Source organism: Streptomyces solitudinis, from assembly GCF_036323765.1.
GTDB lineage: Bacteria > Actinomycetota > Actinomycetes > Streptomycetales > Streptomycetaceae > Streptomyces.
The window spans coordinates 344,550-401,873 of sequence record NZ_JAZDCW010000001.1 but is presented as its reverse complement, the minus strand read 5'-3'; the positions used below and the strand labels follow the sequence as shown (position 1 = coordinate 401,873).

The following is a 57,324-nucleotide window of genomic DNA, read 5'->3' as shown; positions in this document are numbered from 1 at the left end:
GGACGAGGGGTGGCCGCGCGGTACGGGACACCCGCGTCCGCGCCCCCGGCCCGACCGGTACCGGGCCGCTGCGGAGCTGTTCGCGCGAATCGCCCCCGCCGCGGCGCGGCGTGGGGGACGATGGGCGGATGGCGGAGATGACGGGTAACGGGCCGGTGCGCTGCCCGGTGTGCCGGCGCGAGCACCTGTACACCCCGCCGGTCTACCCCTGCCCGTGCGGCGCCCCCGTCGCCCTGCCGATGCTGCCCGGCGGCGTGCCCCTGCCCATCCGGCACCGTACGTGGGCCGGTTCGTGGGTGGCGGTCCGCTGCACCGGCTGCGGCCGTGACGAGGAGTGGCCGCAGCCCGAACTCGGCTGCTCGTGCGGGGCGTTGCTGGCGCTTCCGGTGGACCGCAGGCGCACCGGCGCGGTACCGCCCGCCGCGCCCGCGCCCCAGGAGTCCGTCCCGTACCGCCCGGCGTTCACGCCGGTGACCATCCGCACCGCCAGGGACGCGGTGCTGGCCGCCGCGCACTACCTGCGCTGGCTGGGCTTCACCGACGTGCGGGCCGCGCAGAGCCCGCCGGCGTCCGGCATCGACCTGCGCGGACCCCTGGTCGTCGCCCGGGTGGACCCCACGACGACGCCGACGGCCGCCGACGCCGTCGAGACGGTGTGGATCACCGGCATGCACGCGTCCGTCACCGCCGTCTGCTTCGCCCTGGCCGGGTACGCCGCCGAAGCCCGCACCCGCGCGGAGCAGCTGGCGCTGCCGCTGTTCGCCCTCGATCTCACCGGCACCCCGCAGCCGGTCAACGGCCCGGCGGAACGCCTGGCGCGCACCGGGGCGTGAGCCGCTCCCACGCCCCGGCGCCCGCGGGCACGGTGACCCGGCGTCAGGAGCTGAGCGCCGCCGTGCTCCAGATGTCACCGATGGCCTCCTCGGTGCGGCGGGCGTGGAACACCGCTTCCTCCGGGTCGTCGCCGCGGTCCAGGCCCTCCTGCCCGACCTCCAGCGCCAGCTCGCGCAGGGCGTCGTCCCCGGGGTCGTCGTAGTAGGAGGTGAACTCCTGCGGCACGTCGGCTCCCGCCTCCCGCAGCCGGCGGACCACCGCCATACCTCCGGGGAAGTAGACGGCCATGTCGGTGTGCACGGCCAGGGCGGCGGCCGCCTGCCCGCCGGTCATAGCCACCCAGGACAGGGCGCCGTTGTACGCGTAGGCGCCGCGTTCGGCGGGCCACCGCGTCCAGTCGGCCTCCGTCATGCCCAGGGCGCGGGCGGCCTCGCGCAGTTTGGGCGTCGCGTCCTGGACGAGCCGGCCGAGGGCGAGCCAGAAGCCGGGGGCGGCGCCGCTGTGGAAGCGGGCGGTCAGGGTGCCGTAGGCGACGAGTTCGGCCGCGTGGCACTGCATCTCGATGGCGACCAGGCGCCGCAGGTGGACGGTGGGGTCTGTGCCCTGTCCGACGGTCTCCGGCAGCGGGTTGCCGACGGGGTGGAGGTCACGGAGGCGCTCGACCTCCGCGACGGCCCGCTCGATACCGGCGAGGTGGTGTGTGGTGGTCATGGGTTTCCCTTCTTCCTGCGCCGTTCTTTCCGGACGGCGCGGTGGCGGGCGTGGGACGTGCGGCGGTGTGCCGCGGTCAGTGCGCGGGCGTCCGCGCTCCGGGCGGGGGCAGGTAGCCGACGTCGCGGAGGTGGCGCAGGCCGAGGTCGATCAGCCGGGCGTCGACCGGCGGGCACTCCAGCCCGCTCCCGGCCGTCGCCCGCTCGGTGTTGCCCCGGTCGAACGCGGGGAAGGTGTCCGCGAGGTACATCTCCATGACCGACATGCCCGCGTCGTGGGCGGGCTCGGTGAGCATGGGGAGGTACGGGGCCATCGGGTGCTCCGGGTCCTCGGCGGACCGCTGGGCGACGGTATCCACCCAGGTGCCGTAGGGCACCTTCCCGACCCGGTACCCCATGGCGCGCAGCCGTTCGGCGAGCAGGTCCAGCCGCGCGGCGCGCGGGTTGGTGAGGTGGTGGACGCGGCCGTCGGGCTTCCCGTGCGTGATGACGCGGGTGATGACGTCCGCGGTGTAGTCCACCGGCACGAAGTCCAGCGGGAGCGGGATGTCGGGGACGAGGCCGCTCTCGGCGATCGTGCGGAACAGCGCGCACATCATCGTGCCGGTGTTCCACACGCCCCCGTCGGCGGCACCGGTGATCTCGTACGGGCGGTGGACCGCCACGGGCAGTCCGCGCCCGGCCGCCTGCCGCACCAGGCGTTCGGCCACCCACTTGGTCTCCGTGTAGCCCAGGGACAGCCGCTCGGGGTGGTCGAGCGGGGTGTCCTCGCTGACGTGCCGCACCCCGGCGGTGCCGAAGCCGGCGATGACGTCGATCGTCGAGATGTGGTGGACCGGCTTGCGGCGGTGGGTGCCGGCCAGCTCCAGGACCGTGCGGGTGCCGCCCACGTTCGCCGGGGCCAGAGCCTGGTACGGGTAGGCGAAGTTGACGCTGCTCCCGGCGTGGACGACGACGTCGCAGGCGCGGGCCAGGGCGTCCCAGTCCGCGTCGGCCAGCCCGAAGTGCGGCTCGGCCAGCTCGCCGGGCACGGGGACGACGCGGTCCTCGCACACCGAGGCGTCCAGGCCGTAGCGGCGCATGCGGGCCGCGATCCGGCGTGCGCCCTCCGCGGCGTCCCGGGCCCGGGTGAGGCAGTAGACGCGGTCGGCCCCGGCGCGGACGAGCCGGTCGATCAGGTGGACGCCGAGGAAGCCCGTGCCGCCCGTCAGCAGGACCCGTCCCGGCACCTCCGCGGCGGTCTCTGGCGCGGAGAACCGCAGGGCGGGACCGAGGCGCGCCTCGGCCGCGAAGTCGGGCCGGCCGGCCGCGCCGGACGGTTCCGCGCCGGGGTCGGCCAGTTCGCGGGCCCGCGCGGTGAAGGCGGCGAGGGTGGCGTTGTCCAGCAGGCTGCGGACCAGCTCCGTGCTGCGCTCCGCGGGGATGCCGAAGTGCCGCCGGGTGGCCGCGGCGACCTGGGTGGCCAGCAGCGAGGTGCCGCCCAGCGCGAAGAAGTCGTCGTCCCGCCCCACCGCGTCGGTGCCGAGCCGCTCGCGCCAGATGTGGGCGGCGGTCTCCTCCGCACCGCCGTGGGGGGCGTCCCCGCCGGGGCCGGCGTCGTCCCGCTCGGTGACGAGGGCCAGCAGGCGGTCCCGGTCGGCCTTGCCGCTCGTGGTCAGCGGCAGCTCCGCCGTGGCCACGATCCGCGCGGGCACCATGTAGGCCGGGAGCCGGTCACGGGCGTGCTCCCGCAGCTGGTGGACGAGCGCCGCGGTGTCCGTCTGCGGTGCGCACGCCACGGCGGCGCCCAGCCGCTGCCCGCCGCCCTCGCCGAGCACGTCGACCGCCGCCTCCCGTACGTCCTGGTGGGTGCTCAGTACGTTCTCGATCTCCTCGAGTTCCACGCGGAAGCCCCGCAGTTGCACCTGCCGGTCCCGGCGGCCGAGGAACTCAAGGACGCCGTCCGCGCGCCAGCGCGCCACGTCGCCGGTGCGGTAGAGCCGGCCGTCCGGGTCGTCACCGAAGCGGTCGGGCGGGAAGCGGTCGGCCGTCTTCTCCGGGGCGTTGAGGTAGCCCAGCGCCACACCGTCGCCGCCGAGCCACAGCTCGCCCTCCTCGCCGACGGCCGCGAGGCGCCCGTCGTGGCGCACCACGTAGGCGGTGGTGTCAGGCAGCGGCCGTCCGATGGGGACGAGTTCGGCGTGCGGGGCGAGTTCCTCGATGACGTGGCTGACGCTGATCACGGCGTTCTCCGACGGCCCGTACCCGTTGACCAGGTAGCGCGGGCTTCCGTGGTCGAGCACCGCCTGGACGGCCGACCGGCTGAGCGTGTCGCCGCCCGCCATGAGGCACCGCAGGCCGGCGAACATTCCGGGCGCCGCCTGCGCGTGCTGGTGGAACAGGCCGGCGCTCAGCCAGGCCACCGTGATCCCCTGCTGCCGCAGCGTCTCCTTCAGCGCCCTGGTGTCGAGCAGCGCGTCGGGCTCGGGCAGCACCAGGCAGGCGCCGTTGAGCAGGGTGCAGAAGAACTCGTAGCAGGAGACGTCGAAGGCCGGGCTGGTGGTGGCCAGCAGCCGCTCGCCGGGCCCCGGGACGGAGGGGTGGTCCGCCGCGGCGAACCGGACCAGGCCCCGGTGGGTGCAGACCACGCCCTTGGGCGTCCCCGTCGAGCCGGAGGTGTAGACGATGTAGGCGGCGTCGGTGGCCCTGCGCCCGCCGGTCCACCGGGCCTCGCGGGGCGGCAGCGGGTGGGCGGCCGCCTCGTCGGGCGTGACGAGCGCGGCGGTGGCGGGCAGGCCGGTGTCCGGCGGGGCGATCACGTGGCCGGCCCCGGAGTCCTCCAGGACCGCGGTCAGGCGCGCGGCCGGGTGGGAGGGGTCCAGCGGCAGGTACACGCCGCCGGCTTCGAGGATGCCCAGCGCCGCCGCGACGGCGTCCGGGGAGCGCTCCAGGAGCATCGCCACGGTGTCGCCGTCGCCCACGCCCCGGGAGCGCAGGTGGGCCGCCGTCCGGCGCACGCGCTGCTGGAGCTGGTGGTAGGTCCACCGCCCGCCGGGCCAGAGCAGGGCGAGGGCGTCGGGGTCGCGTTCGGCCCGCTCGGCGAAGAGGGTGGGCAGGAGCGCGTCGCGCGGGTAGTCGGTGGCCGTGGCGTTCCACCGCCGGACGTGCTCGGGCACGCGGTGGGCGGGCTGGCCGGTGTCGGGCATGGGCGGGCCTTCCGTGGTGGGGTGTGACGGGCCGGGGCGGGCGGTGCCGGTCAGCCGGTGAGCAGGACCTTGCCGGTGCGGCCCGGCCGCGTGGCGTGTTCCAGGGCGAGTGCGTAGGCGTCGAGGTCGTAGCGGGCGGCCACCTCCAGGCCCGGCAGCCCGGCGGCCACCTCGGCGCCGACCTCGTCCGTCAGGCGCCGCACCGCCGCCGTCCCCTGCCGCTCCAGCCGTTCCAGCCGCTCCGGCAGCCAGAACCCGCGCACCCGCACCCGGCGGAAGATCAGCGCCTCGGGCGGCACGGACAGCGGGCGGCCGGAGAGCATGCCGTAGGAGACGAACCGGCCGCCGGGGCGCACGCAGCGCAGCGCGGCTCCGCCCACGGCTCCGCCCACGGAGTCCAGCGCGGCGTCCGCCCCGCGGCCGTCCGTGGCCTGACGGACGCGGTCGGCCAGGTCGTTCTCCGTGCCGGTCAGCAGCGGGACGGCGCCGCCGCGTTCCAGCGCGGGGACGTGCTCCGCCCGCCGGACGGCGGCGAAGCAGCGCACGCCGCGCCGGCGGGCGAGCCAGGCGACCATGCGGCTGACAGCGGACGCGCCGGCGGTCAGCAGCACCGTGCCGCCGTCGCGCAGTCCGAGGTCGTCGAGCAGGAGGCGGGCGGTGAACGGGTTGACGGTGAGCTGGCAGGCGACGTCCAGGGGCATGCGCTCGCTCACCGGCAGTACGGCGGCGGCCGGGGCGCAGACGTAACTGCGCCAGGTGCCGTCGGCGGCGACGGCCACCCGGGTGCCGGGCGGCGGTCCGGACGTGCCCGGGCCCAGGGCGTCGACCACCCCGGCGCCCTCGAAGCCCGGGGCGCCGGCCGGGGCACCGCCGTCCGGTCCGCCCCGCGCGTCCCGCCCGCGCTGCCCGTCCGGCGCCTCCGGGTCAGTGGCGAACCGGGCCCGGCGGCCGTAGCGGCCCTGCACGAACAGCAGGTCGGAGGGGTTGACCGGGCGTGCCGTGACACGCACCCGCACCTCTCCCGGCCCTGGTACCGGGCACGCCGCCTCCACCCTCCGCAGCACGCGCAGGGGGTCGCCGTGGCGTGCGAACACCAGCGCCCTCACGTCCCGTCCCCCTCCCCCGGGCCCGCGGCGTGCAACGCCTGCGCGAGTGCGGCGATCGTCGCCCGCCCCGAGTGCACCAGCTTGTTGACCAGGACGTAGGAGGCCACACCCGCGTCCAGCGCGGCGGCCAGGTGCTCGGCCGCGCCCGCGCCACCGGAGGCGATCACCGGCAGGCCGGACGCCCGGCCCACGGCACCGGTCAGCTCCAGGTCGTACCCGGCGGAGGTGCCCTCCCGGTCCACGCTGTTGGCGAGGATGCCCGCCAGCCCCAGCTCGCCGTACCGGCGTGCCACGTCCGTGGCCTGGAGGCCGGTGGGGGTGTCGCCGCCGTGGACGAGCACGCGCCACCCGCCGTGCCCGTCGGCCGCGCAGTTGAGGACGCCGAGCAGGCGGTGGCCGCCGAACTCGGTCGCGGCCGAGGCGACGAGGCCGGGTTCCTCGGCCATGCTGGTGCTCACCGAGAGCTTGGCCGCGCCCGCCGCGAGCAGCCTCTCGCACGCCGTGAGCGAGGTCAGGACGCCCTGCTGCACGGAGACGAACGGCGCCAGGCCGGTCTTCCCCAGCTCGTGCAGCAGGCCGGGCAGGTAACCGGTGTCCTCCCACGGGTCCAGGACGTCGAGGAAGAGCGTGGCCGCGCCGTCGCGGGCGTAGTCGCGCGCGATGGCGACGACGTCCAGGGGGTCACGGAGACCGGGGTGGCCGGCCGGTTCGGTGGCCCGCCCCGCGCTGACGTCGATGCAGGGGACCACCGCCTCGGCCCACCGGGTCCGGGAGTCGGGGGGAGTACTGCCGTAGGTCATCGTTCAGCCGCCTTCCACGTCGTGCCGGAGCCGCCGCAGCCGGCCGGCGCCGGGCGCCAGCCGTTCGGCCACGGCGACGGCGGAGGCCATTGCCGCCTCCTGGGTGTCGATCGGTGTGGTGCAGTGGCCCGCGAAGAACAGTCGCCGCGCACCGGGTGCGGCGGCCAGCCGGCTCCGGGCGCGGACCGCCCCGGGAGTGGGCAGGACGGTCCGGTAGCTGGAGCGGGCCAGCTCCTGCCGCGGCCGGCCGGCACGGTGGGTGAGCTGGCTGACGAACAGGTCGGCGCCGGACGACGGCCCGTACCACGTCGTCGTCTCGCTCCACCCGTCGTGCACCGCGGTGTTGCTCGTCGACCACGCCGCACGGTCGGCGGGCATGCCGAAGGGGTCGCGGTGCAGCGCGTAGGTCAGACTCCGGTGGGGGACGGCGGCCAGCGCGGTGCGTGACTCCTCCGCCCCGGCCAGGGGGGTGAGCGCCTCACGCGCCCGGTCCGCGGGCAGCGCCAGCACCACGGCGTCCACGGCGTGCACGCCGCCGACCGCGTCGACGAGCGCGAAGCCCTCGCCGTCCGCGGTGACCGCGCGCAGCGGGGTGCCGACCCGCACGGAGGCCGCTCGCAGGTCCCCGGCCAGCGCGTGGACCAGCGTGCCCGTGCCGCCGCGCAGGTACGTGACCTCCGGGGCCCGCTCCTCGCTCGGCTCGGGACCGGCGAACTGGGCGCCCACGGCACGGGCGGACAGGCCGCGGGTCTCCTGGAGCGTGCAGCCGTGGACGGACGCGGGCAGCGCGTACAGCAGGTCCGCGTGGGACCGGATGTGCCCCGGCCACGTCTCCACCAGCTCGCCGAGGGTGACGTCCCAGCCCATCTCCTCGGCCTCCCAGCGTGCGGCCTCCGTCACGAACCGGGCGAGGGCCCGCCGCACCGGGCCCCGCGGCGTCACCGGCCGCCCGTCGGCGCCGGACCCGGCCGGTGACACCCACGCCGGCTCCGGCGCGCGGGCCCGCGAGAGCGTCCGGGTGGCGGGAGAGGTGACCAGGTCGCCGGCGGTGAGCCCGGCCTCGGTGGCGACGTGGCGCCAGACGGGGAAGGAACCGGGTGCGGTCTCGCGCACGCCGAGGTCGACCCCGTGTGTGTGCCCGTTGCTCCGCACGGTCACCGACTCGGCGTTGCCGCCCAGCCGGGGCCGCGCCTCCAGCAGCACGACGTCGTGGCAGCCCTCCAGGAGCCAGGCCAGCGTCAGCCCCGCGAGCCCGCCTCCGGCGATTCCGACGCGCATCGCCGCCCGCCTCATCCGGCCGCCGGGGCGGGCGTGCCCGCTCCGGCGGCCGCGGCCTGTGGCCTGCGGGCGGCGAGCCGCCGGAACCCGTCCGGGCCCGCCCGCAGCAGTCCGGCCGGGACGACCCGGCGTGGCACGCCGGTGCCCGCCGGTCCTTGGCGCCCGGCGACGGTGAGCAGGGCGTCGGGCCGCTGCGCGGGCTTCCCCCGCTGCGCCGGTATGAGGAGACCGGCACGGCGGGCTGGATGGTGCGTCACAGGCGATCATTTCCCGGGTGTGTAAGGGGATTTCGAGCATGCGGCGGCGAGTTCCCGCACCTTTTCCGCGCATACCGAAATACCACCGGTACCTTGGGAGGAGTCCCCGGTACCTATGGTTTGCCGAAAGCCCCGGGCCAGGGAAGACGAACGGAATACGGACGGCTTTCGGTAATCCCGCACGATGGCAGGCGGCAGGCGGCCCGGACGGCGGTGGGTCACCGCCGGGACGGCGGCTGGCCGGAGCGGGGAGGGGTGTGGCGGGCAGGGCGCCCCGGGGTGGGGCCCTGCGTAGGCGCCGCGCGGGGAACCACCGGCGGTGGCGACGGGGTTGGCGGAGGTCTGCGGGCTTCCTGGGGAAGGCGTGGTGGGGCTGACCCGTTCCCGACGCTTTCACCGTGAGCGCTCCGGGTAGGACACGGGCACACCTCCCGCCGGTCGGGCCGCTCAGACGCGCGGCCACCGCACGCGATCACGAGGACGGTTCACCGCCTGCGCCGCCGTGCCCGGTGTGCGCGGAAGTGGAGGCACGCGTGTCCGAAGAGCAACGACACTCCTCCGATTGCCCCGATCCGGAATTGCTGCGGGAAATCCTCACGGCGGTGCGGGAGATCGATCGCATACTCCGCGAACTGCTGTGGCTGCTGGAGGCAGCCGTCGACGCGGCCCCGGCACCGCTCGGGTCCGCCCGGCCCCCGGGAGCCGGGAGCGCCGCCCCTCCCCCGCCAGGCGGAGCCGAGTGGCGCCGGGACCTGACCCCGCGCGAGCACGAGATCCTCGCCCTCCTGCTGACCGGGATGTCCAACCGGGCGATCGCCCGGCGGCTGGGCATCACCGAGCGCACGGTGAAGAACACCCTGCACCCGGTCTACCGCAAACTCGGCGTCGCCGGACGCGCCGAGGCGATCGTGCGCTTCCTCCGGGGCACCTCGCCCCCGGGGGACGCGGCGGGCGGCCCTCCCGGACGCCGGGCCTCCGGCCCCCCGGGCCCGCACGAACCCCCCGGCGGCGCGCACTGATCCACCGGGGGCCCGCGAGGCGGCGCCGCACCGGCCGGACGGCGGCCGGCCTGACGGCGGATCACGCCGTGCCGGGCGCGGCCTCGCCGAAGGCCGTGACCGGCACTTCTGCCCGCAGGTCCCGGAGCAACCGGCCGCCGCCGGTCCGCGTGCCCCCCTGGCTTCTCCCCTTGCCCTCCCCAGGCCCCGGCCGGGGTTGACGGCCACCGGCCACCCTCCTACATTGATTTCACATCTCAGAACATTTATTCCACATCACGGAAGTTGTCCGCCGTGGCGGCGCCACGGCCATCCGGCCTCGCCGCCCTCCCGCGAGAGCCCCAGGTTCACCAGGAGCACCGAATGCCTCGTATGACCGCCGCCCGTGCGGCAGTTGAGATCCTCAAGCGTGAAGGCACGGACACCGCGTTCGGCGTGCCGGGCGCGGCGATCAACCCGTTCTACGCGGCCCTGCGCGCCAGCGGCGGGATCGAGCACAAGCTCGCCCGGCACGTCGAGGGCGCCTCCCACATGGCCGAGGGCTACACCCGCGCCAGGGCGGGCAACATCGGCGTGTGCGTCGGCACCTCGGGCCCGGCGGGCACCGACATGATCACCGGCCTGTACTCCGCCCTCGGGGACTCCGTCCCGATCCTGTGCATCACCGGCCAGGCGCCGACCGCCCGGCTGCACAAGGAGGACTTCCAGGCGGTCGACATCCAGTCCATCGCGGCGCCGGTCACCAAGATGGCCATGACCGTCCTGGAACCCGCGCAGGTGCCCGGCGCCTTCCAGCAGGCGTTCCACCTGATGCGCTCGGGCCGCCCCGGCCCCGTCCTGATCGACCTGCCGCTGGACGTGCAGCTCGCGGAGATCGAGTTCGACCCCGAGACGTACGAACCGCTGCCCGTGCACAAGCCGGCCGCGACGCGCAGGCAGGCCGAGAAGGCCATCGCCATGCTCAACGCCTCCGAGCGCCCGCTGATCGTCGCGGGCGGCGGCATCATCAACGCGGACGCCTCCGCGCTGCTGGTGGAGTTCGCCGAGCTGACCGGCGTCCCGGTCGTCCCGACGCTGATGGGCTGGGGCACCATCGCCGACGACCACGCGCTGAACGCGGGCATGGTAGGGCTCCAGACGTCGCACCGGTACGGCAACGCGACGTTCCTGGAGTCCGACTTCGTCCTCGGCGTCGGCAACCGCTGGGCCAACCGCCACACCGGAGGGCTGGACGTCTACACCGAGGGCCGGACGTTCGTCCACGTCGACATCGAACCGACCCAGATCGGCCGGGTGTTCGCCCCCGACTACGGCATCGTCTCGGACGCCCGGCCGGCCCTGGAGCTGTTCACCGGGGTCGCGCGGGAGCTGAAGGCGGCCGGACGGCTGAAGGACCGCGGCGCCTGGGCCGCCGCCGCCCGGGAGCGGAAGGCCACCCTGCACCGCCGCACCCACTTCGACGACGTCCCGATGAAGCCGCAGCGCGTCTACGAGGAGATGAACAGGGCTTTCGGCCCCGAGACGCGCTACGTCTCCACCATCGGCCTCTCGCAGATCGCCGGTGCCCAGATGCTGCACGTCTACCGGCCGCGCCACTGGATCAACTGCGGCCAGGCGGGCCCGCTGGGCTGGACCGTCCCGGCCGCGCTGGGCGTCGCCACGGCCGACCCCCACGCCCCCGTCGTCGCCCTGTCGGGTGACTACGACTTCCAGTTCATGATCGAGGAACTGGCGGTCGGCGCGCAGCACCGCATCCCCTACGTGCACGTGCTGGTGAACAACTCCTACCTGGGGCTGATCCGGCAGGCGCAGCGGATGTTCGACATCGACTTCCAGGTCAGCCTGGAGTTCGCGAACATCAACTCCCCGGAGCTGGGCGTCTACGGCGTGGACCACGTCAAGGTCGCGGAGGGGCTGGGCTGCAAGGCCCTGCGCGTCACGGACCCGGGCGAGCTGGGCGCGGCCTTCGAGCAGGCCCGCAAGCTCGCCGCCGAGCACCGGGTGCCGGTCGTCGTCGAGGCGATCCTGGAGCGCGTCACCAACATCGCCATGAGCGGCAGTGACATCGACAAGGTGAACGAGTTCGAGGAACTGGCCACCGAGGCGGCGCACGCACCCACCGCGATCACCCCGATCGCCTGACCCCGGCGCCGGGACGGCGGGCCGCCCCCGCGCGGCCCGCCCCCGCGCGGCGCGTCCCGGGCGGCGCGTTGGCGTGAGGTGCGCGGTCCCGGCACGGCCATGGTGCACGATCGGGGGGTGCGGACACAGGAGTACGACGAGCAGACAACCGCCACACCGGTGCCGAGGCAGGCGTCCGATCCGGCCGCCCGGCGGCGGCCCGGGCGGGCCGGACGGCGCCGCGTCCTCACCGCGTGCGGCGCGGTGGCGCTGGTCCCGGCCGCCGCCGTGCTGGCCGCGCGGGCCCTGGACGTGGACGGCCCGGCCCCGCTCCCCCAGCTCCTGGCGTTCCTGCCGTGGCTCCTGGTGCCCGGCTGGCTGGCGCTGGCGTGCGGATTCCTGGCGCGGCGGGCGCTGCTGTCGTGCGGCGCCGTGGCGGTGCTGGCGGCCACCGCGTGGTTCGTCCAGCCGTACGGCCCCGACCGCGCCGCACCGCCCGGTGCGCCGCACGCCCAGGTGCGCGTGCTGACCGCGAACCTGGAGTTCGGCCAGGCCACCGGCGCCCTGCTCGACGTGCTGCGCCGGGAGCGGCCGCACCTGGTGGCCGTCCAGGAGTGCGACCGGCGCTGCGCCGCGGCGCTGGAGACGTCCGCACTGCGCGAGACGTACCCCTACCGGGTGATCGCGGGCAGCGGACCGGCCGAGGGCTCGGCGCTGCTCAGCGTGTACCCCCTCAGCGACTCCGGCGAGATCCCCGGCGTCCTGTCGATGCCGGGAGCGGTGGCGGACGTGCGCGGGGTGCCGGTGCGCGTCCAGGTGGTGCACCCGATGCCGCCGCGGCTGGGCTCCATGACCGCCTGGCGCGAGGAGCTGGCCGCCGTGCGGCGGGCCGCCGAGGACCGCGGGGAGGTGCGCACGGTCATCGCGGGCGACTTCAACGCCACCCAGGACCACGCCGCCTTCCGCGCCGTACTGGACACCGGGCTGCGCGACAGCGCCCGGCTGCTCGGCCACTCCCGCACCCCCACCTGGCCGTCGGCGACGGCGCCGCCGTTCGGCGCGCAGATCGACCACGTCCTGCTCAGCGAGCGCCTCGTCCCGGTCGACGCGCGCTTCCTCGACCTGCCGGGCACCGACCACCGCGCCCTGCTCACCGACGTCCAGGTGCACTGAAGGGCCGGACGGCCGTTCAGCGCACCGCCGCGCCGCCCGCCGGACGCCCCGGCGGACCGGCGGATGCGGGCGTACGGGAACCGCACAGGGGTCCGGTGGCGTTTTACGGGCAGACGGCCGGTACGCAGGGCTTCGGGGGCGCATGGGCGAAAGGGGACGGTCGTGAATCTGCTCGACGTCGTGCTGCTGCTCGCCACCGCGGCGTTCGCGGTGGCCGGGTACCAGCGGGGGCTGGTGGTCGCCGTGCTGGGGCTGGCGGGGTTCGCCGGCGGTGCCGTCGTCGGCGTGTGGCTGCTGCCCTTCACCCTCGATCTGGTCGAGCGCGGCACCACGGCCGCGACGGCGGTGGCCGTCGCCACGGTGCTGCTGCCCGCGGGCGTCGGCCACGCCCTGCTGTCCCGGCTCGGCTGGGCGCTGCGCGGGTCGCTGCGCCGCTCCCCGGTGCGGCGGCTGGACGCCCTCGGGGGCGCGCTCGCGGGTGCGGTGGCCCTGCCGCTGGTGGCCTGGATGGCGGCGAGCGCGCTGGTCACCTCGCCGTCGCCGCAGATGAACCAGGCCATCCGGGAATCGCGGGTGCTCCAGACGGTGCACGACCGGATGCCCGAGCAGGCTCCGACGTGGTTCAGCCGGGCCACGAACGCGCTGACGACGGCCGGGTTCCCCCAGGTGTTCAACCCCTTCGAGAACGAACCGGTGACCGGCGTGGCGGAGCCGGCCGGCGACGCGGTGACGGAGGCGGCCACCGCCGCGGCGCAGCGCAGCTCGGTGAAGGTGACGGGCGTCGCGGTGGTGGACGGCCGGAGGCAGGGCCAGGAGGGCAGCGGCTTCGTCTTCGCCGAGGAGCGGGTGATGACCAACGCGCACGTGGTGGCCGGGGTGGACCGGCCCACGGTGGCGGTCGGCGGGGTGGGGGGCGCGCTGCCCGCCACGGTGGTGTACTTCGACCCGGACACCGACGTTGCGGTGCTGCGGGTGGCCGGGCTGGACGCCCCGGCGCTGGAGTTCGCCGCGGACACCGGCCGGGGCGATCCGGCCGTGGTGGCCGGGTATCCGGGCAACGGCGGGCTCGACCTGCGCGCGGCCACCGTCGCCGGTGAGGTGCCGGCCCGGGGCCAGGACATCTACGGGACGAGCGTGGTCACCCGCGAGATCCACCCGCTGCGCGGCACGGTGCGGCCGGGAAACTCCGGCGGCCCGCTGCTGACGCCGGACGGGGAGGTCGCCGGGGTGATCTTCGCCCGCTCCGCCAGCGACCCGGACACCGGGTACGCGCTGACCACCGGGCAGGTGCGCCGCGCCGCCGAGGTGGGCGGCACGGCGACCAGCGCGGTGGACACCGGCGACCGGGCGGCCCGCAGCGGTTCGTAGGGCCTGCCGTGCGCCCGGTCCTGCCGCCGGGGGCGCCCCTCGGCGGCAGGACCGGGCGGGTGGTCACCCGGTGGGGACGGGGATCAGAAACGGACGTCGGAGCAGGCGTAGAAGGCGTTGCCCGTGTCGGCGACGTTCCAGACCGCCAGGATGAGGTGCTTGCCGGACTTCCCGCCCGGGATGCGTCCGCTGTGCGACTCGGTGGCGCCCGGCTGGCGCCCGCCGAGGTTCACGGTGAGGAACGGGGCGGGTTCCAGGGCGGCCCGGGTGAGGGGGGCGTTCTGGTTCCAGCCGTTGCGGGTGATGTAGTACTGGTAGGTGCTGGTGCTGTGCCGGGCGGTGTTGCGCCAGGTGAACGTGTAGCTCTGCCCGCTGCTCAGCTGGGTGGTGGGCCACGCACCGCCCCTGGGGTTGTCCAGTTCGGCGAACCGGGTGTTGCCGCCGGCGCAGATGCGGCCGTCGGCCGGGCCCCGCGCGGGGAACCCCTTGGGGCCCTCCACGCTCTGCGGCTCCCACTGGATCTGCCCGCAGCCACTGACCGCGCCCTGGGCGCAGTGCATCTGGCGGCTGGCGGTGGCCGTGGTGTAGCCGTGCGCGGAGGCGCTGGAACCGGTGGTGAGGACGGTGGCGGCGGCGAGCCCTAAGGCGACCGTCGTCGTGGTGATCTTCTTGTGCATGCTTCGCTCCTGCCTGAAGAACGTGGGGAGTTCCGAGAGCGTTGGTCCAGACCAAATTCGACGCTAGCGTCGCGTCATGGACATGTCCAGACCACTGCATGCGGAAGATGGCGCTCCGCACGCGACGGCGCCCGGCCCCTCACCCCGCCGCCGCCCCCGCCGGTCCCCGCGGGCCGTCGTGGTGGATGGGGGTGGCACCGCCGGTCAGCGGCGCGCCCGACCCGCCGCGCCGGACGGCGACGATCTCTGCGGCGATCGACAGCGCCGTCTCCTCCGGCGTGCGGGCGCCCAGGTCGAGACCGATCGGTGACCGCAGCCTGGCCAGCTCCGCCGGGCCCAGGCCCGCCTCGACGAGCCGGGCGAGCCGGTCCTCGTGGGTGCGGCGGCTGCCCATCGCCCCGACGTAGGCGACCGGCAGCCGCAAGGCGCGCTCCAGCAGGGGGACGTCGAACCTGGCGTCGTGCGTGAGGACGCACAGCACCGTCCGCCCGTCCACCGCGGTGCTTTCGACGTACCGGTGCGGCCACTCCACGACGACCTCGTCCGCCTCGGGGAAGCGCGCCCGGGTGGCGAAGACGGGCCGGGCGTCGCACACCGTCACCCGGTAGCCGAGGAACGACCCCGCCCGCACCAGGGCGGCGGCGAAGTCGACCGCCCCGAACACGATCAGCCGCGGCGCGGGAACGCTCGACTCGGCGAACAGGGTGACCGGCGCCCCGCACCGCGAGCCGTCCGCGCCCACCTCGACGGTGGCGGTGCGGCCCGCGTCCAGCAGCGCCTTCGCCTCGCCGGCCGCGACGCGGTCCAGCTCCCGGTGTCCGCCCAGCGTCCCGGTGTGGCCGCCGTCGGCACGGACGTACAGGGCGCCGCCGAGCAGCCCGGCCGGGCCGTCCACGACGCGGACGGCGCAGGCCGCCTCGCCGCGCGCGGCGGCGGCCAGCGCGGCGGCGACGGCCGGGCGGACGGCGGCGGAGGGCTCCCCGCCGCCGTCCGGGCCGGCCGGGGCCGAGCGCACCGGGGTGACGAGGACGTCGATCACGCCGCCGCACGTCAGTCCCACGGCGAAGGCGTCCTCGTCGCCGTACCCGAAGCGCTCGACCACGCTCTGTCCGCTCTCCAGCGCCGCACGGCACAGCTCGTACACCGCGCCCTCCACGCAGCCCCCGGAGACCGAGCCCACGGCCGTGCCCCCGGCGTCCACCGCGAGGGCCGCCCCCGGCCGGCGCGGCGCGCTGCCGGAGGTGGCCACCACGGTGGCGACGGCGAAGTCGCGGCCCTGCTCGCACCACCGGTCCAGCTCGGCGGCGATGTCCAGCATGGCGTCCCTCCTTGCCCCGGCCGGGCCCCCGCGGTGGCGGGGGCCGTCCGGGTGTCAGTGCCCCAGGTCGTTGAAGGCGAAGTTGAAGACGAACAGCACGGTCAGCAGCCACATGAACAGGCCGGGCTCCCGCCACTTGCCCTGGGCCAGCCGGATGGCCGTGTAGGCGATGACGCCCGCGCCGACACCGTTGACGATCGAGAAGGTGAACGGCATGAGGATCACGGTCAGGAAGACCGGGATGGCCACGGCGCGGTCGTTCCAGTCCACGTGCCGGGCGTTCTGCATCATCATCGCGCCGATGACGACGAGGGCCGCCGCGGCCACCTGGCCGGGGACGATCCCGGCCAGCGGGGTGAACAGCAGCATCGCCGCGAAGATCAGGCCGGTGACCGTCGCCGACAGACCGGTGCGCGCGCCCTCCCCGACGCCCGAGGCCGACTCGATGAAGACGGTCTGGCCCGAGGCGCTGGCCACACCGCCGATGGCGCCGCCGGCGCCGTCCACCAGCAGTGCCTTGTTCAGGCCCGGCATGCGGCCCTTCTCGTCGGCGAGCCCGGCCTCCTGGCCCACCGCGATGATGGTGGCCATGGCGTCGAAGAAACCCGCCAGCACCAGCGTGAAGACGATCATCGTGACGGAGGCGGCGCCCAGCTCGGCGAAGCCGCCGAACCGGATCTGCCCGAGCAGGCTGAAGTCCGGGGAGGAGACGGGCGAGCCGGGGAAGGCGGGGACGGCCAGGCCCCAGGCCCGCTCGTCGAGGTCGTACAGCGCGGTCACGACGAGCGAGAACGCGGTGCCGACGCCGATGCCGATGAGGATGGCGCCCGGGACGCCCCGGGCCAGCAGCATGAAGACGGCGAGCAGGGTGATGCAGAAGGCGAGGACGGGCCACCCGGTCAGCGCGCCGCCCACCCCCAGGGTGACCGGCGGGCCGCCCTCGGCGCCCCGGCCGACGAATCCGGCCTTCTCCAGGCCGATCATCGCCACGAACAGGCCGATGCCGATGGTGATGGCGTGCTTGAGCCCCATCGGGATGGCGTTCATGATCTTCTCGCGCAGGCCGGTGATCACCAGCAGCATGATCACCACGCCGTAGATGACGCACATGCCCATGGCCTGCGGCCAGGCCATCGAGGGCACGACCAGGGTCGCCAGCACGCCGGAGACGCTGAGCCCGGCGGCGAGCGCCAGGGGGACCTTGCCGATCACACCCATGAGGACGGTGGTGAGGGCCGCCGCGAGCGCCGTCGCGGTCACGACCGCGGTGGGCGCCAGCGTGTCGCCGTTGACGTCCTCGACGCTCAGCAGCAGCGGGTTCAGCAGGAGGATGTACGCCATCGCCATGAAGGTGGTGACGCCGCCGCGGACCTCCCGGCCCGTCGTGGACCCGCGTGCGGTGATGTGGAAATAGCGGTCGAGCCAGCCCTTGCCCGCGAGGGGACGCGAGCCGTTCCCCGCTCTGGTCGCGGCGGTTTCCGGCTCGGTGGACGACTGTGCCATGGTGTGCCAACTCCCAAGGTTCAAAGGGGCACCCGGCGGCCTTTCCACCGCCCGGATTTGGGATGCACGACGCGGGGGACGGCCCGAGACGAACGTGGATGCTGCGCGTGGGGGGACGTGAGCGGGTGCCGTCCGGCCGGGGCGGGTCCGCCGCCCCGGCCGGAGGCGGTCTACGTGCCGGTCAGGTGCTCCGGACGGACGGGGACCCGGGCGAGCGCCAGACCGGTCGCCGCCCGGATGGCCGAGACGACGGCCGGGGTCGAGGACAGCGTCGGCGCCTCGCCCATGCCGCGCAGTCCGTAGGGCGCGTGGGGGTCGGCCAGCTCCAGGACGTCCACGGGGATGGCCGGGGTGTCCGCGATCGTGGGGATGAGGTAGTCGGTGAAGGAGGGGTTGCGGACCCTGCCGTCGGCACCGACGAGGATCTCCTCCATGACCGCGAGGCCGAGGCCCTGCGTCGTGCCGCCCTGGATCTGCCCGACGACCGACTGCGGGTTGAGCGCCTTGCCGACGTCCTGCGCGCAGGCCAGCTCGACGACCTTGACCAGGCCCAGCTCGGTGTCCACCTCCACCACGGCGCGGTGCGCGGCGAAGGAGTACTGGACGTGACCGCGGCCCTGGCCGGTGCGCAGGTCGAACGCCTCGGTGGGGCGGTGGCGCCACTCCAGCTCGATGTCGACGGCCTCCTCCTCCAGGACGTCGGCGATGCCGGCCAGCACCTCGCCGCCGTCGGTGACGACCTTGCCGCCCTCCAGGAGCAGTTCGGCGGTCGCCCAGGCCGGGTGGTGGGTGCCGAACTTCGCCCGGCCCAGCTCCAGGACCCGCTCGCGCACGGCCTCGCAGGTGTGCTTGACGGCCCCACCGGTGACGTAGGTCTGCCGGGAGGCGGAGGTGGAGCCCGCCGAGCCGACCCGGGTGTCCGCCGGAAGGATCGTCACGTCGGCGACGCCCAGCTCCGTACGGGCGATCTGGGCGTGCACGGTCACCCCGCCCTGGCCGACCTCGGCCATGGCCGTGTGCACCTCGGCCACCGGCTGTCCGCCGGCGACGGCCAGCCGCACCCGGGCGGTGGAGTAGTCGTCGAAGCCCTCGGAGAACCCGACGTTCTTGATGCCCACCGCGTAGCCGACCCCGCGCACGACGCCTTCGCCGTGCGTGGTGTTGGACAGCCCGCCGGGCAGCGCCCGCACGTCGACGGCCGTGCCCGACCCGTCGCCCGTCTCCCACTGCTTCCGCGGCGGCAGCGGCATGGCCTTGACGCGGCGCAGCAGCTCGGCGACGGGCGCGGGCGAGTCGACCCGCTGGCCCGTGGGCAGGGCCGTGCCCTGGCTCATGGCGTTGAGCTGGCGGAACTCGACGGGGTCCATGTCCAGCGCGGCGGCGAGCTTGTCCATCTGGGCCTCGTACGCGAAGCACGCCTGCACCGCGCCGAAGCCGCGCATCGCGCCGCACGGCGGGTTGTTGGTGTAGAGGGCGACGGCCTCGATGTCGACGTCGTCGATCACGTACGGGCCGGCCGACAGCGAGGAGGCGTTGCCGACCACGGCGGGCGAGGCGGACGCGTAGGCACCGCCGTCCAGCACGATGCGGCACCGCATGTGCGTGATCCTGCCCTCGCGGGTCGCGCCGTGCTCGTACCAAAGGCGGGCCGGGTGGCGGTGGACGTGGCCGAAGAACGACTCGAACCGGTCGTACACGATCTTGACCGGCTTGCCGGTGCGCAGGGCCAGCAGGCAGGCGTGGATCTGCATCGACAGGTCCTCGCGTCCGCCGAACGCGCCGCCGACGCCGGACAGCGTGATGCGCACCCTGTCCTCGGGCAGCCCGAGGACGGGGGCGATCTGGCGCAGGTCGGAGTGCAGCCACTGGGTCGCCACGTAGAGGTCCACCCCGCCGTCCTCGGCGGGCACGGCGAGCCCGGACTCCGGTCCCAGGAACGCCTGGTCCTGCATGCCGACCTCGTAGCTGCCGCTGACGACGACGTCGGCCCTCCGCCGGGCCGCGGCCACGTCACCGCGCACGACGGGCTGGCGGTGCACGATGTTGGGGTGCGGCACGTGGCCGGCGTGGTGGTCCTCGCGGCCCGGGTGGAGCAGCGGCGCGTCCCGCGCGGTCGCGCTCGCCTCGTCGGTGACGACGGGCAGCGGCGCGTAGTCCACCACGATCTTCGCCGCCGCGCGGCGGGCGGTCTCCGGGTGGTCGGCCGCGACGATGGCCACCGGCTCCCCGTGGTGGCGCACCCGGCCGTGGGCGAGGACGGGCGTGTCCTGGATCTCCAGGCCGTAGTTCCTGACCTCGGTGGGCAGGTCGTCCCACGTGAGGACGGCGTACACGCCCGCCTGCGCGAGGGCGGCCGAGGTGTCGACGGAGCGGATCTCGGCGTGCGCGTGCGGGCTGCGCAGCGTGTGGCCCCACAGCATGTCCTCGTGCCACAGGTCGGAGGAGTAGGCGAACTCCCCGGTCACCTTCAGGGTGCCGTCGGGGCGCAGCGTGGACTCCCCGATGCCGCCTCTCGTGGCGCTGCCCTGGCTGAGGCTTACGGGGACGCGGGTGACCTCGCTCATCGTCCGGCCCCCGTTCCGGCGGTCGCGGTGCCGTCCTCGCCGCGGGCGGCGGCCAGGCGGACGGCGTCGAGGATCTTCTCGTAGCCGGTGCAGCGGCACAGGTTGCCCGAGAGCGCCTCGCGGATGTCGGCGTCGCTGGGCTGCGGGTTGCGCTCGATCAGCTCGTCGGCGGCGACCAGGAGGCCGGGCGTGCAGAAGCCGCACTGCACGGCGCCGGCGTCGATGAACGCCTGCTGGACGGGGGAGAGTGCGGCGTGCTCGCCGGCCGCGGGGCCGGTGCGCTCCCGCCCCGGGTCCGCCCGCCAGCGCAGGGCGTCGTCCAGCGCGACGCCCGGGGCGGCCGGGCCGTCCGCGCGGTGCTCGCCGCAGGCACCGGCCGCGCGCCGGGCGGCGTGGTCGGCCAGGCCCTCGACGGTCACGACGTCGCGGCCCTCCACCTGGCCCGCGGCCACCAGGCACGCGCACACCGGGACGCCGTCCAGGCGGACCGTGCAGGAGCCGCACTCGCCCTGCTCGCAGGCGTTCTTGGAGCCGGGCAGGCCCATCCGTTCACGCAGGACGTACAGGAGGCTCTCGCCCTCCCAGACGTCGTCGGCCTCCTGCGGCCGTCCGTTGACGCGGAAGTTCACGCGCACTGTGCGCCTCCTTCGGTGGTGCGGGCGTCCCGGTACTGCTGCCAGGTCCAGCCCAGGGTGCGGCGGGCCATGACGGCCACCGCGTGCCGCCGGTACCGGGCGCTGCCCCGGACGTCGTCGATGGGGTTGCAGGCGCCGGAGGCCAGTTCGGCGAACTGGCGGGCGACAGCGGGGGTGATGGTCTTGCCGCTGTCCCAGAAGCCGCCGTCGGTGAGGGCGGCGTTCAGGAACTCCTCGGCGGCCGTGGCGCGCAGCGGGGTGGGGGCGGCGGACCCGATGCCGGTCCGCACGGTGCGCGTGTCCGGGTGGAGCGCGACCGAGAAGGCGCACACGGCGATGACCATGGCGTTGCGGGTGCCGACCTTGGAGAACTGCTGCGGCCCCGTGGCCTTCTTGATGTGGACGCGCCTGATCAGCTCGTCCGCGGCGAGTGCGTTGCGCTTGACGCCGGTGAAGAACTCCTCGGCGGGGATGAACCGGGTGCCGCGCACCGACGCGGCCTCGATCTCGGCACCGGCGGACAGCAGCGCCGGGTGGGCGTCGCCGGCCGGGGAGGCGGCGCCCAGGTTGCCGCCGACGCTGCCCCGGTTGCGGATCTGCGGGGAGCCGACGGTGTGCCCGGCCAGGGCGAGGCCCGGGAGTTCGGCGCGCAGGTCCTCGATGATCCGGGTGTAGGGGACGGACGCGCCCAGGCGGACGTGTTCCCCGCCCACCTCCCACTCGTGGAGCTCGCGGACGCGGTTGAGGTCGAGCAGGTACGCGGGGCGGCGGTGGTCGAAGTTGATCTCGACCATCACGTCCGTGCCGCCCGCGATGGGCACAGCCGTGGGGTGCTCGGCCTTCGCGGCGAGCGCCTCCTCCCAGCTGGCGGGGCGCAGGAACTCCATGGGGTCTCTTCTCGGGTCGCACGTACAGGTGAGCGGGCGCCCTGACCTGGGCGCGCTGGGGCACAGAGAGCGTTCATCTGCCGTTCAGGGGTGGGGCCCAGTAGACAGCGCCGCCGATCGCGGGGTGCAGTCACCGAAGGCATGAAGCGATTGGCTGGGCGGTGGGCGGGTCTTGTAGATTCGAACGAAAGACGGGGCGGGGAAACCTCGCATCATTACAGCAGGAACACGTGAGGGAACGGTGAGCGACGACATGCGGCTGCGCACACTGCTGGAGATGCCCTCACTGGGGCTGCGCCTGCTGGGCGGGGAACGGGAGCTGGACCGCGCGGTGCGCGCGGTGATGACGACCGACCTGCGCGATCCGAGCCGCTACCTCTCCGGTGGCGAGCTGGTCCTCACCGGCCTCGCCTGGCGGCGCGGCACGGACGCCGCGGGGGACGCGGACGCGTTCGTCGCCGTCCTGGCCGCCGCGGGCGTGGCGGGGCTGGCCGCCGGAGAGGCCGAGCTGGGCGCCGTGCCCGACGATCTGGTGGCCGCCTGCGCCCGGCACCGGATACCGCTGTTCGCCGTGGACGAGGACGTCGCCTTCGCCACGATCACCGAGCACGTGGTCCGGCAGGTCTCCGGCGAGCGCGCGGGCGACCTGGCCGCCGTCGTGGAGCGGCACCGGCGGCTGATGACGCCCGGCCCGTCGGGCGGCGGCCCCGACGTGGTGCTCGACCTGCTCGGTTCCGACCTGGACCTGCGGGCCTGGGTGCTGTCCCCCACCGGGCGGCAGATCGCCGGCGCCGGCCCCGGCTCCGACACGCCCGAGCTGCCCGCCGCCGTCCGCGCGCACCTGGCCGGGGAGCACCTGGCGGCGGTCCGCTCCGGGCGGCGCGGGCCGTACCGGGCGGCTCCCCCGCCCGGCGGCCGGGGCGCGTACTCCCTCTTCCCCGTGCGCGGCGAGGCCCGCGACGTGCGCACGACGCTGCTGTCGGACTGGCTCCTGGCCGTCGAGGCCGACACCGGTGACTGGCCCGCCGAGCGCGTCGGCCTGCTCCAGGGCGTCACCCAGCTCATCGCGGTGGAGCGCGACCGGCGCGACGCGGCGCGCGGGGTGCGGCGCAGGCTCGCCCAGGAGGTGCTGGAGCTGGTGCAGTCCGGCGCGCCGCCCGCCGAGGTCGCCGCCCGGCTGCGGGTCGCCGCCCCGGTGCTGCTGCCCGGGCTCGGCGCGGCGCCGCGCTGGCAGGTCGTGGTGGCCTCGGTCGAGTGGGCGGACGGCGGTGTGCCCGGCGGTCCGGCGGCGCAGGCCCTGCTGGAGGAGGCCCTCGTCGACCCCGGCGCGTCCGGCCCGGACCCGGCCGACCGGATCGCCGTCGCGCGCACCGGTGACGAGGCGGTGGCGCTCGTCCCGCTGCCCGCCGCCGAGGAGGCGACGGGGGACGCGGCGGCCGTCTCGGGGGCGGTCACCGGGCTGCACGCGGGCACGCTGCTGGAGGTGATCCGCCGCCCGCTGGCGCGCGGGCTCGCGGACGGCGGGCGGCTCACGCTGGGCGTGAGCGCCGCCGTGCACTCCGCCGAGGGGCTGCGCGGCGCGCTGGAGGAGGCCCGGCACGCCCGGCGCGTGGCGGCGGCCCGGCCGGGGCTGGTCTGCGCGGCCGGGCACGAGGAGCTGGCCTCGCACGTGCTGCTGCTGCCGTTCGTCCCCGACGACGTCCGCCGGGCGTTCACCGCGCGGCTGCTCGACCCGTTGCGCGACTACGACCGGCGGCACCGCGCGGAGCTGATGACCACGCTGCGGGCGTTCCTGGAATCCGACGGCTCCTGGACGCGCTGCGCCAGCCGGCTCCACCTGCACGTCAACACGCTGCGCTACCGGGTGGGCCGCATCGAGCAGCTGACCGGCCGCGACCTGTCCCGCCTGGAGGACAAGCTCGACTTCTTCCTGGCCCTGCGCATCAGCTAGGCCGTGTATCGAGAACGGATCTTGCGCGCTGAACCTTCGTGGGCATGGGGCGGGGAGATCTCACGGATGAGCAGTGGGCGTTGCTGGAGCCGTTGTTGCCGAAGCGGGCCGAGGCAGGACGACCACCCGCATGGCCTCGTCGGCGGCTGACCGACGGCATACGGTTTCGGGTTCGGACCGGTGTTCCGTGGCGAGACGTGCCCACCGAGTACGGGCCGTGGGGCCGGGCGTATGGCCTGTTCCGCCGCTGGCAGAGGGGCGGCACCTGGCACCGGATCTTCACCGCCCTCCAGGCCAGGGCGGATGCGAAGGACCTGGTCACCTGGGAGAGCAACGTCGACTCCACGATCGTGCGGACCCATCAGCACGCTGCCGGGGGCCGCAAAGGGGGAACCTTCGGAAGGAGCCGCCCGGTCGCGTTGCCGTCGAGCCGGATGATCACGGGCTCGGACGCTCGCGGAGCGGGCTGACCGCCAAGCTGCACTTGAATGCCGAGCAGGGGCAGAAACCCATGTCTATCGTGATCACCGCCGGGCGGCGGGGGGCTCCCCGCAGTTTGAGGCCGTCCTGGGCCGCATCAGGGTGCCCCGCCCAGGCTTGGGCAGGCCGCCGCACCCGGCCGAGGCGCGTGCGCGCGGACAAGGCGTACGCCTGCCGCAAGAAGCGCGGCTCGCGCGGTGGCCGTCCACCGATGTTCGACCCCGAGGACTACATGGCGAGGCACGCGGTTGAGTGCGGCATCAACCGTCTCAAAAGGCACCACGCAGTGGCCACGAGGTGCGACAAGCTCACGGTGCGTTACGAGGCGACCGTCCTCATCGCGGCCATCAGCGAGTGGCTGTGACAAGGGCGATGGAGAAGAATCTCAGCCATTTTCCACGAGCAGGCCCAGAGACACCTGCAATACGGTTTCGCGATCGACGCATGGCCAGCCACGCTCCCGGGCAACGGTAGCCATTTCCATGTCGGGCTCGAAAGCGGCAGGATAACCTACCACATTCAGGAGCTCGATGTCCGAGGCACTGTCACCGATGGCCAGCGAGCGGGACAGGTCAAGAGGAACGCGCTCGCGCAGCACTTGCAGGCAACGGAGTTTCTCTCCCGGATAACCTGGAGCACGTTCCAGACGCGCAAGGCAACGCCCCGCAGCGACAGCTACGCGAGCCCCGTAGCTGTACTGGATCCCGAGATCCGCCGCTGCCACCTCAACAGCTTCTTCCGGACTACCGGAGATCAGCACGGCTACGTACCCACGCCGCCGCAGTTCCTCCAGAAAAGGAACTACGAAATCAAACAGCTCAGGTCGGCTGACAGCCCATGCGCGACGAGATGCTGCTTTTAGCATCTCGTACGGTACCCCAGCCACGGCGGCAGCGTAGTGGGTATAAACCTGCTCCACCGTCGACTGGAAAAGCCTCGGCCCGCTACCCCCGAGCTTCGATCGCCGTAAGCGCCATAGCACCAGAGTCCCCGCCCGCACTCGGCAGCTCCCGCAATACCGCCGCACCTAGCGTCCCCGGATGCAAAGTGCCGTCGAGGTCGAGAACGGCCGCAGCCCCGCCTAGGCGGGGCATCGCAGCGGCGGGGGCAGATTGTGCGCGGAAGCGACCGGCCAGGCCCACGGGTCCGGACCCAGGCTGCGCAGTCTCTCGATGGTGAGCAAGCTCCATGGCGAGAGAGTTGTTTTCCCGTTATCGATTTCCCAGAGGACTCGCTCCCATGGAATCCATCGAAGAGCGTCGATCTCCTCGGGGCTCGGGTCGGGTGGCTGGGCTAGGCAGACCCGTACGGCTGGACCGACTTCGTTTTCCACGATGCCGTTGTCCATGACGGCTCGATAACGTACGGAGCCGAGTACCGGATCCATACGTTCAGCAGTGGTGCCGAGCTCGGCGGTCAAACGCCGTCGCACGGCACGCTCTAGTGACTCTCCCGGCAAGGGATGCCCGCAAAAGCTATTCGTCCATACTCCGGGCCAGGTGCTTTTCGTCAGTGCCCGGCGCGTCAGGAGAAAATGACGCTCTTCGTCGAATGCGTAGGCAGTAAATGCCAGGTGCAGCGGAGTTTCCTGGTGATGGGACTGATCTTTCGGGGCAGAGCCCACACTGTTCCAGTCCTCGTCCAGGAGTACGATGAGTTCGTCAGCAGATTGCGACACGGCGCTTCTCCGGGGGGCGGGAGGGGCTGATGGCATTGAGTACGGAGAAATCGGGACTCTGGTGCCCTACCTTCATTCCCTCCCGTCCACCTCACACCACCCTTCCGACCAGAATCACCCCGGCGCGCAGTAGAGCAAAAGCAGCTTCGAAGCCAGATGAGCAGGGCTGCGGCGGTTGCGGTACACAGGAAGACGCAGACCGGCGCAGGGTCCCTGTGATCACCTGCCGATGACCACGCCACCGGCCACAACGTCCGTTGCTGACCGGCGGGAACGGCCGCAGCTGTTCCCGCGCGGCACCCGTCACGTCACCCCGCCCCACTCCTGACACAACGAGCCGGCGGTCGTACGGCGGGTCAGGGGGCGCGGTCCAGCAGCCGGGACAGCGGGCCGTCGCGGGAGACCAGCTCCTCCCAGGTGCCCTCCTGCACGACGCGGCCCCCGTCGAGCACGGCGACGCGGTCGGCGCGGCGGATCGTCGCCGGGCGGTGCGCGATGACGACGGTCGTGCGGTGCTCCGCGCCGACGGCCAGCGCGGCGGCCAGCTCGGCCTCCCCCGCGGTGTCCAGATGGGCGGTGGACTCGTCCAGCACCAGCACCCGGGGGGCTGCCAGGACCGCGCGGGCCAGGGCGACGCGGGCACGCTGGCCGCCGGACAAAGTGGCGCCCCGCTCCCCCACCAGGCCCGCCAGCCCGTCCGGCAGCCCGGCGGCGACGCGGTCGACGCCGCACAGCCGGGCGGCGGCGGCCACCTCCGCGTCGCTCGCGTCCGGCGCGGCCAGGCGGAGGTTGTCGGCGAGGGTGCCGTGGAAGAGCGGGGTGTCCTGGCCGACGACGGCGACGGCGCGGCGCAGGTCGGCGTCCGCCAGCTCCCGCAGGTCCACCGGCTCCCCGTCGCGCGGCAGCAGTTCGACGGCGCCGGACTGCGGGTCCCAGAAGCGGGCGAGGAGGTGGGCGCAGGTCGTTTTGCCCGCCCCGGAGGCACCCACGAGGGCGAGCGTCCGCCCGGCGGGGACGGTGAGGGTGAGGCCGTCGAGCACCGGGGCGCCGCCGTAGCCGAAGCGGATGCCGCGCAGCCGCAGCCCGAGCGGCCCGGCGGGCAGCGGCCGGGGGGCGGCCGGGGGCGGGGCGAGCGCGGGCGCGTGGACGCCGTCGGCGACGCGGGCGGCGGCGGCGCGCAGCGAGGCTGCCTGGGCGAGGGCCCGCGCTGCCTCGGCCACCGGCGCGAGCACGGCCAGGGCGAGCGCGGCGGCCGCGGGCGTCCAGGGGCCGGTGAGGTGACCGGCGGCGTGGGCGGCCGCCGTCACGGCGACGACACCGAGTACGGCCGCCACCACGGCCGCGTCCCGCAGCGACCCCGCGACGGCCTCCCATCCGGCCTCGGCCCGCTGGGCGGCTCCCAGCTCCCCGCCGCGCCGGGCCAGCAGTTCCCGGCGCCGGGGCAGGGCGCCGCAGGCCAGCAGCTCGCGCAGCCCGTCGACGGTGTCCACGGTGTCGGCCGACAGGCGGGCGGCGGCGGCCCGGCTGCGGGCGCCGCGCACGGCGCGGGCCCGGCCCTCCAGCAGCGCGGCGCCGGGCAGCAGCAGCGCGGGGGGCACGACGGCGGCGAGCAGCCAGGGCTCCACGGTGCCCAGGACGGCGCCGCCCGCCGTGAACACGGTGGTGGCGGCCACGACCTGCGCGGTGGTGTGGGCGTAGAAGAACTCCAGCGCCTCCACGTCGGCCATGGCGGTGGCGGCCAGGTCGCCGCTGCGCCGTCCGGCCACCTTCGCCGGTGCGCTGCGGGCGAGTCCGTCGAAGACGCGGACCCGCAGCACGGCCAGGACGCGGTAGGCGAGGTCGTGCGAGAGGTCCATCTCGCGCCAGGTGGCCACGGCCCGGACGGCGACGAGGGCGACGAGGACGGCGACCGTTCCCGGGGCGGGGGCGCGGCTCTCCCACAGCGCGGCGCCGACGGTGTGGGCAGCCAGCGTCACCAGCGCCGCGAGCGCCGCGTGTTCGGCGAGCGCGGCGGCGGTGGTGCGCAGCGCCATGGCGCGGTGGGTGGCGAGGGCGGGCAGCAGGGCGCGCAGTGCCCCGCGCGGCGGCGCGGTGGGGGCGGGGGCCGTGGTCGGCGTCATGCGACGAGTTCGCTTCCCTGGGTGGTCCTGGTGGCGGTGTCCGCGGTGCTCGCGGTGGTGTCCGAGGCGGCGACGAGCGCCGCGTAGAGGGGGGAGGTGCGCAGCAGCGTGGCGTGGTCGCCGCTGGCCGCCACCCGGCCGCCGTCCAGCACGACGATGCGGTCGGCGTGGCGCACGGCGTCGAGCCGGTGGGCGACGACCAGGCACGTGCGCCCGCGGACGGCGGCCGCCAGGTCGCGGGTGATGCGGGCCTCGCGGCGCTCGTCCACGGCGCTGGTGGCCTCGTCCAGGAGGAGGACGGGGGCGTCGGCGAGCAGGGCGCGAGCCAGGGCCAGGCGCTGGCGCTGGCCGCCGGAGAGGGTCGCGCCGCGTTCGCCGAGCACGGTGGCGTATCCGGCGGGCAGCGCGGTGATCTCGTCGTGGACGCCGGCGGTGCGGGCGGCGGCCTCCAGCGCGGCGTCGTCGGCGTCCGGCCGGGCCAGGCGCAGGTTGTCGGCGACGGTGGCGTGGAAGAGGTAGGTGTCCTGGGAGACGACGGCGACGCCCCGGCGCAGGGAATCCAGCGCGTAGTGGTCCACGGGCCGGTCGTCCAGGAGCACCCGCCCCTGCTGGGGGGCGTACCGCCGCAGCACCAGGGCGAGCAGGGTGGACTTGCCCGCGCCCGAGGGACCGACGACCGCCGTGGTGCGGCCGGCCTCCGCGGTGAGGGTGACACCGTCCAGCGCGGGGCGGGCGGCGCCCGGGTGGCGGAAGCGGACGTCCTCGAAGCGGACGGCGGGCGCGGCGGGCCAGCGGGCGGGCGCGGTGCCGGTGTCGGCGTCCGGCGGGCGGGCGGTGCGCAGGGCGGCGAGCCCGTCGGCGGCCGAGGCGCCCAGGTACCCGGCGTGCCACTCCCGGGCCAGGTCGCGCACCGGTCGGAAGCACTCGGAGGCCAGGAACAGCAGGAGGTAGGTGCCGGTGGCGGCCGTCGCCCCGGTGGTGGCCGACCAGCAGGCGAGCAGCGCCGCGGCCACCGTGCCGCCCTGCACGGCGAGGTCGGTGAGCGCGGTGTCCACCAGCGACACCCGCAGCTTGGCGACGGTCACCCGGTGCAGGGCGGCCGACCGCCGTTCCAGGCGGGCGTGGGTGCGGCCGACGGCCCCCGCGGCGCGCAGCGCGGGCATGCCCTGGAGGGCCTCCAGGTAGTCGGCGCCCAGCGCCTCGAAGGTGTCCCAGTGCTCGGCGCCCCGGCGGGCGACCAGCCGGTCGAAGGCGCGCGGTCCGAGGAGGGCGAGCAGCAGCGCGGGGACGAGGACGAGCAGCGCGTACGGCTGCACCGCGGCCACGGCGGCGAGCAGCAGCGGCGGCGTGGCGCAGGTGACCAGGAGCTGCGGGAGGTAGCGGCAGACGTAGGCGTCCACGCCCTCCACTCCGTCCACGAGCGTCGTGCGCACCGCGCCGGCCCGGGACTCGGTGAGGTGGGCCGGGCCGAGGGCGCCGAGGCGCACCAGGAGCGCGTCGCGCAGCCGGATCCGGACCAGCGCTCCCGCACGGGCGGCGGTGCGCCGCTGCCACCACGTCAGGACGGCCCGCAGGGCGACGACGGCGAGGACGGCGGCGAGCAGCGGGGCGAGCTGCCCGGTGTCGCCCCGGGCGACGGCGGCCAGCGCGAGTGCCAGCAGCGCGGCCTGGGCGAGGTGGGTGAGGGCGACGGCGCCGAGCAGCACGGTGGCGGCCAGCAGCGGACGCGGCGCGCGGCGGGCGGCGGCACGCAGCTCGGGGTGGATCAGCACGGGGACGGCTCCTGCCGTTCGGCGGGGTGGGGCGGGTCGGGGCGGGACAGGGCGAGGCCGTGGACCACCCAGTCGCGGCCCCGGGCCCGCCCGAGCGCGGCGCCGAGGTCGGCCCGCTGCCAGGAGCCGACCGGGCGGGCGCGCAGCCCGTGGCGGGCGGCGGTCCACTGGGCGAGGCCGACGGCGAGTCCGGCGCTCAGGTGGGCGCGGCGGATGCGGGCCGGTCCGGCGCCGTCGGGGCAGCCGTAGCCCAGCACGACGGCACCGGCCCCGGCGATCCAGCCCTGTCCGGCCGCCCAGGCGGCGAGGGTGGGGCGGGCCTCTCCCGTGGCCAGGCGGCGCAGCCCGCCGCCGGGCGCGGTGGCGACGAGGCCGGGGAGGGGCCCGCCGACGGCCGCGCACCAGGACAGTGCGGGGCCGCAGGCCCGTTCGGCCGCGGCCAGGACGGCGGCGAGCGCGGTCTCGTCCGGCGCGCCGGACAGCGGCGGTGGCGCGCTGCGGCGGCCGAGGAGTTCCCCGGGGGCGGGGGCTCCTGCGGCGTCGCCGCCCTGGGCCCGCCCGGCGGCCGGGTGGCCCGGCGGCGGCAGCCGGAGGGCGGCGAGCGGGCGTCCGGCGCGGCCGTCCAGCGTCACCTCCGCGCCGGGGGCGCCCAGCGCGGCGGCGGCCAGCCACAGCGCGGCGGCGGCGTGCCCGGCGTCCAGGAGCAGCAGCGGCCAGGCCCGGTGCCCGTACCGGGCCTCGGTGCGCCGGGCGGTGACGGTCAGTTCCACGCGGACGCCGGGCGCGGTGCCGTGCGGCGCCGCGCCCAGCCGGTGGACGCGGTGGCGCAGCGGGTCGTAGCCGTACCGTCCGGGCGGCAGCGGGGCGCCGGAGCCGACGGTCACGGTGGCGTCGACCGGGTGGCAGGCGCCCGCCGAGGGGGCGGGGCGCAGCCGCCCGCGGGGGTCGCGGGCGTCGCGGGCGGCCAGCGAGAGCCGCAGCAGCGCCGCGAGGGCGGCCTCGTGCGGCCGGGCCTCGGGCACGGGCACGCCCGGTCCGGGCCAGGGCGGTACCGGCGGCCCGGGTGCGGTGGCGGGGCCGGGGACCTCGTTGGTGCGGGCGCGGGCGAGCGCGTCGGGCAGTCCGGCGGCGAGCGCGTCGGGCAGCGCCTCGGCGGGGGCGGCGGGGGCGGTGGGGATCACGGGCCCGGCCTCACATGTGGGGCGGCGGGGCGAGGGTGAAGTCGTCCGGCGCGGTGGGCGTCTCGCCGCGCCAGCCCCGGGCGAGCGCGGCGTCGCCGAACCGCGGGCAGCCGAAGTAGCCGAAGGCGGCGGGCGCGTTGGGTATCAGCCCGCTCACCAGGACGCGGGCCACCCGCAGCGGGGTCTCGGCGACGTCCTCGGTGGTGAGGTCGGCCGTGACGACGCGGTGGCCGCCCGCGCGCAGCGCCCGCTCCAGGCGTTCCCGGCTGCCGGCGGGCACCGCGTCGATGCCGGTGGTGCCGAGCGCGGGCGCGGTGAAGCGGCGGGCCTCGGCGGCCATGCGCGGGTCCAGCCAGACCTGGACGTGCGCGCCGAGGTCGCGCACGGCGGCGAAGTCGGGGCCGCAGGCGTCGAGGTAGCGGCCGTCGGGGCGGTGGTCGAGGTAGAGGCCGCGGGCCAGCAGCCCGGCCTCGACGGCCCTGAAGACCCAGCCGTCGGCGCCGGTGAGCCCCTGGGTGAACACCCAGGTGTGCACGGCTTCGAGGACGGCCTTGCGCGCGGCCTCGGCCGGGTCGTACCGGCAGGCGAACCCGGCGGCGTACAGGCCGCGTCCGGCGTCGTGGACGAGGGCCGCCATGCAGGGGGCGAACTCGGAGGGCAGTTCGGTGAGCCACACCCGCAGTCCGGAGCCGGCCAGGTCGTCACGGAGCCCGGGCACGCTGTCGGGGTCGATGCCGCGCGCCGGGCCGTCCAGGTGCCACCACAGCTCCAGCGCGTCGCGTTCGACGACCTCCAGCAGGCCGCGTTCGACGGCGTCGTCCAGCCCCTGCCCGGTGGCGATGCCCGCGTAGTTGAGGTGGTGCGTGCGCGGCAGGGCGCGCAGCTCGCCCTGGCGCCAGTTGAGGTGGGTGAGCGCGACGGGCGCCCAGCACTCGGTGGTGGTGCCGTCCGGCAGGTGTTCGGTGCCGCGCGTCCACAGCGCGGGCGTGTCGTCGGCCAGCGGGCGGTAGGGGAAGCGGGCGCGCGCGTACTGCCACGGGGCGTAGCGCGGCAGGTCGGCGTGGCCCAGGTGGCGCAGCCCCTCGGCGCTCAGCTCGGCCAGGGTCGCGGCCACGGGGGCGTCCGGGTGCCCGGGCGGGGGGACGCGGTTGCCGCAGTACCGTTCGACGGCCTCGGCGACGGCCGCGGTCCTGGCGCCGTCCGGATCGCCGAAGGTGGTGCCGAGGGCGACCCGGTCGGCGGGCCAGGCGCCGAGCCGCCGCGCGTCGGCCACCTCCGCCGTCAGGGCGGTGTAGCGGGGCGGTGTGCCGCTCGGGCAGGAGACGGGCTCCACCGCGCGGACGATGCCGCACACCGGGTCCACGAGGGCGTCGAGCGGAAGGACCGGCGGGCTGGTCATCGGCAGATCTCCTGTCGGGGGTCGACGGCGTCGGCGGGGCGGCACGCGGGGACGGCGGGCAGCAGCAGGGCGCTGTGCGCGGGGTGGACGGTGCGCCGGGAGGGGCGGGGGACGGCGGCGGTGACGGGGTCGGCGCCGGTGTGCGGGTTGCGGGCGTGGGCCGGGAAGTGGTGTCCGGCGATCTCCAGCCGCAGCCGCGTCCCGGCGGGCAGCCGCAGGGCGAGGAAGCCGAGGGGAACGGTGGTGTCCCCGGCGCGTCCGGGCACCTCGGCGCGGCGGACGACGCCGGTGGCCAGGTGCCGGGCCGTGCCCGCCGGGGTGAGCGCGGTCAGCCGGGCGACCCAGTCGGCCGCGGGGGTGTCGGCGGTGGCGCGCAGCCGCACGGCGGCGGCGCCCAGCAGGTCCAGGGGACGGTCCAGCGGCGGGCCCGCGAGCAGACAGCGGTCGGCGGCCCGGTGGCCCGGCCCGTCCGGGACGGGCACACGCAGGTCGTCGGAGCGGACGGGCCGGGCCGGGTGGGCGGTGAACGTGGCGCCGCTCAGCAGCCGCAGGCCCCCGCGGCGGCCGAAGGGCCACCGCGCGCACGCGCGGGCCCCGGGGACGGGGAGCCACAGCGGGCTGCCGCCGAGCCCGACCGCGCCGTGCGGGGCCGCCGCCAGGCGTCCCTCCAGCGCGGCGCGCGCCCACGCGGCGTAGAGGGGGCCCAGTGGCAGGCGGTGCGCGGCGGTGGCGTCCGGCCCGGGCGCGGCTGTCAGCCCGTGCCCCCAGGGGCCCAGGAGCAGCCGGGCGGCGGGGGCGCCCCAGGCGCGCCACAGGGCGAGCGTCTGGGCCAGGAAGGGGTCGTGGGTGCCGCCGACGGCGAGCAGCGGCACGTTCGAGCCGGGCGCCAGGCGCAGCAGGCGGCCGCGGTCGCCGGTCCGCCACAGCGCGGGCCAGGACGGCAGGGGGCGGCCGAATCTGCGGGGCAGCTCCTCGACGGGCAGGTGGCCGAGCGCGTCCGGGTCGGTGGCCAGGACGGCGGCGAGCGCCCGCTCGTCGCTGTCGGGGCGGTCGCCGTGCGCGGCCCACCAGCCCGCGCGGGCCAGGAGCCGTTCGGGACCGCTCGCCTCCCGTGCGGTGTCGGCGGCGCCGAGGGCGGGCACCGCGGCCAGGACGGCGTCCGGTGCCGCGTCCTCCTCCTCCCGCACGGCCGGGTCGAGGGCGAGGACGAGCGCGCAGTGCGCCGCGTAGGAGGCCCCGGCGGCGAGCAGCCGTCCGTCGCTCCAGGACCGCGCGCGGACCCAGCGGGCGGTGGCGGCCCCGTCGGCGGCCTCCTGCCGGTAGGGGTGCCAGCGCCCCGCCGAGCCGTACCGGCCGCGGACGTCCTGGGCGAGGGCGGCGAAGCCCCGGCGGGCCCAGCCGCGCAGTTCGGCCCGGTGCCGGGTGCGGTCGTAGGGGGTGCGGACGAGGACGGCCGGGTGCGGTCCCGGGCCCGCGGGCAGGCACAGGTCGGTGGCCAGCGGCGTGCCGTCCGGTGCGGGCACGTACGCGGTGGTGACCCGGGGGCGCCCGGCGGGGCGCGGCGCCGCCGGCGCGGCGGACGTCACGCGGCGCCCGGGGTCCGGGGCGCGGGCAGCGGCGCGACGGGCGGCACCGGCAGCACGGGGTGCTCGGTGACGGTGAGGGTGCGCAGGTCGACGCGGCGCAGCCGCCGGGCGGGCGGCAGTCCGGGCGTCCGCGCGCCGGTGGCCCAGGCGGTGAGGTCGGCGGCCATGAGCGCGGCCACGAAGGCGGCCTGCGCGGGGCCGGGGGTGGCGGGGGCGCCGGTGGTGCGGCGGCCGTCCCAGTAGGCGGCCAGTTCGCGGTGGGCGGGGGTCGCGGCCAGCCTGCGGGCGCGGACGTGCGCGGAGGTGACGTCGCCGGGGGCGGCGGCCAGCGGTTCGATCCACATCTGGTGGCCCTCGCGGTGGCAGCGCAGCCAGGCGGTGCCCCGGGCGGGCAGCGCGTCGGCGGCGTCCCACAGTCCGGTGGGGACGGGGCCGTCCAGGCACCACACGACCGCGGCGGGGGTGCCGGGGCCGGGCGGGGCGGGAGGCGGTGGCTCCGTGTCCAGGCTGACGGTGGCTCCGGCGGCCCGCAGGCAGGTGGCCAGCGGTCCGGTGAGGGCGGGGGCGCCCAGCAGCCGGACGTCGCGCAGGTGGCGGGGCCAGTCCCGGGGGGACGCGGCGGCGCCGAGGTATCCGGCGGAGGCGAACGCGGCGCACAGCGCGTCCAGTTCGCCTCCCGCGCCACCGCCGTCCGGCGTCCCGGCGCCGTTCTGCGGGGCGCGGCCGGACTCGCGGCCGGACTCGCGGCCGCCGAGCCGGGTGAGCAGCGTCCCGGCGGGGACGTCCCCGGTGTCGATGCGCCAGAACGCGCCGTCGGCGTCGCGCAGGGCCAGCCCCGCGCCGGGGACGGTGACGACCTCCACTCCGGGTGCCAGCTCACTGCGGGTCATGTCCGTGCTCCTTCGGCCGGTTCGCTGCGGGGCGGGCCCGGCCGGTGGTGTCCGGCCGGGCCCGCGGGTCGGGGTCTTACTCCTCGGTGTCGTCCTCGAAGGGGTTCTCGACGAGGGCGTTGGAGTGCGACGCGGAGTCGTGGGCGAGCTGCCCCGGGTCGGCGATGGGGGTGAAGACCTGCTCCTGGTCCATGACGGATTCCTCCCGGTCGTGGGATGGGCGTGCGATGCCCGTTCGGACGTCGCACGCACACTCTATTGAACATGATTGTCATTCGCTAGAGGGGAGAGCGGATGATCCGGGTAGCACACCGGCCAGCCGCCCTCCGGGTCGCGCCCCACCCGACCGGCCACGTCCAGGACTTCGGCGAGGAAGCGGGGGGTGACCACCTCCTCCGGCGCCCCGTCGGCCACCACCGCCCCACCGCGCAGCGCCACGACGCGCTCGGCGAAACGGGCCGCGTGCCCCAGGTCGTGCAGCACCATCACCACCGTCAGGCCCCGCTGGGCGCGCAGCCGCACGACGGTCTGGAGCACGTCGAGCTGGTGGTGCAGGTCGAGGTAGGTGGTCGGCTCGTCCAGGAGCAGTACGCGGGTGTCCTGGGCCAGCGCCATCGCCAGCCGGACCCGCTGCCGCTCCCCGCCCGACAGGGCGTCCACCGGGCGGTCCGCCCACGCGGCCACCCCGACGTCGTCCAGCGCGCGGCGCACGGCGGCGTCGTCACCGTCGCGCAGCATGCCGAGCGGGCCGCGCTGCGCGTAGCGGCCCTGCCGCACGAGCTGGCGCACCGTCATGCCGGGCACCGGCGGCGCCGACTGGTGCAGCAGCGCCACCCGGCGGGCCGCCGCCCGGCGGCCCAGCCGGGCGAGGTCGTCACCGCCGAGCAGCACCCGCCCGGACGTGGGCGCGAGGAGCCCGGCGGCCAGGCGCAGCAGCGTGGACTTGCCGCAGCCGTTGAGACCGACGAGGGCCGTCAGTTCGCCGGGCGCCACCCGCAGGTCCACACCGTCCAGAACGGGCCGTCCCGGATAACCGAAGCTGACGCCCTCCACGCTGACGCCGGGCGGCCCGCTCGTCTCGGTCATGTCCCATCGCCTTCCTCAGAACGTACGGTCGGGGGTGCGGCGCACCACCGCGAGCAGCAGCAGGGCACCGAGGCAGGTGGTGAGCGCCCCCACCGGCAGGGTGAGGCGGTCGGCCTCCAGCACGGCCGCCAGCCCCCGGGAGAGCAGCTGGGCCACGGCGTCGGCGCCGCAGACGACGGCGGCGCCCGCGAGCGCGGCGCCGGGCAGCGCGATCCGCAGGTCGGCGCCGAAGAGGGCGACGGCCAGGTGCGGGACGAGCAGCCCGACGAAGCCGAGCGCGCCCACCGCCGAGACGGCGCCGGCCGTCAGCGCGACCGCGCACAGCAGCGCCAGGGCGCGGGCCCGCGCGGTGGCGAGCCCGGCGGCGGCGGCCGGTTCGTCACCGAGCCGCAGCAGGGTGAGCGGCGCGGCGAGCAGCCAGGCCCCGGCGCCCCACACCAGCGTCCAGGGCCACAGCAGGTGCCAGTGCTCCCACACCCGGCCCTCGGTGGTGCCCACCAGCCACTGCACGACGCTGCCCAGCTCGCCGGGGGCGACGAGCAGCACCATGGCCGTCAGCCCGCCCAGCACGGCGGAGACGAGCACCCCGTACACGGCGGTGTCCGCCGGGTCGCCGCGCTCCCGGCCGGCCAGCAGCCACAGCAGCCCCGCCCCGGCGAAACCGCCCGCGCAGGCCGCCGCGACCACCGCCGCGGGCGACTCCCAGCCCGCCAGCCCCAGCCCCGTCGCCGTCACCGCGCCGAGCACCGCGCCGGGGGTGACGCCGGTGACCTCCGGACCGGCCAGCGGATTGCGCAGGGCGGACTGGAGGACGAGCCCGGCCACGCCGAGCGCGGCACCGGCCCCGAGGGCGACCAGCGTGCGCGGGAAGCGCAGGTGCAGCAGGACGTGCCGCTGCGTCGGGTCCCCGCCGCCGGTGAGCACCTCCCACACGTCGCCGGGTGTGAGGGCCCGCCCGGCGAGCAGGTCGGCACACCCCGTGAGGAGCACGACGACGGCCAGCGGCAGCAGGCGGCGCGCCGGGGCCCGCTCGCGCGGCGGCGTCCCGGCCGCCGCGCGCGCCGCGGCGGCGCTCACGCGGCCGCCCCCCGCCGCCCGGGACCGGCCCCGGCCCCGGTGCCGCCGGCGGTACCGGGGCCGGTGCCGGGAGCGGGTGCGGGACGTCCGCGCGCCGCCGCCCCGCCGCGCTTCCGCAGCAGGACCACCCCGGCGGGCACGCCGAGCAGCGCCGTCCAGGCTCCGACGGGCGTCTCCACCGGCGCGAGGGCCAGCCGGGCGGGCAGGTCCGCGAGGACGACGACGCAGGCGCCCCACCCGGCCGACCAGGGCAGCCAGCGCACCGCGTCCGCGCCGGGCCGCAGCCGCCGGGCCAGCTGCGGGGCGAGGAAACCCACCCACGCCACCGGACCGCACACGGCCACCACCGGGGCGATCAGCACGACGGAGACCGCGAGCGCCGCCAGCCGGGCGTGCCGGGCGCGGACGCCGAGCGCCTCGGCGTCGTCGTCGCCGAGCCGCAGCACCGACAGCACCGGCGCGCACAGCACCAGGGCGGGCAGGGCGACCAGCAGCCACGGGCCGAGCCCGGTGACGTCCGGCCACACCCGGGCCGAGAGCGAGCCCAGCAGGTAGCGGTAGACGAGCTGGAGGTCGAGCTGGTCGGCCATCACCATCAGGACGAGCAGCGCCGCCTGGAGCGCCGCCGAGACCGCCGCCCCGGTGAGCAGCACGGCGGAGGGGCTGCGTCCGAACCCGGCGGCGAGCAGGGTCAGGACGCCGCCCAGCGCCGCGCCCGCCAGCGCGAGCAGCGGCTGCACGACGGCGGGCAGCGAGAGGGCGAGCACCAGCGGCGCGGCCACGCCGAGCGCGGCGCCCGAGGAGACGCCGAGCATCTCCGGCACGGCCAGCCGGTTGCGCAGGGCCTCCTGGAGGACGAGCCCCGCCGCCCCCAGGCACGCGCCGGCCAGCAGGCCGAGCACCAGGCGGGGCAGCCGCAGCTCGCCCACGACCACGCCGGTGAGGCTGTCGCGCTCCCCGAGCAGCACGGCGGGCAGCCGCGCCGGGGACACCACGGGGGTGCCCAGGCACAGCGCGCCCAGTGCGGCGGCGGCCAGCAGTCCGGTCAGGAGCAGGAGGGTGCGGCGGGGGCTCACCGCAGCGCCGCGGTGGCCTCGTCCAGGACGATGCCGAGCGAGCGCGTGCCGCGCCCCTTGGCCCACACCTCGGAGTCGACCTCGTGCACGTCGCCGTTGCGCACGGCCGGGATGCGGCCCCACAGCGGGTTGGCGGCCAGGGTCTCGGAGAGCCGGCCCGGGTCGTCGCCGAAGGACAGCGTCTCCACGAACAGGACGTCCACGTCGCGCGCGAGGATCTCCTCCAGGCTGTAGCTGCCCTCGACGCCGCGCGAGGTCCACGGGTAGTCGGAGATCTGCGGGAAGAGCCCGGCGCCGACGTCCGTGCCGGGGGTGGCGACGCCGAAGTTCTCGTCGCTGCCGAAGATGATGAGCGCCGTCTTGTCGCTGGGCGTCCGCTCGGCGGCGGCGAGCTTGGCGCGGAAGCGCTCCTCGGCCCGCTCGCCCTGCTCGGTACGGCCGGTGAGCGCGGCGAGGTCGCGCAGGTAGCCGACGCTGTCCTGCCAGGTCTCGGGCTGGATGGGCCAGAACGTGGTGGCGCCCTTCAGGGCGGGGGCGAGCTTGCCGTGCGTGTCCTCCAGGCCGATGACCAGGTCGGGCCGGTGGGAGAGGACGGCCTCGACCTCGGGGGCGATGAAGCCGCCCGGGATGACGGGCACCGCGTCGGCCTTCTCGGGGCCCAGGAAGGCGGGATGGGCCAGCAGGGCGCTGTTGGTGGCGGCCGGGGTCAGCCCCAGCTCCACCAGCATGTCGTCGCAGAGGGCGAACAGGCAGACGATGCGCTGCGGTTCGGCTTCGGTGGCGACGGTGACGCCCCGGGCGTCGGTGATCTCGCGGGCGGGCTCGATGGGTTCGACGGTGACGTCCGTGACGGCACCGGCGGCCTTCCCGGTGTCCGCTTCGGCCTCCGGCCCCGGCGCGGAGGCGCCGCAGCCCACCAGCACCGAGCCCAGCAGCAGCGCGGCGAGCCCGCGCCGCAGCGGCCGGGCCGGGGTGCGGACCGGGGGGCGGCCCGGTGTGCGGGTCCGCGCGCGGCCCGGGGTGTGGAGGGGTATGCGTCGCGCCATCGGTTCTTCCGTTCTGTTCGGTGCCGGGGCGCGGACGCGGGGGGCGCGGTGGACAGCCCCGGCCGGCCCTCCGCGCCCCGAAGGATACACATGATAATCATTGCCAAACACCGTTCCGGCATGGTCCGGACGCCGCGTCACCGACCCGAGGGAGCCAGGGATGACCACCGGACCGCTGCTGCTCGCCGCCGACCACGTCGCGGGCCGCGTCAGCCTGCATCTCCTGCCCGGCGGGGCGGAGTCGGCCGCGCTGGAGGACTGCCACCCCGCCGAGCACGCGGGCTTCCTCGGCCTGCCCGGCGGGCGGGTCGCCTTCGTCGACGACCGCGCGGGCGCCCTCGTCGTCCTGCGGCCCGCCGCTGCCGCCGCCGGCCGGGAGTTCGTCGCGGCCCGGATACCGGTGGCCGGACCGGCCGAACAGCTCGCGGCCGACCCCTCGGGGCGGTACGTGGCCGTCACCACGGGGCTCGGGAAGAACCCCGCGCCGTGGAGCGACCTGCTCACCGTCGCCGATCTCGCCACCGGCCTCGGCACCCGGGTGCGCACGCGCACCGGTGAACCGGGCGTGACCGTCACGGGCGGCCGCGACCCCCTCGTCCTCGTCCGCCACCGGGAGCCGGGCGAACTGCTCGGGTACCGGTACGCGGCGCTCCAGGACGCCGGGCCCGGCTGCCCAAAGCCCGCACCCGCGTTCCGGCTGCCGCTGCCGGACGACGGGCACGGGGACGCGCACGACCCGGCGGCCGGCCGGGTGTTCGCCGCGACCGGCGAGGGCGTGCACCGCTTCCGCACCACGGACGCGGGCCCGTCCCCCGCCGGGCCGCCGCTGCCGTGGGGCACGCCCGGACGCGGCTACTTCCTGCGCCGGGACCCGCGGCGCGGACTGCTGTGGTCGTGCGTGCGCGGCGGCCCGCCGGAGCCGCACCGCTGGCCGGAGTGGACGAACGCGGCCTGGTGCCACGGGCTGGACGGCGACGGCACCGCGCACACCGACCTCGGCCCGGGGCTCGTCTTCCGCATGGGCGTCGCCCGCGACCGGGTGGCGTTCGCCCGCGTCCACCCGGACGGCGACGAACTCGTCCTCGTCGACCCCCGGCAGGGGCCCGGCGGCACGCTGCGGCCCGTCGTCACGGCACGGGTGCCGCTGCCCGCGATGGCCGGGGCCCCGCGCCGGGGCGGGACACCGTGGGAGGGGGTGCAGCGGCGGGCGGTGGCGGCGTCACCGGACGCGGACTGGGTGGCCGTCAGCCGGGGCGGCCACGGGGAGGTGCACCTCTTCGACGCCCGGACGGGCGCCGGGCGCGGGACGCTGCGCGCCCGGACGCCGCTGGACGAGGGCGGCCGGCTGGCACTGCTCGCCCCGGCCGGAGCGTCCCGCGAGGAAGCCGGGGGGCTCTGAGCGCGCGGAGGGCGAGCGGGAGGACGCGGGGGGCGACACGCGAAGGCCCGCCCGGTGCGACGGGGGATGCACACCGGGCGGGCACACCACCTTTCTACCGCATGCGGGAACCCTCGCGCATCACATGGGTGTTCGGTTCACCGATTTCCGCGTCCGGAACGGCTCAATCAAGCCACGGCTTCGGCGGACCGGGCCGACGGTGCGGCCGCCGTCGCCCGTACGCGCCGACGGCGCCGGGTGCAGGGCGGCGCCGGACCGGCCTGCCGTCCGGCGCCGCCCTTGTCGCAGGCGGCCCAGACCCCCGTGCAGGGCCACCTCGTTCTTCGGGGCCGCGGCGGCAGCACCGCCGCGCCGCGGTCACCGCTCGCCCGGCGGCGGCTCGTCACCCGGCCCGGGTGGTTCCGGTGGCAAATTCATCTGCTGCCGGAACTGACCGATAATCGCCGTCAGGCTGTCCTGCACTTCGGGAGGCAGCCCGACCGAGCGCAGCGCGATCGTGCGCACCCGCTGGTCGCGCATGGCGGCGAGGAACCGCACCTCGTCCTCCACGCGTTCGGCCTGCGTCTGCGACAGGTCGCCCAGGAGGTAGCCGACGGGCACGCCGAAGAACTTCGCGAGCGCCCGCAGGACGTCCGAACTCGGGTTGGCACGCCTCCCGTTGCGCAGCATCGACAGGTACTGCTCGGTGAGCCCGACCCCGCCGTACTCGGCGGGGTTGCCGCTGATGGCCTCGGCGACGTGTGCGTTCGTGTACGGGGCGTCGGCCGGGTGCATGTTGGCGAACAGATACCCGAGCCGCTCCGCGAGTGACCCCTCCGCGGCGGGCTGCGCCGGCTCCTGACCTGCGGCCATGGCCACCGCCCTCCGTCACCTGGCCCGTGAACCGGGCCGACTGCTGTCCCCGTGGCGCGAGGGCGCCGCGCATCACGACCAGTTAAGACGGTCGGCGCCGCTGCCTCGCACCGGCATCCTGCCACGCGGAGTGCGGTCGGCACCAGAACGCACCCGGTCCTCGGGAGATCCTCACGGCTTAACCACCCGTTGTCCCCCCGGCGTTGGCCCCCGGCGCACCGCACAGGGAGCTCCATCAAGATTGTGAAGGGATTCACACTTCCCTCTTGGCTCGGTGCGGTGATCCGTGCTGAGATGCGGCTTCACCGGCACATCCGGCTCGATGGCGCGCTTGGGAGGGCACAGTGGCGGAGTCCGCCATGTCTCGTTCGGTACGGCTGGAGCAGGGCAGCCCCGGGGAGGACGACGCCCCCCTGGAGCACGCCGTGTGGCGGCTGCGCTCGCGGGGCTGCTGGGAGGACGCCGCCGCGCTGCTGGCGCCGCACGCGGCCCGCGAGGGCGCCGCGGCGGTCCGCCGGGCCGCGCTGCTGGTGGAACGCTGCATGTTCACCGCCGACGGCTGGGCCGAGGCGGAGGACGCCCTGCGGACGGCCGAGGCACTGGCCGCGGACGACGTGCTGCGCGGCAGCGCCGCCTGCGAGCGCGGCCACCTCGCCTACGCCTCCACGGTGCTGGGCGTGCGGGACCGCACGGACGAGGCCCGCTCCGCGCTGGGCCGCGCCGCCGCCCTGCTGCCGCCCGCCTCACCGGGCCGGGCGGCGCTCGACTTCCGGCGCGGGCTGCTCGCCGAGCACCTGGGCGACAGCCCGCAGGCCGCCCGGGCCGCCTACCGGCGGGCCCACGCGGGGGCCACCGCGGACGGCGACGCGCTGCTGTGCTCGTTCACCTGGCGCCACCTGGCCGGACTCGCGCTGCGCGACGGCGAGCTGACGGAGGCGCGGCACGGCTTCGCCGAATCGCTGCGGCTGCGCGAGGAGCTAGGCTTCCTGGTCGGAATGGCGCCGGCGCTCGCCGCGCTGGCCGACGTCCAGCCGGAGCCGGAGGCCGCACGGCTGCGCACGGAGGCGCAGCGCCTCTTCCGCCTGCTGGGCGGCGTGCCGACCTGGCTGGCCCCCCGGCTGGCAGCCGCGTAGGCGGCGCGTCCCCCGGTCCCGGCCCCCGGGTGTCCGGCCCCCGGTCCCGGCCCCCGGGTGTCCTCCGGGCCGCCGGGTGCGTTCAGTGGGCCAGGTGCGTGCGCAGGACCCGCTCGGCGGCCGGCAGGTCGCGGGCGGCCAGGGCGTCCACGAGCGCGACGTGGTCGGCCGCCGCGGCCAGCAGGTCGCCGTGCGCGCCCGGGGGCCGCGCGCCGCGCCGCCGCAGTTCCTCGGCGATCCGCACCAGGTGCCGGTTGCCGGTCAGCTCCAGCAGCGCCCCGTGGAAGGCCCGGTCGGCCTCGGCGTAGCCGGGCCGGTCGCCGCGCGCCGCGTGGGAGACGGTCGCCTCCGCCAGCGGACGCAGCTCCTGCCAGTGCTCGGGCGGCAGGGTGCGGGCGAGCCGCAGCAGCGGCGGGATCTCCAGCAGGGCCCGCACCTCGGCCAGCTCCGCCAGGTCGTCGGCGGTGCGTTCGGCGACCCGGAAGCCCCGGTTGGGCACGGTCTCCACCGCACCCTCCCCCGCGAGCTGCTGCATGGCCTCGCGCACCGGCGTCGGGGACACCCCGAACCGCTCGGCGAGCACGGGGGCCGAATAGACGCGCCCGGGGGCCAGTTCGCCGCTGAGCAGCGCCTCACGCAGGGCGGCGAGCACCTGGCCGCGCACCGAGTGCCGCCGCGGCGTCCGGGGGCCCGGCGCGCCGCCGTGCACGTGCTCTCCCCTGGCCTCACCCTCCCGGCCCTCCGGCTCACCCCTCGGGCCGCGGGCGGAGCGCGGCAGGGACCGCGCCGGACGGACGGGGGCGGCCTCACCCGGGCGGAACGCGGCGCCGGGACCTGCCGGTATCTCCGGGTCCGTTCGCGTCCGTGCCATCTGCCCGCTCCTGTCCGCTGCGCGTGTCCGATGAGCACCATAGGCGGGAAGTTCCGGGGATCAAACCTCCGCACCATCGGGTAAGGTAAGGCTTACCTGCTAACGATCGTGGAAATGGGGACCGTCCGCATGGCCGTCACCACCCTCGCTCCCAAGCGACCGTCCGCCCAGGCGAAGTCGCCGCTGACGCCCGCCTACGAGCGTCTCGCCGGACTGCTTCCGGGGCTGGGGATCACCGAGGTGGGCGACGGGCGGCTGCCCGCGGGCGACGGCTGGGTCGGCAGTGCCGAGCTGGCCGGGGGCGGCAGTGCCCTGGACGCGTTCCTCGCCTGGGACGGCGAGCAGGTGGAACGCGACTACGGCACCCGGGCCCGGCCGGACGTCATCGCCTCCTTCGGGCTGCACCGCTACGCCTGGCCCGCCACGCTCCTGATCACCGTCCCCTGGTTCCTGCACCGCCGGGTCCCGCGGCTGCCCGTCGACGCCGTCGCCTTCCACCGCGCCACCGGCCGGCTCGCGGTGCGCACCGGGTCCTTCGCCTGCCTGCCAGGCGATCCGGCCGCCGCCCGGCCCGGCGCCCGCGTCGTCCCGGACGAGGAGGCGCTGCGCGCCGAGGTGCGCGACGCCGTGGCCGAGCACCTGGCCCCCGTGCTGGACGGGTTCCGCCCGCGCATGCGGCGCGGCCCGCGCGCCCTGTGGGGAGTGGCGTCCGACGAGATCACCGAGGGCCTGTGGTACGTGGGCCAGCTCCTCGGCGAGGAGGAGCGGGCCGTCGAGGAAGCGGGCCTGCTGCTGCCCGGCTCCGCCTCCCCCTACCCGCGCGGTGCCGGTTTCCGGGAGCTGACCGCCCCCGACGGCACCCGGCTCGCCACCCGGGACCGGGCGAGCTGCTGCCTCTTCTACACCCTGCGCCCGCAGGACACGTGCGTGACGTGCCCGCGCACGTGCGACGCCGAGCGCGTCGCACGCCTGACCTCCGGCGCCTGACACCGGCACCCGACCGGCCCCGGCTGGGCTCTGACCGCCCGGGGCGGTCAGAGCCGGTCAGGGCGGTCAGGGCAAGCCGTCACCGCGCGGGCGGGGCCCCGGCCAGGCCCTCGACGGCCAGCAGCCGCCGCTTCGCCTCCAGCCCGGCGGCGAACCCGGTCAGCGTCCCGGCCGCCCCGACGACGCGGTGGCACGGTCGGACGACCAGCAGCGGGTTGGCGCCGACCGCGCCGCCCACCGCGCGGGCCGAGCCGCGCGGCAGCCCGGCCAGCTCCGCGAGACCGGCGTAGCTGACGGTGGTGCCGTAGGGGACGCGGTCCAGCGCGGCCCACACCCGGCGCCGGAAGGCGGTGCCCCGCGGTTCCAGCCGCAGGTCGAATCCGCGCAGCGCACCACAGAAGTAGCCGTCGAGCTGCCGGACGGCGTCCGCGAACGCCGCGTCGTCCCGCGTCCAGTCCGGTTCCGGCCGCCGGACGGCCGCGCCGCCCGGCGCGGCGAGCACGGCGAGGGTGCCGGGAGCGGGCCCGGCGAGCAGCAGCTCGCCGAGCGGGCTGGGGCTCAGGGTGTACAGCACGGTTCAGCTCTCCTGGGGCGTGTCGGGAACGGATGGGGACGGTGGTACCGCCGCGCGCCACAGGTGGTGCACGGCGTAGGAGCGCCAGGGGCGCCAGGTGCCGGTCGGGACGGAGGACGGCGCCGCGGCGCCCAGGCGGGCGAGGCCGTGCCGGACGCCCGCGTCCCCGGCGAGGTGGACGTCCGGATCGCCCAGGGCCCGCATCCGCACGTAGCCGGCCGTCCACGGGCCGATGCCGGGCAGGGCGAGCAGGGCCGCTTCGGCCGCGTCCCGGTCGGCGCCGGCGTCCAGGCGCAGGCTGTGGTCGGCGAGGGCGGTCATCACCGCGCGCAGGGCCGTCCGGCGGGCCCCGGGCATGCCCAGCTCCGTGAGCGCCGCCCCGGCGAGGGTGTCCGCGTCCGGGAAGAGCCGGGTGAGCGTGCCGTCCGGGGCGGGCAGCGGCTTGCCGTGCTCCGCCACCAGCCGGGCCGCCAGGGTGCGGGCGGCGCGGACGGTGACCTGCTGGCCCAGCACCGCGCGGGCGGCCAGCTCGGCGCCGTCGGCGGCGCCCGGTGAGCGCAGCCCCGGCCGGGCGGCGGCGAGCGGGCCCAGGAGCGGGTCGGCGCCCAGGCGTTCGGCGACGGCGTAGGGGTCGGCGTCCAGGTCGAACAGGCGCCGCAGCCGCTGCACGGCGGTGCTCAGGTCCCGCAGGTCCGACAGGCGCAGCCGGCAGGGCAGCCAGCCGGGGCCGCCGCGTTCGCCGACCTCCGCGACCGCGTGGCCGTGCGGCAGCGCGAGGGTGCGGCGGTAGCACCGGTCCCCCGGCGGGCCGGTCACCTCCTCGACGCCGGGGACGGCGCGCAGGGCGAGGAAGTCGAAGACCCCGGCCGCGTCGTAGGGGCCGCGGTGGGCCAGCCGCAGCGCCACGCCGTCGCCCCCCGGCCGCCGTGCCGCCTTCGGCGCACCCGGAGCGGCGCGCAGCCGGGTGGGGGTGGCGGCGTAGACCTCGCGGACGGTGTCGTTGAACTGCCGCACGCTGGCGAACCCGGCGGCGAAGGCGATCTCCGTCACCGGCAGCGCCGTCGTCTGGAGCAGCACCCGGGCGGCGTGCGCCCGCTGGGCGCGGGCGAGCGCGGCGGGTCCGGCGCCCAGTTCGGCGGTGAGCTGGCGCTGCACCTGCCGGGCGCTGTAGCCCAGGCGCCGGGCGAGCCCGGCCACCCCCTCGCGGTCCACGACCCCGTCGGCGATCATCCGTACGGCCCGGCCCACGGCGTCGGCCCGCACGTTCCACTCGGCCGAGCCCGGCACGGTGTCGGGGCGGCAGCGGCGGCACGCCCGGAAGCCCGCCGCCTGCGCCGCGGCGGCCGACCCGTAGAAGCGGACGTTCTCCCGCCGGGGGGTGAGCGCCGGGCAGCTCGGACGGCAGTAGATGCCGGTGGTGCGCACGGCGGTGAAGAACACGCCGTCGAACCGCGCGTCCCTGCTGCGCACCGCCTCGTACCTGCTGTCGTCGTCCATCACGCTCCCCAGTGTGCGCGCCCGCCGGCGTCCTCACTGGCGGGATTCGGACACGGCGGTAGGGGGCCGCGACCGCTGGGTGCTGGGTGCCGGGCGGGCCCGGGCCGGCCGCAGCGGACGTGCCGCGGACCGGCCCGGGCCCGGCGCGCTCAGCGCAGCCGGCCGCGTTTGCGCTCGGCCATGTGGCGCCCGAGTGCGTCGCGGCGCTTGAACTCCTTCCTGCGTTCCGCGCGGAGCCGGGCGTCCGTGCGGGCCGCCATCCGCTCGCTCTCGCGCTGGAGCTTGCGGTAGCTGTCCAGCCTGCGGTGCGCCAGCGTCCCGTCCTCCAGGGCCGCCAGCACTGCGCAGCCGGGCTCGGCCCCGTGGCCGCAGTCGGGGAAGCGGCACTGCCCGGCGAGCGCGTCGATGTCGGTGAACGTCCGGTCCAGGCCCGCGTCCGCCTCCCACAGCCCGACGCCGCGCAGCCCCGGTGTGTCGATGAGCACACCGCCCGCGGGCAGCGGGAACAGCTCGCGGTGGGTGGTGGTGTGGCGGCCCTTGCCGTCCCGGCCCCGGATGGCCTGCACCACGCTGGCCTCAGCCCCCAGCAGGGCGTTGACCAGCGTGGACTTGCCGGCGCCGGAGAGGCCGAGCAGGACGCCGGTGCGGGCGCGCAGCGCCTCGGCCAGCTCCGGAAGCCCCGCGCCGGTGACGGCGCTGGCCAGCAGCACCTGCACGCCGGGGGCGGCCCCGGCCGCGTCCGCGTACAGGTGGGAGGGGTCGGGGACGAGGTCGGTCTTGGTGAGGACGACCAGCGGCCGCGCGCCGCTGGACCACGCGAGGGAGACGAACCGCTCCAGCCGTCCGAGGTCCAGTTCTGCGGCGAGGGAGACGGCGATGAGGGCGACGTCGGCGTTCGCCGCGAGCACCTGGCCGTCGGAGCGTTTGGAGGAGGTCGAGCGCAGGAAGGCGGTGCGGCGCGGCAGGAGGGCGTGCACCACCGGGCCCGTCGGCCCGTCGGCGACGGCGGCCCAGTCCCCGGTGCAGGCGGCCGCGGTGGGGTCGGCGGCGGCCACGGGGGCGGTGTCGGCGCGCACGGTGCCCGCCTCGGTGACCGCGAGGCACTGGCCGCCGCGGTCGACGCGGAGGATGCGGGCGGGGACGGAGTCCGCGTCGGCGTGCGGGGCGAAAGCGTCGGCGAGTGCCTCGTCCCAGCCGTAGCGGACGAGTGCGGGGTGAGCTGCGAACAGCGTGCTCAACGTGGGAAGACCCTTCGGGGAGGGCCTCCGGCGGCACGGGGCGCGCACGAGGCGCGGACGCGCGTCGGCGCGGGATGCTTCAGCCGGAGACCGGGGGAACGGGAGAGGTGGTGCGCGTGCGGGCACGGCCCGCCACGAAGACGGCAGTCATCGCCTCTCACCTCCCCTCGCTCGTCCGGTGGGCAGCCTACGGCGCGGCGCACGCGCACCGCCACGGGTTTTCCGGCGCCGCCCGGCGGACCGTCCGGGCGGCGGCCTCAGGGGTCCGGTGCCGCGCCGGGGCAGACGAACTCGCACCAGACGGTCTTGCCGGCCGCGTGGGTGTCCACACCCCACACGTCGGCGAGCCGGTCCACGAGCAGCAGGCCGCGGCCGGTGAGCCCGATGTCCTCGTCCGCGCTCAGCTCGGGGGCCTCGGCGGAGGTGTCGGCCACCTCCACCCGCACCCGGCGTTCGGCGCCGTCGAGGAGCCGCAGCGTGACGGTCGCCCCGCCGTCGGTGTGGCGCAGGGCGTTGACGGTCATCTCCTGCACGGACAGCTCGACGCCGTCGGCGCACCCGTCGGCGTTCCAGGCACGCACCGCCGAGCGGGCCAGTCCGCGCACCGCGGCCACGGCCGCGAGGTCGCCCGCCGCGATCTCGCGGCGCACCTGGTGTCCGAGCCGCGGTCCGAGCGCCTTCTCCCGGCGCAGCAGCACCAGCGCCAGGTCGTCCGCCCCGGCCCGCTCGCCGGGCAGTTCGCTGAGCCACCGGGCGAGCCGGCCCAGGTCGCGCGGACCGCGTCCGACGGCGGCCATCAGCGCGTCGACGCCCTCGTCCGGGTCGGCGCCCGGCCGTTCCACCAGTCCGTCGGTGAACATGAGCAGGGTCTGGCCGACGGCCAGCTCGACCGACGTCACGGGGAAGTCCTGCCGTCCGCCGTCCGGCAGTCCCAGCGGCAGGGCGCCGGCCACCGGCAGGGCGCGGCAGGTGCCGTCCGGCTCCAGCAGCAGGGGATCGAGGTGGCCGGCGCGGACGAGCCGGAGCCAGCCGGTCGCCGGATCGGCCTCGGCGTACAGGCAGGTGGCGAACCGGTCGGTGTCCAGGTCGTGCAGGAACGCCGAGGCGCGGGAGAGCACGGTGGGGGCGGTGTGGCCCTCGGCGGCGTACGCGCGCAGCACGATGCGCAACTGGCCCATGACGGCCGCGGCGTGCGTGTCGTGGCCCTGCACGTCGCCGATGACGGCGGCGATGCGTCCGCCGGGCAGCGGGATGACGTCGTACCAGTCGCCGCCGATGTCGCGGCCCTGGCGGGCGGGCCGGTAGCTGACCTCGGTGCGCAGCCCGGGGATGGCGGGGATGGTGTGCGGCAGCATGAAGCGCTGGAGGCTCTCGGCCAGCTCCAGTTCCTGCTCGTACAGCATCGCCCGTTGCAGGCTCTGGGCGATGGTGCTGGTCAGCGCGGTGAGCAGGGACTGCTCGCCGGGCGGGAAGTCGTGCTTCTCACGGAAGAGCAGGCCGACCGCGCCGATGGCCCGGCCCTCGGCGATGAGCGGCAGGTAGGCGGCGGCCGAGGGGTTCAGCGGGGCGATGTAGGGCCACAGGCGCGGGTAGCGGACGGCGAACTCCCGCTGCGAGACGAAGAAGCGCGAGGACATCGTGCGGACGACCTCGCTCATGGGGAAGTCCGCGTCGATGTGGGTGTACTCCAGTTCGGGGACGAGGCTGGCCGTGCGGCCCTCCGCCATCTGGCGGATGTGGCCGCCCTCGACGAAGCCCATCATGAGGCTGACCGCGCCCAGGCGGCCCATGCCGCGGGCGCTCTCCAGCACGTCGACGACGTCACCGACGGTGCGGGCACGGGCCAGCGCCGCGGTGGTCTCCTCCACGATTCTGGACTCGCGGTGCCGCTCGCTGTCCGGCGTCATCCGGTCGGTGGTGTGGCTCAGCTCGTCGGTCGCGTCGCGCACGATGCCGATGACGCGGCGGGGGCGGCCGTCGCCGTCCCGGCGGACGCGGCCCTGGGTGTGGGTCCAGCGCAGGCTGCCGTCCCGGCAGCGGATGCGGAAGTACAGGCCGTAGCGCTCGCGGCCGTCCCCGGCGGCGCGGGCGAGGAGGGCCTCCAGCCGGGCGGACTCCGGCGCCGGGAGCCGGGCGCCGAGGCCGGAGGGACGGCCGTCGTACTCGTCGGGACGCAGGTCGAGGACGGCCAGCCCCGCCGCGTCGACGTGCAGGAGGCCGCGGTCGAGGTCCCAGTCGAAGGTGCCCGCGCCGTTCAGCGCGAGCGCGGTGCCGGCGTCCGCGGGCCAGGTGGCCGGGGCGGCCGCCGCGCCGGGCGCCGTTCCTTGCGTGTCCATGCCGCACCCCCGGGGCCGGAAGGCGATCCCCTTCACTGTGTCACCCTTCGCCCGATTCTTCGAGCCGTGTGCACCGGGAAGCCGGGCCGGGCGGACGCCGGGCGGGGACGGGCGGCGCCCGGTGGGGCGGGCGGCGGCGGGCGGGGCCGTCAGTCGCGGTGGTGGCCCTTCAGCCGGGCGCGCACGTCCTCCGGGGGGAGGAAACGGGCCCAGCGCTCGGGGAACTCGGCCGGCCCCGGTTCGTTCCCGCCGCCGGAGCCGTCGCCGTCCTCCTCCTCGTCGCCGTCCTCGTCGTCGTCCTCGCCGCCCGCCGACGGGCCCGCGCGCCCGTCGCGGCGGACGGCCGCGAGGGCCGCGGCGTCCCCCTCGCGCTGCCGGTCCCGGGCGTGCCGGGCGGCGGCCGTGGCCAGCGAGGGCCACACCCGGTCGATGGCGGCGTTGACGGCGGCGCCCACCAGCACCGCGAAGGCGGAGATGAAGATCCACAGCAGGACGGCGACGGGCGCGGCGAGCGAGCCGTAGATCGTCGGCCCCTCGACGGTGCTCGTGAGGTAGATCCGCAGGAGGAAACTGCCGCCCACCCACATCAGCAGGGCGACGAGCGCGCCGGGAATGTCCTCGCGCCAGGGCGAGCGCACCGGCACCGACACGTGGAAGAGCGTGGTCAGGAACGCCACCGACAGCAGCAGCACCGTCGGCCAGTAGAAGAGACGCACCAGCAGCTCGGCCTGCGGCACCCAGCCGATCACCGCGTCGGGGCCCACCACCATCAGCGGCAGGGCGACGGCGCCGATCAGCAGGGCGACGACGTAGAGCAGGAACGCCAGCAGCCGCGTCTTGACGATGCCGCGGTGCCCGTCCAGGCCGTACATCACGGTGATCGTGTCGATGAAGACGTTCACCGCCCGCGAGCCGGACCACAGCGCGAGCGCGAAGCCGAAGGAGGCGATGTCGGGCCGCCCGCCCTCGATGACGTCGTCGATGAGCGGCGCGGCGATGTCGTTGACGCCCCGGTCGGAGAGCACCGCCGCCGACGCCTCCAGGATGTTGCTGCGCACGCTGGCGATGGTGTCCGTGCCGATCCAGGCGTCCAGGTAGCCGAGCAGCCCGATGAGGCCGAGCAGCAGCGGGGGCAGGGACAGCAGGGTGAAGAACGCCGCCTCGGCGGCCAGCCCGAGGATGCGGTACTCCATGCAGGAGTTGACCGTGTCCTTCAGGAGCAGCCACGCCAGCCGCCTCTTGGGTACGTTCCGGTAGAGGCGGCTCATGTGGGCCCGCCGGCCCGACGGACGGCTCGGTGGTGTCGGGGCTGCTCGCACCCGCCCAACGTATCTGGCTCCGGGGGCGCCGCGCGCACCGGTGACGGCCGCGGCGGCTCGGCCTACTGTGTGGGCCATGCCCTCCCCCGCCGACGCGGCCTCCTCCCCGGCCCCCGCCCCGCCCGTGCCGCACGCCACGCACGCCGTCACCAACCAGGTGCCGCCGCTCGCGGAGTACGACGTCTTCTCGGCCGACGCCGCGCTCGCGGAGTCCGTCGCCCGGCAGGTGGCGCCCGGGCGCGCGGACGAGGTGCGGGCACAGCTGTCCGCCCTGGGGCGGGAGGCCGGTTCGGCGCGGGCGCAGGAGTGGGGCGTGCTCGCCAACGAGTACCCGCCGCGGCTGCGCACCCACGACCGGTACGGCAGGCGGATCGACGAGGTCGATTTCCACCCGGCCTGGCACCAGCTCCTGGAGCGCGCGGTCGGCGCGGGCCTGACGGCGGCCTGGGCGCGGCCGGACGGCCACCTGCGCCGGGCGGCGGCCTTCGTCGTCTGGTCGCAGGTGGAGGCCGGGCACGGCTGCCCGGTGTCCATGACGCACGCCGCCGTCCCGGCGCTGCGGGCCGAGCCGCGGCTCGCGGAGCGCTGGGAGCCGCTGCTGACCTCGCGCTCCTACGAGCCGGGGCTGCGCCCGGCCTCCGGCAAGGCGGGCGCGCTCGCCGGAATGGGCATGACCGAGAAGCAGGGCGGGTCGGACGTGCGGGCGAACACCACGCGCGCCGAGCCGCTGGCCGAGGAGGGCCTGTACGCGCTGCGCGGCCACAAGTGGTTCTGCTCGGCGCCCATGTCCGACGCGTTCCTGGTGCTGGCCCAGGCGGACGCGGGACCGACCTGCTTCCTGGTGCCGCGCGTGCTGGAGGACGGCACCCGCAACCCGTTCCGCCTCCAGCGGCTGAAGGACAAGCTCGGCAACCGCTCGAACGCCTCGGCCGAGGTCGAGTTCGACGGCGGCACCCTGGCGCACCGGGTCGGCGAGGAGGGGCGCGGGGTGGCCACCATCATCGGGATGGTGGCCGCGACACGGCTGGACTGCGTGCTGGGCTCGGCCGCGCTGATGCGCCAGGCGGTCGCGCAGGCGACCCACCACGCCGCGCACCGCTCGGCCTTCGGCGGGCCGCTCATCGACAAGCCGCTGATGGAGAACGTGCTCGCCGACCTGGCGCTGGAGTCGGAGGCCGCGACGGCGCTGGGCATGCGGCTGGCCGCCGCGTACGACGCCGCGGGGGCGGGCGACGCGGGGGCGCGCCTGCTGCTGCGGCTGGCCGTGCCCGCCGCGAAGTACTGGGTGACCAAGCGGTGCACCCCGCTCGTGGCCGAGGCGCTGGAGTGCCTGGGCGGCAACGGGTACGTGGAGGAGTCGGGCATGCCCCGGCTGCTGCGCGAGGCGCCGCTGAACTCGGTGTGGGAGGGGTCCGGCAACGTCCAGGCCCTCGACGTGCTGCGGGCGCTCCAGCGGGAGCCGGGGGTGCTGGAGGCGTTCCTCGGCGAGATCGGTGCGGCGCGCGGCGCCGACCACCGGCTGGACGGTGCGGTGAAGGACCTCCTGGTCCAGCTGGCCGACCTCGGCGGCGCCGAGGACCAGGCGCGTCACCTGGTCGAGCGCATGGCGCTGGTGCTCCAGGGCGCGCTGCTGGTGCGGCACGCGCCGTCCCCGGTCGCGGACGCCTTCTGCGCCTCCCGGCTCGGCCGCGAGGGGGGCGCCGCCTTCGGCACGCTGCCGCGCGGGCTCGGCCTCGCGGCCGTCGTGCGCCGCGCCCGGCCCCAGGCGGGGTGAGCGCGCCGGGCCGCCGGCGGACCGGGGCGACACGCCCGGTGGCGCCGTCCCGTGCCGGACGGCCGCCGCTTCCTAGCATGGCGCCCATGGCAATCAAACGCGCGTTCGCCAGCATCCTGTCCGACCGGCTTCCCGAGACGAGGGACTTCTTCTCCGGGCTGCTGGGCCTGTCCGTGGTGTACGACAGCGACTGGTTCGTCAGCCTCCAGGACCCCGACGACCCCCGTCACGAACTGGGCATCTGGCGCCGCGATCACGAACTGGTGCCCGAGCCCTACCGGACGGCCCCCTCCGGGACGGTGCTCACCTTCGTCGTGGACGACGTGGACGCGGTGCACAGGGCCGCGCGGGAGCAGGGCCGGGAGATCGTGGCGCCGCCGCGGGACACCTTCTACGGACAGCGCAGCATGCTCGTGAAGGACCCCAACGGCCAACTCCTCGACATCTGCACCCCGGTGGCCGGATAGCACTCTAGGGTGTGGGCCGGGCGGAACGGGAGCGTCCCGCTCCGCCCGGGGGCGCCCGTGCCCCGACACGGGGCGACCGCCCCCGCCGCGCCGCACCCGAGGGAGTCTCATTGGACCGCGCACACCACCCGGCGACCGCACCCGCGACCTGCCCGGCGGGGACGGGGGCGGGCGCCACGGCCGTCGCTCCGGCGGAAGGACCGGTCGCCGACACCGCCGAGGCGGAGGACTTCCTCCGGCAGTTCTACCAGGAGCACCCCGGGCAGCCGCTGCCGCTCGGCCGGCGGCTGGCGCGGATGCGGGCCGACGTGGAGGCGGCCGGCACCTACCGGCACACCGGACCCGAGCTGGAGTTCGGCGCCCGCGTCGCCTGGCGCAACTCCGCCCGCTGCATCGGCCGCATGTACTGGCGCAGCCTGCGGGTGCTGGACCGGCGCTCCGCGACGTCCGCCGCGGAGATCCACACCCACCTGTGCGAGCACCTGCGGCAGGCCACCAACGACGGGCGCGTGCGGCCCGTCATCTCCGTCTTCGCGCCGGACACACCGTCGCGCCGGGCGCCGCGCGTGTGGAACGACCAGCTCATCCGCTACGCCGGCTACCGCGACGCCGACGGGGGCACCACCGGGGACGCGGCCTACACCGGCTTCACCGAGACCGTGCGGGAGCTCGGCTGGCAGGCGCCGGGCGGGCCGTTCGACGTCCTGCCCCTGGTGGTGGAGACGCCGCACGAGGGGCCGCGGCTGTTCGACGTGCCGCGCGAACTGGTCGCCGAGGTGCCGCTGCGCCATCCCGAGCACCCGTGGTTCGCGGAACTGGGCCTGCGCTGGCACGCGGTACCGGCCATCTCCAACATGCGGCTGCGGATCGGCGGCGTGGACTACCCTCTGGCCCCCTTCAACGGCTGGTACATGGGGACGGAGATAGGCGCCAGGAACCTCGTCGACGCCGACCGCTACGACCTGCTGCCCGTGGTGGCCGAACGGCTCGGCCTGGACACGAGCAGCGTCACGACGCTCTGGCGGGACCGGGCCCTGGTGGAGGTGAACGTCGCGGTGCTGCACTCGTTCGCCGCCGCGGGGGTGCGGATCACCGACCACCACACCGAGTCGCAGCGCTTCCTGACGCACCTGGCGCGGGAGGAGGCGCTCGGCCGGACGGTCCCGGCGGACTGGAGCTGGATCGTGCCGCCCGTCTCCGGCGGCCTCACGCCCGTGTACCACCGGTACTACGACGAGAGCCACCTGCGGCCGAACTTCTACCTCGACCCGGCGGCCCGGTCACTGGGCAGGGGCGTGTGCCCGGCGGGCACCTGAGCGGACGGGCGCGGGCGGCGGCCCGGCCGCCCGGTCCTTCGTGGGCGCCGTGATGGGATGACGGGATGAACAGCACCCCGCCCCCGGACGCCGAGAAGGCCGCCGGCACCAGCGTGAGCGTGACCACCTGGTCCCTGGAGCAGACCTCGCCGCAGGACCTGCGCCCCGTCCGGGAGGCGGACGGCGGTTCCGGGGTGCGGATCGTCCGGGCGGAGGTCCCGAGCCCGGAGTTCAGCCGGTTCCTGTACACCGCGGTGGGCGCGGACGTGACGTGGACGGACCGGCTGGACTGGTCCCACGCGCGGTGGCGGGCGTTCCTGGAACGGCCGGGCACCGAGACGTGGGTGGCGTGGGAGCACGGCACCCCGGCGGGCTACCTGGAGCTGGACGCCCAGCCGGACGGGGTGGTGGAGATCAGCTACTTCGGGCTGCTGCCGGCGTTCCGCGGCCGGGGCACCGGGAAGCTCCTGCTGTCCCGGGGCACCGCGCGGGCCTGGGACCTCGCCGGGCGCTGGCCCGGCCGGGAGCCCACCCGCCGGGTGTGGCTGCACACGTGCAGCAAGGACGGTCCGCACGCGCGGGCCAACTACGAGCGGCGGGGCTTCACGGTGTTCGACGTCCGCACCGCCGCCGAGCCGTACGTTCCCCCGCCCGGACCCTGGCCGGGCGCGCACGGCTGACCCGGTGCCCGCCCCGCCGACCGGGGCACGCGGTGTGACCGGCGCCACACCCGTCCGCTGACCGAGACAGTGTTGTCCGCATCCTGGATTACGGTGGACTGACTTCCCGACCGCGTGCGACGCTTCCGTCATGTCCACAGCTGGAACCCTCCTGGTGAGCCGACGACACGTCGACTTCGGCCGCATGTCCAGCGCCATCTGTCCGGCGGGCTGACAGTCACAGCACCGCCGCACCGCACGTCGCCCCCACCGCCGCGGGCGCGTGCCACCCCCTGACTTCCCCGTGCCGCTCCACCGGCCTGCCCGCGCGCAGCCGGGCGGGCGCCGCACCCTGCCCGTCAGCCCCCGAAGGACCAGCCACCATGGCCGACACGCCCAAGCCAGCCGCCGCCCCGAAGCGCCGCAAGACCGGACGCCACCGCGGCGAAGGCCAGTGGGCCAAGGGACACTTCACCCCGCTGAACGCGAACGAGCAGACCAAGAAGGACGACGACGGTCTCAATGTGCGGACACGCATTGAGACGGTCTACGCCCAGCGCGGTTTCGCCTCCATCGACGGGGCCGACCTGCGCGGCCGCATGCGCTGGTGGGGCCTGTACACCCAGCGCAAGCCCGGCATTGACGGCGGCAAGACGGCCATCCTGGAGCCGGAGGAGCTGGACGACGAGTACTTCATGCTCCGCGTCCGCATCGACGGCGGCCGGCTGACGACCGGACAGCTGCGCGTCCTCGGCGAGATCTCCCAGGAGTTCGCGCGCGGCACCGCCGACATCACCGACCGGCAGAACATCCAGTACCACTGGATCCGCATCGAGGACATGCCGGAGATCTGGCGCCGCCTGGAGGGCGTGGGCCTGTCCACGACCGAGGCGTGCGGTGACACCCCGCGCGTCGTCCTCGGCTCGCCGGTCGCCGGGATCGCCGCCGACGAGATCATCGACGGCACCCCGGCCATCGAGGAGATCCACCGCCGCGTGGTCGGCAACCCGGCCTACTCGAACCTGCCGCGCAAGTTCAAGACGGCCGTCTCCGGTTCGCCGCTGCTGGACGTGGCGCACGAGATCAACGACGTCGCCTTCGTGGGCGTCGTCCACCCGGAGCTGGGCCCCGGCTTCGACGTGTGGGTGGGCGGCGGCCTGTCCACCAACCCCAAGATCGGGGTACGGCTCGGCGCCTGGACGCCGCTGGAGGAGGTCGCCGACGTCATGGAGGGCGTCGTCGGCATCTTCCGCGACTACGGCTACCGGCGGCTGCGCACCCGGGCGCGCATCAAGTTCCTCGTCGCCGACTGGGGCCCGGAGCGGTTCCGGCAGGTGCTGGAGGAGGAGTACCTGGGCCGCAGGCTGGCCGACGGGCCCGCCCCCGAGCAGCCGGTGGAGCGCTGGCGCGACCACGTCGGCGTGCACCGGCAGAAGGACGGCCGCTACTACGTGGGCTTCGCGCCGCGCGTGGGCCGGGTGGACGGCGCGACGCTCACCAAGATCGCCGACCTCGCCGAAGCGCACGGCTCCGCGCGGGTGCGCACCACCGTCGAGCAGAAGATGCTCGTCCTCGACGTGCCCGAGGAGCAGGTCCAGGCGCTCACCGAGGAGCTGGACGCGCTCGACCTGACCACCCGGCCCTCCCCGTTCCGGCGCGGCACGATGGCCTGCACCGGCATCGAGTTCTGCAAGCTGGCCATCGTCGAGACCAAGGGCCGCGGCCACTCGCTCATCGACGAGCTGGAGCGGCGCCTGCCCGGGTTCGACGAGCCGGTCACCATCAACATCAACGGCTGCCCCAACTCCTGCGCCCGCATCCAGGTCGCCGACATCGGCCTCAAGGGCCAGCTCGTCCTGGACGACGCGGGCCGCCAGGTCGAGGGCTACCAGGTGCACCTGGGCGGCTCGCTCGGCCTGGAGCCGGGCTTCGGGCGCAAGGTGCGCGGCCTGAAGGTCACCGCCGACCAGCTGCCCGACTACATCGAGCGGGTCCTGCGGAACTTCTCCGCGCAGCGCACCGAGGGCGAGCGCTTCGCGCAGTGGGCGGCACGCGCCGACGAGGGGGCGCTGTCGTGAGCGAGCGCGCCGCGCCGTACCACTGCCCGTACTGCGGCGACGAGGACCTTCGGCCGTCCGAGGAGGGG

Annotated in this window: 47 protein-coding genes and 1 pseudogene (1 of these 48 cut by a window edge); 16 read left to right on the top strand and 32 right to left on the bottom strand. The window is 76.2% G+C overall.

Features of this window, described 5'->3' with window-relative positions; translation table 11 throughout:
• The first annotated feature begins 137 nt into the window (after positions 1–137).
• Positions 138–833: a hypothetical protein gene (locus V1J52_RS01545; RefSeq protein WP_330138090.1), complete on the top strand. Its 696-nt coding sequence runs from the start codon at positions 138–140 to the stop codon at positions 831–833.
• Between the two features lie 43 nt (positions 834–876).
• On the opposite strand, the gene V1J52_RS01540 is transcribed toward V1J52_RS01545, so the two are convergent.
• From V1J52_RS01540 to V1J52_RS01515, 6 genes are all read right to left on the bottom strand, one after another.
• A complete protein-coding gene (locus V1J52_RS01540) occupies positions 877–1,545 on the bottom strand; it encodes a hypothetical protein (RefSeq protein ID WP_330137677.1) in 669 nt (222 codons plus the stop codon).
• A 76-nt stretch (positions 1,546–1,621) separates the two neighbouring features.
• The gene (locus tag V1J52_RS01535) at positions 1,622–4,729 is read right to left on the bottom strand and encodes an amino acid adenylation domain-containing protein (RefSeq protein WP_330137676.1); all 3,108 of its coding nucleotides are present in this window, start codon (positions 4,727–4,729) and stop codon (positions 1,622–1,624) included.
• 50 nt (positions 4,730–4,779) lie between these two features.
• Complete coding sequence (locus tag V1J52_RS01530) at positions 4,780–5,745, bottom strand: zinc-binding dehydrogenase (RefSeq protein WP_443075706.1); 966 nt, start codon at positions 5,743–5,745, stop codon at positions 4,780–4,782.
• Positions 5,746–5,831: 86 nt separating this feature from the next.
• The gene (locus V1J52_RS01525; protein WP_330137674.1) at positions 5,832–6,635 is read right to left on the bottom strand and encodes a HisA/HisF-related TIM barrel protein; all 804 of its coding nucleotides are present in this window, start codon (positions 6,633–6,635) and stop codon (positions 5,832–5,834) included.
• 3 nt (positions 6,636–6,638) lie between these two features.
• Entirely contained in the window at positions 6,639–7,913 is a 1,275-nt protein-coding gene (locus tag V1J52_RS01520) for an FAD-dependent oxidoreductase (protein WP_330137673.1), read from the bottom strand.
• 11 nt (positions 7,914–7,924) lie between these two features.
• Positions 7,925–8,170, bottom strand: coding sequence for a hypothetical protein (locus tag V1J52_RS01515; protein WP_330137672.1), 246 nt, complete (start codon positions 8,168–8,170; stop codon positions 7,925–7,927).
• A 602-nt stretch (positions 8,171–8,772) separates the two neighbouring features.
• Here V1J52_RS01515 and V1J52_RS01510 point away from each other — a divergent pair.
• The 4 genes from V1J52_RS01510 (at position 8,773) to V1J52_RS01495 (ending at position 13,830) form a co-directional block, all read left to right on the top strand.
• Entirely contained in the window at positions 8,773–9,189 is a 417-nt protein-coding gene (locus V1J52_RS01510; RefSeq protein WP_330137671.1) for a helix-turn-helix domain-containing protein, read from the top strand.
• Between the two features lie 342 nt (positions 9,190–9,531).
• Positions 9,532–11,310, top strand: a complete 1,779-nt coding sequence (gene gcl / locus V1J52_RS01505; RefSeq protein WP_330137670.1) for a glyoxylate carboligase — start codon at positions 9,532–9,534, stop codon at positions 11,308–11,310.
• A gap of 117 nt (positions 11,311–11,427) precedes the next feature.
• A complete protein-coding gene (locus V1J52_RS01500) occupies positions 11,428–12,462 on the top strand; it encodes an endonuclease/exonuclease/phosphatase family protein (RefSeq protein WP_330137669.1) in 1,035 nt (344 codons plus the stop codon).
• Between the two features lie 162 nt (positions 12,463–12,624).
• Positions 12,625–13,830: a MarP family serine protease gene (locus tag V1J52_RS01495; protein ID WP_330137668.1), complete on the top strand. Its 1,206-nt coding sequence runs from the start codon at positions 12,625–12,627 to the stop codon at positions 13,828–13,830.
• 83 nt (positions 13,831–13,913) lie between these two features.
• On the opposite strand, the gene V1J52_RS01490 is transcribed toward V1J52_RS01495, so the two are convergent.
• From V1J52_RS01490 to V1J52_RS01465, 6 genes are all read right to left on the bottom strand, one after another.
• Complete coding sequence (locus V1J52_RS01490; RefSeq protein WP_330137667.1) at positions 13,914–14,507, bottom strand: lytic polysaccharide monooxygenase auxiliary activity family 9 protein; 594 nt, start codon at positions 14,505–14,507, stop codon at positions 13,914–13,916.
• A gap of 139 nt (positions 14,508–14,646) precedes the next feature.
• Entirely contained in the window at positions 14,647–15,825 is a 1,179-nt protein-coding gene (locus V1J52_RS01485) for an XdhC family protein (protein WP_330137666.1), read from the bottom strand.
• 54 nt (positions 15,826–15,879) lie between these two features.
• Positions 15,880–17,328, bottom strand: a complete 1,449-nt coding sequence (locus V1J52_RS01480; protein WP_330137665.1) for an NCS2 family permease — start codon at positions 17,326–17,328, stop codon at positions 15,880–15,882.
• A gap of 170 nt (positions 17,329–17,498) precedes the next feature.
• Positions 17,499–19,892: a xanthine dehydrogenase subunit D gene (pucD, locus tag V1J52_RS01475; protein WP_330137664.1), complete on the bottom strand. Its 2,394-nt coding sequence runs from the start codon at positions 19,890–19,892 to the stop codon at positions 17,499–17,501.
• On the bottom strand, positions 19,889–20,527 hold the full coding sequence (locus tag V1J52_RS01470; RefSeq protein WP_330137663.1) for a (2Fe-2S)-binding protein: 639 nt from the start codon (positions 20,525–20,527) through the stop codon (positions 19,889–19,891). The genes pucD and V1J52_RS01470 overlap by 4 nt, the downstream gene beginning before the upstream one ends.
• Positions 20,518–21,414 carry an FAD binding domain-containing protein gene (locus tag V1J52_RS01465; RefSeq protein WP_330137662.1) on the bottom strand — a complete coding sequence of 299 codons (897 nt, stop codon included), beginning with the start codon at positions 21,412–21,414 and terminating at the stop codon, positions 20,518–20,520. Before V1J52_RS01465 ends, V1J52_RS01470 begins: the two co-directional genes overlap by 10 nt.
• Positions 21,415–21,667: 253 nt before the next feature.
• Between V1J52_RS01465 and V1J52_RS01460 the strand changes: the two genes are divergently transcribed.
• Complete coding sequence (locus V1J52_RS01460) at positions 21,668–23,365, top strand: PucR family transcriptional regulator (RefSeq protein WP_330138089.1); 1,698 nt, start codon at positions 21,668–21,670, stop codon at positions 23,363–23,365.
• 44 nt (positions 23,366–23,409) lie between these two features.
• Positions 23,410–24,209, top strand: a pseudogene (locus V1J52_RS01455) (IS5 family transposase).
• A 21-nt stretch (positions 24,210–24,230) separates the two neighbouring features.
• Here the strand turns inward: V1J52_RS01455 and V1J52_RS01450 are convergent.
• From V1J52_RS01450 to V1J52_RS01395, 13 genes are all read right to left on the bottom strand, one after another.
• Positions 24,231–24,845, bottom strand: coding sequence for an HAD family hydrolase (locus tag V1J52_RS01450; protein ID WP_330137661.1), 615 nt, complete (start codon positions 24,843–24,845; stop codon positions 24,231–24,233).
• Positions 24,846–24,926: 81 nt separating this feature from the next.
• On the bottom strand, positions 24,927–25,559 hold the full coding sequence (gene idi, locus V1J52_RS26085) for an isopentenyl-diphosphate Delta-isomerase (RefSeq protein WP_443075677.1): 633 nt from the start codon (positions 25,557–25,559) through the stop codon (positions 24,927–24,929).
• A gap of 320 nt (positions 25,560–25,879) precedes the next feature.
• Positions 25,880–27,643, bottom strand: a complete 1,764-nt coding sequence (locus tag V1J52_RS01445) for an ATP-binding cassette domain-containing protein (RefSeq protein ID WP_330137660.1) — start codon at positions 27,641–27,643, stop codon at positions 25,880–25,882.
• Positions 27,640–29,415 carry an ABC transporter ATP-binding protein/permease gene (locus tag V1J52_RS01440; protein WP_330137659.1) on the bottom strand — a complete coding sequence of 592 codons (1,776 nt, stop codon included), beginning with the start codon at positions 29,413–29,415 and terminating at the stop codon, positions 27,640–27,642. Before V1J52_RS01440 ends, V1J52_RS01445 begins: the two co-directional genes overlap by 4 nt.
• Positions 29,409–30,596, bottom strand: a complete 1,188-nt coding sequence (locus V1J52_RS01435) for a SagB/ThcOx family dehydrogenase (RefSeq protein ID WP_330137658.1) — start codon at positions 30,594–30,596, stop codon at positions 29,409–29,411. The genes V1J52_RS01440 and V1J52_RS01435 overlap by 7 nt, the downstream gene beginning before the upstream one ends.
• Before the next feature lie 10 nt (positions 30,597–30,606).
• The gene (locus tag V1J52_RS01430; RefSeq protein WP_330137657.1) at positions 30,607–31,995 is read right to left on the bottom strand and encodes a YcaO-like family protein; all 1,389 of its coding nucleotides are present in this window, start codon (positions 31,993–31,995) and stop codon (positions 30,607–30,609) included.
• Complete coding sequence (locus V1J52_RS01425; protein ID WP_330137656.1) at positions 31,992–33,518, bottom strand: CocE/NonD family hydrolase; 1,527 nt, start codon at positions 33,516–33,518, stop codon at positions 31,992–31,994. Before V1J52_RS01425 ends, V1J52_RS01430 begins: the two co-directional genes overlap by 4 nt.
• A 59-nt stretch (positions 33,519–33,577) precedes the next feature.
• Entirely contained in the window at positions 33,578–34,471 is an 894-nt protein-coding gene (locus V1J52_RS01420) for a hypothetical protein (protein ID WP_330137655.1), read from the bottom strand.
• A 76-nt stretch (positions 34,472–34,547) separates the two neighbouring features.
• Positions 34,548–34,664 (bottom strand): streptamidine family RiPP, encoded by a 117-nt coding sequence (amiA, locus tag V1J52_RS01415; protein ID WP_330137654.1) that lies wholly within the window; start codon positions 34,662–34,664, stop codon positions 34,548–34,550.
• Positions 34,665–34,726: 62 nt separating this feature from the next.
• Positions 34,727–35,557, bottom strand: coding sequence for an ABC transporter ATP-binding protein (locus V1J52_RS01410; protein ID WP_330137653.1), 831 nt, complete (start codon positions 35,555–35,557; stop codon positions 34,727–34,729).
• A 15-nt stretch (positions 35,558–35,572) separates the two neighbouring features.
• Positions 35,573–36,634, bottom strand: coding sequence for a FecCD family ABC transporter permease (locus V1J52_RS01405; protein WP_330137652.1), 1,062 nt, complete (start codon positions 36,632–36,634; stop codon positions 35,573–35,575).
• A complete protein-coding gene (locus tag V1J52_RS01400) occupies positions 36,631–37,710 on the bottom strand; it encodes a FecCD family ABC transporter permease (protein ID WP_330137651.1) in 1,080 nt (359 codons plus the stop codon). Before V1J52_RS01400 ends, V1J52_RS01405 begins: the two co-directional genes overlap by 4 nt.
• Entirely contained in the window at positions 37,707–38,645 is a 939-nt protein-coding gene (locus tag V1J52_RS01395) for an ABC transporter substrate-binding protein (RefSeq protein ID WP_330138088.1), read from the bottom strand. Before V1J52_RS01395 ends, V1J52_RS01400 begins: the two co-directional genes overlap by 4 nt.
• A 271-nt stretch (positions 38,646–38,916) precedes the next feature.
• Between V1J52_RS01395 and V1J52_RS01390 the strand changes: the two genes are divergently transcribed.
• Positions 38,917–40,155, top strand: a complete 1,239-nt coding sequence (locus V1J52_RS01390; RefSeq protein WP_330137650.1) for a hypothetical protein — start codon at positions 38,917–38,919, stop codon at positions 40,153–40,155.
• A gap of 357 nt (positions 40,156–40,512) precedes the next feature.
• Here V1J52_RS01390 and V1J52_RS01385 read toward each other — a convergent pair whose 3' ends face one another.
• Positions 40,513–41,007 (bottom strand): helix-turn-helix domain-containing protein, encoded by a 495-nt coding sequence (locus V1J52_RS01385; protein ID WP_330137649.1) that lies wholly within the window; start codon positions 41,005–41,007, stop codon positions 40,513–40,515.
• Between the two features lie 359 nt (positions 41,008–41,366).
• Here V1J52_RS01385 and V1J52_RS01380 point away from each other — a divergent pair, with 359 nt between their 5' ends.
• Positions 41,367–42,140: a hypothetical protein gene (locus V1J52_RS01380; protein WP_330137648.1), complete on the top strand. Its 774-nt coding sequence runs from the start codon at positions 41,367–41,369 to the stop codon at positions 42,138–42,140.
• Between the two features lie 82 nt (positions 42,141–42,222).
• Here V1J52_RS01380 and V1J52_RS01375 read toward each other — a convergent pair whose 3' ends face one another.
• Positions 42,223–43,011, bottom strand: a complete 789-nt coding sequence (locus tag V1J52_RS01375; RefSeq protein ID WP_330137647.1) for a GntR family transcriptional regulator — start codon at positions 43,009–43,011, stop codon at positions 42,223–42,225.
• A gap of 129 nt (positions 43,012–43,140) precedes the next feature.
• Between V1J52_RS01375 and V1J52_RS01370 the strand changes: the two genes are divergently transcribed.
• Positions 43,141–43,998 carry a (2Fe-2S)-binding protein gene (locus V1J52_RS01370; protein WP_330138087.1) on the top strand — a complete coding sequence of 286 codons (858 nt, stop codon included), beginning with the start codon at positions 43,141–43,143 and terminating at the stop codon, positions 43,996–43,998.
• Between the two features lie 79 nt (positions 43,999–44,077).
• On the opposite strand, the gene V1J52_RS01365 is transcribed toward V1J52_RS01370, so the two are convergent.
• The 5 genes from V1J52_RS01365 to V1J52_RS01345 form a co-directional block, all read right to left on the bottom strand.
• The gene (locus V1J52_RS01365; RefSeq protein ID WP_330137646.1) at positions 44,078–44,572 is read right to left on the bottom strand and encodes a methylated-DNA--[protein]-cysteine S-methyltransferase; all 495 of its coding nucleotides are present in this window, start codon (positions 44,570–44,572) and stop codon (positions 44,078–44,080) included.
• 3 nt (positions 44,573–44,575) lie between these two features.
• The gene (locus V1J52_RS01360; protein WP_330138086.1) at positions 44,576–46,069 is read right to left on the bottom strand and encodes an AlkA N-terminal domain-containing protein; all 1,494 of its coding nucleotides are present in this window, start codon (positions 46,067–46,069) and stop codon (positions 44,576–44,578) included.
• Between the two features lie 149 nt (positions 46,070–46,218).
• Positions 46,219–47,307 carry a ribosome small subunit-dependent GTPase A gene (rsgA, locus tag V1J52_RS01355; protein WP_330137645.1) on the bottom strand — a complete coding sequence of 363 codons (1,089 nt, stop codon included), beginning with the start codon at positions 47,305–47,307 and terminating at the stop codon, positions 46,219–46,221.
• A gap of 257 nt (positions 47,308–47,564) precedes the next feature.
• Positions 47,565–49,643 carry a SpoIIE family protein phosphatase gene (locus V1J52_RS01350; RefSeq protein WP_330137644.1) on the bottom strand — a complete coding sequence of 693 codons (2,079 nt, stop codon included), beginning with the start codon at positions 49,641–49,643 and terminating at the stop codon, positions 47,565–47,567.
• Positions 49,644–49,792: 149 nt separating this feature from the next.
• Positions 49,793–50,911 (bottom strand): YihY/virulence factor BrkB family protein, encoded by a 1,119-nt coding sequence (locus V1J52_RS01345; protein ID WP_330137643.1) that lies wholly within the window; start codon positions 50,909–50,911, stop codon positions 49,793–49,795.
• Positions 50,912–51,038: 127 nt separating this feature from the next.
• Here V1J52_RS01345 and V1J52_RS01340 point away from each other — a divergent pair, with 127 nt between their 5' ends.
• The 6 genes from V1J52_RS01340 to V1J52_RS01315 all read left to right on the top strand — a co-directional run.
• Positions 51,039–52,736: an acyl-CoA dehydrogenase family protein gene (locus V1J52_RS01340; protein WP_443075676.1), complete on the top strand. Its 1,698-nt coding sequence runs from the start codon at positions 51,039–51,041 to the stop codon at positions 52,734–52,736.
• A gap of 86 nt (positions 52,737–52,822) precedes the next feature.
• Positions 52,823–53,203, top strand: coding sequence for a VOC family protein (locus V1J52_RS01335; protein WP_330137642.1), 381 nt, complete (start codon positions 52,823–52,825; stop codon positions 53,201–53,203).
• Positions 53,204–53,313: 110 nt separating this feature from the next.
• Positions 53,314–54,519, top strand: a complete 1,206-nt coding sequence (locus V1J52_RS01330; protein ID WP_330137641.1) for a nitric oxide synthase oxygenase — start codon at positions 53,314–53,316, stop codon at positions 54,517–54,519.
• Positions 54,520–54,584: 65 nt separating this feature from the next.
• A complete protein-coding gene (locus tag V1J52_RS01325) occupies positions 54,585–55,199 on the top strand; it encodes a GNAT family N-acetyltransferase (protein WP_330137640.1) in 615 nt (204 codons plus the stop codon).
• A gap of 362 nt (positions 55,200–55,561) precedes the next feature.
• Positions 55,562–57,256: a nitrite/sulfite reductase gene (locus tag V1J52_RS01320; protein WP_330137639.1), complete on the top strand. Its 1,695-nt coding sequence runs from the start codon at positions 55,562–55,564 to the stop codon at positions 57,254–57,256.
• Positions 57,253–57,324, top strand: the start of a protein-coding gene (locus tag V1J52_RS01315; protein ID WP_330137638.1) for a hypothetical protein. Its footprint extends 111 nt past the window's final position; the window shows 72 of its 183 coding nt (coding positions 1–72); its start codon is at positions 57,253–57,255; its stop codon lies beyond the right edge, outside the window. The genes V1J52_RS01320 and V1J52_RS01315 overlap by 4 nt, the downstream gene beginning before the upstream one ends.

Excerpts from the sequence above, each read along its gene's own strand:
- V1J52_RS01540 (WP_330137677.1), bottom strand. The coding sequence starts at position 1,545 with ATGACCACCACACACCACCTCGCCGGTATCGAGCGGGCCGTCGCGGAG.
- V1J52_RS01380 (WP_330137648.1), top strand. The coding sequence starts at position 41,367 with ATGTCTCGTTCGGTACGGCTGGAGCAGGGCAGCCCCGGGGAGGACGAC.
- V1J52_RS01420 (WP_330137655.1), bottom strand. The coding sequence starts at position 34,471 with ATGACCCGCAGTGAGCTGGCACCCGGAGTGGAGGTCGTCACCGTCCCC.
- V1J52_RS01390 (WP_330137650.1), top strand. The coding sequence starts at position 38,917 with ATGACCACCGGACCGCTGCTGCTCGCCGCCGACCACGTCGCGGGCCGC.
- idi (WP_443075677.1), bottom strand. The coding sequence starts at position 25,559 with ATGCCATCAGCCCCTCCCGCCCCCCGGAGAAGCGCCGTGTCGCAATCT.
- V1J52_RS01465 (WP_330137662.1), bottom strand. The coding sequence starts at position 21,414 with ATGGAGTTCCTGCGCCCCGCCAGCTGGGAGGAGGCGCTCGCCGCGAAG.
- V1J52_RS01430 (WP_330137657.1), bottom strand. The coding sequence starts at position 31,995 with ATGACCAGCCCGCCGGTCCTTCCGCTCGACGCCCTCGTGGACCCGGTG.
- V1J52_RS01350 (WP_330137644.1), bottom strand. The coding sequence starts at position 49,643 with ATGGACACGCAAGGAACGGCGCCCGGCGCGGCGGCCGCCCCGGCCACC.
- gcl (WP_330137670.1), top strand. The coding sequence starts at position 9,532 with ATGCCTCGTATGACCGCCGCCCGTGCGGCAGTTGAGATCCTCAAGCGT.
- V1J52_RS01485 (WP_330137666.1), bottom strand. The coding sequence starts at position 15,825 with ATGCTGGACATCGCCGCCGAGCTGGACCGGTGGTGCGAGCAGGGCCGC.
- pucD (WP_330137664.1), bottom strand. The coding sequence starts at position 19,892 with ATGAGCGAGGTCACCCGCGTCCCCGTAAGCCTCAGCCAGGGCAGCGCC.
- V1J52_RS01545 (WP_330138090.1), top strand. The coding sequence starts at position 138 with ATGACGGGTAACGGGCCGGTGCGCTGCCCGGTGTGCCGGCGCGAGCAC.
- V1J52_RS01325 (WP_330137640.1), top strand. The coding sequence starts at position 54,585 with ATGAACAGCACCCCGCCCCCGGACGCCGAGAAGGCCGCCGGCACCAGC.
- V1J52_RS01335 (WP_330137642.1), top strand. The coding sequence starts at position 52,823 with ATGGCAATCAAACGCGCGTTCGCCAGCATCCTGTCCGACCGGCTTCCC.
- V1J52_RS01370 (WP_330138087.1), top strand. The coding sequence starts at position 43,141 with ATGGCCGTCACCACCCTCGCTCCCAAGCGACCGTCCGCCCAGGCGAAG.
- V1J52_RS01490 (WP_330137667.1), bottom strand. The coding sequence starts at position 14,507 with ATGCACAAGAAGATCACCACGACGACGGTCGCCTTAGGGCTCGCCGCC.
- V1J52_RS01520 (WP_330137673.1), bottom strand. The coding sequence starts at position 7,913 with ATGCGCGTCGGAATCGCCGGAGGCGGGCTCGCGGGGCTGACGCTGGCC.
- V1J52_RS01460 (WP_330138089.1), top strand. The coding sequence starts at position 21,668 with ATGCGGCTGCGCACACTGCTGGAGATGCCCTCACTGGGGCTGCGCCTG.
- V1J52_RS01340 (WP_443075676.1), top strand. The coding sequence starts at position 51,039 with ATGCCCTCCCCCGCCGACGCGGCCTCCTCCCCGGCCCCCGCCCCGCCC.
- V1J52_RS01480 (WP_330137665.1), bottom strand. The coding sequence starts at position 17,328 with ATGGCACAGTCGTCCACCGAGCCGGAAACCGCCGCGACCAGAGCGGGG.
- V1J52_RS01375 (WP_330137647.1), bottom strand. The coding sequence starts at position 43,011 with ATGGCACGGACGCGAACGGACCCGGAGATACCGGCAGGTCCCGGCGCC.
- V1J52_RS01385 (WP_330137649.1), bottom strand. The coding sequence starts at position 41,007 with ATGGCCGCAGGTCAGGAGCCGGCGCAGCCCGCCGCGGAGGGGTCACTC.
- V1J52_RS01410 (WP_330137653.1), bottom strand. The coding sequence starts at position 35,557 with ATGACCGAGACGAGCGGGCCGCCCGGCGTCAGCGTGGAGGGCGTCAGC.
- V1J52_RS01445 (WP_330137660.1), bottom strand. The coding sequence starts at position 27,643 with ATGACGCCGACCACGGCCCCCGCCCCCACCGCGCCGCCGCGCGGGGCA.
- V1J52_RS01345 (WP_330137643.1), bottom strand. The coding sequence starts at position 50,911 with ATGAGCCGCCTCTACCGGAACGTACCCAAGAGGCGGCTGGCGTGGCTG.
- V1J52_RS01525 (WP_330137674.1), bottom strand. The coding sequence starts at position 6,635 with ATGACCTACGGCAGTACTCCCCCCGACTCCCGGACCCGGTGGGCCGAG.
- V1J52_RS01320 (WP_330137639.1), top strand. The coding sequence starts at position 55,562 with ATGGCCGACACGCCCAAGCCAGCCGCCGCCCCGAAGCGCCGCAAGACC.
- amiA (WP_330137654.1), bottom strand. The coding sequence starts at position 34,664 with ATGGACCAGGAGCAGGTCTTCACCCCCATCGCCGACCCGGGGCAGCTC.
- V1J52_RS01535 (WP_330137676.1), bottom strand. The coding sequence starts at position 4,729 with ATGCCCGACACCGGCCAGCCCGCCCACCGCGTGCCCGAGCACGTCCGG.
- V1J52_RS01360 (WP_330138086.1), bottom strand. The coding sequence starts at position 46,069 with ATGGACGACGACAGCAGGTACGAGGCGGTGCGCAGCAGGGACGCGCGG.